A 57,671-nucleotide genomic window follows, 5' to 3' on the forward strand; every position below is an offset into this window, starting at 1 on the left:
TCTGCGTAGCGCTGTCCTGGCTTGCTGCTATCGGCGAACCAGTGCGAAACGTGGTCAGTGGTGATGCCGAGACGGAAACCGTTCGGGTTTACCTTCTGTCCCATTTAGTTCTCCCCACCCTTCTCCGGGGTTGAAACAACCACGGTGACGTGGCTGGTGCGCTTCTTGATCTGGAATGCGCGACCCTGAGCTCGCGGCTGGAACCGCTTCATGGTCGGTCCCTCGTCAACAAACGCTTCGCTGATGATCAGCTCGTCCTCATTGAATGCTTCACCTGCGCGGTCCGCGGCGGCACGGGCGTTAGCCACTGCCGATGCGACAACCTTGTACACTGGCTCCGAAGCTGCCTGTGGGGCAAACTTCAAGATAGCCAGCGCTTCGTTCGTCTGTAGACCACGAACAAGGTTGACGACGCGCCGGGCCTTCATAGGCGTCACGCGGATATGGCGCGCAATTGCCTTGGCTTCCATTGCTTTCCTTCTCTCGTCTTTCGAAGAAGTGCTAAGCATCTCTAGATCCCTTGCGGGACCTAGCGACGCTTGCCCTTCTTGTCGTCCTTCACGTGGCCACGGAACGTGCGGGTCAGTGCAAACTCTCCGAGCTTGTGACCGACCATTGATTCGGTAACAAACACAGGAATGTGCTTACGACCGTCGTGCACGGCGATGGTGTGTCCCAGCATGTCCGGGATGATCATCGAACGGCGGGACCACGTCTTGATGACGTTCTTGGTGCCCTTTTCGTTCTCAGCTTCGACCTTGAGGAAGAGGTGCTGATCGACGAAGGGGCCTTTCTTCAGGCTGCGTGGCATGTTTCCAGGCTCCTATCGCTTGTTCTTGCCGGTCTTGCGACGACGCACAATGAGCTTGTCGCTTTCCTTATTTGGACGACGAGTACGACCCTCGCGCTTACCGTTCGGGTTGACTGGGTGACGTCCACCGGACGTCTTACCCTCGCCACCACCGTGCGGGTGATCAATTGGGTTCATGGCAACGCCACGCACGGTTGGGCGAACGCCCTTCCAGCGCATACGGCCAGCCTTACCCCAGTTGATGTTGATCTGCTCAGCGTTACCAACTTCGCCGATGGTTGCGCGGCAGCGCACATCAACGTTGCGGATTTCGCCGGATGGCAGACGCAACTGCGCGAAGCGACCTTCACGAGCTACAAGCTGGATCGATGAGCCAGCGGAGCGAGCCATTTTGGCGCCACCGCCTGGGCGCAACTCGACAGCGTGGATAACTGAACCAACAGGGATGTTACGAAGCGGCAGGTTGTTACCTGGCTTGATATCCGCTGCTGGGCCGGCCTCGACCTTGTCGCCCTGCTTGAGGTTGTTCGGTGCCACGATGTAGCGCTTGGTTCCATCAATGTAGTGGAGCAAAGCGATACGTGCGGTGCGGTTCGGATCGTACTCGATGTGAGCAACGGTTGCCGGAACGCCATCTTTGTCATGACGACGGAAGTCGATGACGCGGTAGGCACGCTTGTGTCCGCCACCCTTGTGTCGGGTGGTGATCTTACCGGAGTTGTTACGGCCGCCAGTCTTGGTGAGTGGACGAACCAGTGACTTTTCCGGAGTCGATCGGGTGATTTCTGCGAAGTCAGCTACCGACGAGCCACGAAGGCCCGGGGTAGTTGGCTTGTACTTACGAATTCCCATTATTTAAATTCCTCGTTAAAGTGGTCTCCGCTTAGGAAAGCGGACCGCCGAAGATGTCAATCGATCCTTCTTTCAAAGTGATGATTGCACGCTTGGTATCCTTGCGTGAACCCCACCCGAATTTGGTGCGCTTGCGCTTACCGGTTCGATTCATGGTGTTTACGGACTCAACCTTGACGTTGAAGATAGCTTCAACGGCATTCTTGATTTCCGCTTTGTTTGAACGTGGGTCAACCAAGAAGGTGTACTGACCTTCATCGATTAGGCCGTAGCTCTTTTCCGATACGACTGGTGCGATGACCACGTCGTGCGGAGCCTTTGAGAAGATGCTCATTACTTGGCTTCCTCCTTCTGGACCAGTGCTTCGAAGGCAGCCTTGGTGAAGACTACGTCATCCGAAACCAGAACATCGTAGGTGTTCAACTGGTCGACGTATAGAACGTGCACAGAATCAAGGTTGCGTACCGAAAGGGCAGCAACATCGTTTGCGCGATCAATGACGACGAGCAGGTTCTTACGTTCGGTCAACGAACGCAAGGTAGCCAGAGCTTCCTTGGTCGATGGCGTTTCGCCAGATACCAGGTTCTCGATCACGTGAACACGATCGAAGCGTGCACGATCAGACAAAGCGCCGCGCAGTGCAGCAGCCTTCATCTTCTTCGGGGTACGCTGCGAGTAGTCGCGTGGGGTTGGACCGTGGACAATGCCACCGCCGGTCATGTGTGGAGCACGGATCGAACCCTGACGGGCGCGGCCGGTACCCTTCTGAGCATGTGGCTTACGCCCGGCGCCGGAAACTTCCGAGCGATCCTTGGTCTTGTGGGTACCCTGACGTGCGGCAGCAAGCTGAGCCACAACGACCTGGTGCAACAGTGGGACGTTGGTCTGTACGGCGAAGATGCTCTCTGGCAGTTCGACGTTAAGTGCCTTAGTCATTTACTTATGCTCCCTTCACGGCGGTGCGTACGAGAACGACGCGACCGCGAGCGCCTGGAACGGCACCCTTGATCAGCAGGAGGTTCTTCTCAGCGTCGATAGCGTGAATGGTCAGGTTCTGAGTGGTTACCCGCTCAGCACCCATACGACCAGCCATCTTCTGTCCACGGAAGACGCGACCTGGGGTCGATGCGCCGCCGATGGAACCTGGCTTACGGTGGTTCTTGTGAGCACCGTGGGATGCAGGAGCACCGTGGAATCCGTGACGCTTCATAACGCCAGCGAAACCCTTACCCTTCGAGGTGCCAACAACATCGACCTTCTGGCCAGCGTTGAACAGCTCTACGGATAGTTCCTGTCCTGCGGTGTACTCTGCGACGTCTTCGGTACGCAGTTCCACCAGGTGACGACGTGGGGTCACGCCGGCAGCTTCAAAGTGACCAGCCAGTGGCTTGGTGACCTTGCGTGGGTCGATCTGGCCGTAGCCGATCTGAACTGCGGTGTAGCCGTCACGTTCTGCATTAACTAGCTTGGTGACAACGTTGCTGTCAGCCTGCACGACGGTGACTGGGATCAGAATGTTGTTTTCATCCCAAACCTGGGTCATGCCGAGCTTCGTGCCCAACAGGCCCTTTACATTGCGGGTTGCGGTCATAGTTTTCTCGCCACCTCCCCTTAAAGCTTGATTTCGATGTTGACATCCGCTGGCAGATCGAGACGCATCAGCGAATCTACGGCCTTCGGGGTCGGATCAACAATGTCGATCAGACGCTTGTGCGTGCGCATTTCGAAGTGCTCACGGCTGTCTTTGTACTTGTGTGGCGAACGGATAACGCAGTACACGTTCTTTTCCGTTGGCAGCGGCACTGGGCCGACTACGGTTGCGCCTGCGCGCGTGACCGTCTCAACGATCTTCCGGGCCGAAACGTCAATGACCTCGTGGTCATACGACTTCAGCCGGATGCGGATTTTCTGTCCCGCCATGGCGTCATGCCTCTTCCTGTTAGCACTATCAAAAATTACTGTGCCTATATACGGGTTCTTGCGAACCGGCACGCCTTACGCTGCGACTGAATCCGGATTAGATCCGGGTTCCTCACCCGCAGGTGGCTCCGACCCCCGCGGTCGGGCGTGTCGTGAAATTTTCAGTCACGACAATTCCGACATAGTTTTCACTTTGTGCGAAGGTCTTATAGTTTGTCACCGTTGTATCGATCCCGAACCTCAGGCATTATCCTGCGTGAGAGTCGATCCCTGTCGAACAAACCGATTCCGATTACCCCTCGCGGGGATCGGGTTGCAATCAAGCAACTTATCTAGTCTGACAGGTCGACCGCCCTCGCGCAAATCTTTTGTACTGATTTAGCGCCGTGATCTTGACCTCACGAGTTCAAATTGTCCTGATCTGGCCGTGAATTTTCATCCTGACCGAACTCAGCGTGACTTTGGGCCGGCTGCTCCTCGCTCCGGGGTTTGCGCTCCACCCGGACCAGCTTTAATACCGCGGCCACAATCAAGCCAACCCCGGCAAGCACCAGCCAGAGGAAGGCTAGGTAACGCAAGAACCATAGTACGGCCACAGTAATGGCAATGGCACCCCACCAGATGTAGCGTTTCTGTCCTAATTTCAGTCCCAGGACAATCAACGCGGCAAAGAAGAACAGGCTAAAGACCTGCGCAAATCCATTACCGTCTATCAGGGTACTGATCTGCGTGAGCGAGGCTAGGACCGCACCGACAATCACATACTTGTGGGCTGCGCGCCCTCGTTTGCCCACAAAGTGCCGCGCAGCCAAAATAATCGCAAGCACCGCGAAGTAAAGGAAGAAGATACTAAGAACAGGCATCTGGCGAATCTGGACATAACTGCTAAAGGCCAACAGCGCAGCCAGCGCTATGAGCGCGTCGCTCCCCCACAGCCCGAAGCGCGCAGGCAATTCGAAGAACCTGATCACGGCGCCGGCGACAAAGATTAGTAGCGCCCCGGCGATAATCCATGCGGTGCGCAGATCGTTGAAGTGCATCAGCGAGCCTGCGACTGCCGTGCTGAGAATCATTGCCGCGAAATAAACCCGGGCGGCTTGTCCCGCAGCATCCTTGGAAAAGCGAACATCGCGTGGGTAGTGAGGCACCTGCTCCGCGAACCTGCCATGCAGTAACGAAATTACCAGCAACAAGATCGCGGTGAGCAGTAACTGCCAGGTCGGGTCCATCCACGGTTGCAGGCTAAAGCTTGATCCTTCACGCCAGTAGCCAATGCCTTGGCCAATGGCGCCTAGCAGCGCCACACTGGATCCGGCCGCCAACCACGCGATCTTTCGGGTATGTACCAAAAGTCCGAGTTGTACCGCGCTCACTAGAAGCACCAACGCGATCCAGCCGGCACCGTCAGCGACCAGAGCGATGGTCAACAAGGCAAAGAGTGTACCAAAGACCGGGGCGAAGCGCAGCGTGGATGAATTCCGCAATGGCCATTGCGCGCCAAGTGCCAGCAATGCCACGGCGAGCAACAAGATTTGTGCCACCTGCACAGACCACCACGGCCCGTGAATCCACCCGGTTACTTCGAAGCTTTGAACACCTTGGAGATAGATGAGCCCGCACAGCCCAATCACCGTAGCGAATAAGAGGAACTCTGCATGCTGCGTTTGTTTTCTCAGTGCGTAGAAGCCCTTCACCGAGTGAATAATCCACAGACTGATCCCGAGCAGCATAGTGCCACGGTCATACAGTCCGAAGCCTAAGTCGCCCACGAGCAAGACCAAGGGCAGCAGGCAGACTAGGCCTACGGTAATCCAACGCATTTCCAGGCTCAGCGGACGTTTGGCGCGCATCACCAGGAACAAGCGGACCAGTTGCGGAAGCATCACTGAAACTATCATCAGCGCAAAGCGTCCGGAATAGTCCAACAATAGGTAGTTCGCGAACCACCAGATACACACGCTGAAGGTCAGTTGTGCGGCGGATGCATAGACCGTCTTCCAATGTGGCGCGTGGACCTTGCGGGCATTGAGTAGATAGAAGCCTAGATTTGTCAGTCCAACAATCACCACGATGAGCAATGATCCTTGGAAACTGAGCATCAGCAGCGCGGCACTGGCCACCAACACCATAATGCGCAGTAGTTGCGCATCTCGCTGTTGGCCGCGACTATCCAGGCGCCAGCCGGCCAGGATCACATTGACTAGCGCGAGGATGATCCCCAACCCAAGCCAGGTCCCTGCGCTCAGCGTCAGGAAGCTCGTTTCCTCCCGCCCGGCCACCTGATTCTGTAGTGACACGACGTAGCTGAGCGTTATCACCGCAAGCAATACCGAGGCACCAAAATGAATGAGGTGTTCGCGTGTAGGCAGAACCTGGCGTTTGCTTCGAAGGGTCGAGAGCAGCCACAGCGCAAAGAGCGGCAGCCATAAACCCACCACCCAGGCTAAGTTCAAAGATTCGAACACCGTTGCGGCGCGGCCATAGCCTTGTGCTACGCCCGTTGGTTCTCCAAACCCAGTGAGCAGTTCTTGCAGTGCCCGGCCCACAAAACCGCCGAAGACCAATACGCCAAGCCAGCGGGTGAGGTCCAGAACGAGGTGCCAGCGACGCTGTGTTTCGTTGCGGAAGGCAAGAGTCAGGCCAATAATTGCTACCGCCAAGGCCGGCAGTACACGCCAGGCGAATAGGCCGCTGGCCGTCATGGCTAGTATCGCCAGCAGCACAATGGCGACGGCTTCAATCTTTCCTCGCTGGCGTAGTGCATTCAGCGTGAATATCTGCAGGACTGGAATCAATAACACCGCATACCACCAAGGCACCTGCGGTCCGGCAAGATGCGTCACGGCTACGAGCGCTGAGCCAACGACCAACGCCCACAATGCAATGCGTTCGGAACGCCACCAGCTGGCAGGAACCACAAAGAGCTGGCGGTAGCCGTGGGCGAAGTGTGTGACGGCTAAGGCCTGCCCGGCCCACAGCACTGCGCTAATTGCCCAAATAAATTCTGGTTCCATGCCTAGGTAATTACCGGTAGCAAAGATCAGCAGCATGAAGGTCACCCGGGCAGCGTAGAGCCGGTACAAACGGAACCGCTCGATGAGCACAATCGTCAGTAGCAGGTGCGCGGTGACCAAGAAGAAGACCCAGAGAAGATCGCGCGGGTTCAACGAGCTATACATCACCAAAGCCAGGCCGAGCACTAACAATGGCAGAAGTTGCCCGGTGGCGAAGACCGCCGAATAGAACAAAGAAGAGCGAACCTTTTCGCTGCGCACGGCCAGCACGAGCAAGAGCACCGAGAGGAGCAGCAAGAAAAGTAGGTAGAACAAGATGCCGCGTTGCACCGTAGCCGCGCAGGCCATGGTGGTGGAGACCAAGACGAACACTGCAATCCATGCGAGCACTCGTGAACGTAGGCGGATCGTGGCAAAACCGACGGCGAGCGTACCAATGACTGAGAAGATCAGCCACACCACCGGGGCGGAAAGCGACAGCGTCTGATAGGTGGCGATTCCCGCGAGTGGAAGTAAGGCTAGTCCGGTTCCGGCGAATGCACTCGCAGCAGGTTTAAGGTTTTCCTTGGCCGCATGTACGTAGAGGCCTACGCCGTAAAAGGCTGCGGCGAGCACAAACAGGGAGATAAGTTTTGGAAGCGGTGGCAACGCGAAGCTGAGGAAGAGTGCTGCGGCGGCCACGATGAGCAGGGCCGCTACGTACAGCGTGACGTTGATATTGCGTAGTTCTCGTTCGCGTGCGGTGAGGACCTTGACCGGACGCGCTGGCGCTTGCGGAGCGGCAGGCTTGAGCGTTGGCTGCGCATAAACTCCGGCGGGTGAACTTTGCGCCGAAACATTTGCTGTCCACTCGGTTTGTGGTTGAACTGTTGGCGGTGCGTTGCTGGGTGGCTGTGGCAGCTGGACGGCTACCGGGGCTGCTTGTTTGGCCTCGCGCGCGGCGTAGTTGGTGGCGGCGTTGTAGCCTTCCTGCCAGGCCTGCTGTTTTGCTTGGGCATCGCCGGACTGCTTCTTTTGACCGACTCGATATCCAATGAAAAAGCTTAACGCCAAGAGCAAGATCACTACGATGAACCAGAACATACTTCGCCCTTAACTAGATGAGCCCGTAACGGGATATCAACTCATCCAATTAGACCACTGTCTAGATATACTTGCGAGGTAAGACTCGTTATTAAGCAAAAAGATCTCCACTACTTCCGAAGAAGTAGTGGAGATCTTTTATGTCAGACCAGTCGGTCTAGATCATTAGTAGCGAACTACTTGGTGATCTTGGTGACCTTGCCCGAACCAACGGTGCGGCCGCCTTCGCGGATAGCGAAGCCGAGGCCATCTTCCATGGCGATTGGCTGAATCAGCTCAACCGACATTTCGGTGTTGTCGCCAGGCATAACCATCTCGGTGCCTTCTGGCAACGTGATGACGCCGGTGACGTCGGTGGTGCGGAAGTAGAACTGCGGACGGTAGTTCGAGTAGAACGGGTTGTGACGTCCGCCTTCGTCCTTCGACAGGATGTAGACGTTGGCATCGAAGCCGGTGTGTGGGGTGATCGAGCCTGGGGCTACGATTACCTGTCCACGCTCGACATCGTCGCGCTTCAGACCGCGAAGCAGCAGGCCACAGTTCTCGCCGGCCCATGCTTCGTCAAGCTGCTTGTGGAACATCTCGATACCGGTAACGGTGGTCTTCTGGATCGGACGGATGCCGACAACTTCGACCTCCGAGTTGATCTTCAGGGTGCCACGCTCGGCGCGACCGGTTACAACGGTACCGCGACCGGTGATGGTGAAGACGTCTTCAATTGGCATCAGGAATGGCTTGTCGCGATCACGAACTGGGTTCGGGATGTAGGTATCGACAGCATCCATCAGTTCCTCGATGGACTTGGTCCATACTGGATCGCCTTCCAGAGCCTTCAGGCCCGAAACGCGTACCACTGGAGCGTCATCGCCATCGAAGCCCTGCGAGGAAAGAAGTTCACGAACTTCCATCTCGACGAGCTCTAGGAGCTCCTCGTCCTCAACCATGTCCGACTTGTTCAGTGCGACCATCAAGGTTGGAACACCAACCTGGCGGGCCAGCAGAACGTGCTCGCGGGTCTGAGCCATTGGGCCGTCAGTAGCGGCAACCACGAGGATTGCGCCGTCCATCTGAGCAGCACCGGTGATCATGTTCTTGACATAGTCAGCGTGACCTGGAGCGTCTACGTGTGCGTAGTGACGGCTCGGGGTCTGGTACTCAACGTGCGAGATATTGATAGTAATACCGCGCTGGCGCTCTTCTGGAGCCGAGTCAACCGACGCGAAGTCGCGCTGCTCGTTGACATCTGGGTACTTGTCAGCAAGTACCTTGGAGATGGCAGCGGTCAACGTGGTCTTACCGTGGTCAACGTGACCAATGGTGCCGATGTTGACGTGCGGCTTGGTCCGCTCGAACTTTGCCTTTGCCACAGGTTCCTCCTAGAAACGTTTACAGAAGACTTACTTTCGTTTGCGCGGTTCGCAAACGAACTGAAATTAGTCTACTGGGGGCTTGGATAAATATAAAAATTTCGGTCCTGCGCGGGCCCTGCATGTGATGCAAATCCCTCGTTGGCCGTTTGCGAGGCCGGCTTCATTGGCAATAAAGCCGGCTTCGCGATCGGCCACTCCCCCACACGGGCGGGGTCACGGCCAAGTTTGGTTCCTAGACGATTACTCGCCGCGGGCCTTCTGGATGATCTCTTCGGCAACTGCCTTCGGGACCTCAGAGTAGCTGTTGAAGGTCATCGAGTAAACTGCGCGACCCTGGGTCTTCGAACGCAGGTCACCAATGTAACCGAACATCTCCGACAGTGGCACGGAGGCATTGATAACCTTCACGCCAGCTGCGTCAGACATTTCCTGGATCGAGCCACGGCGGGAGTTTAGGTCGCCGATAACGTCGCCCATGTACTCTTCCGGGGTACGAACTTCGACGCTCATCAGTGGTTCAAGCAGGATTGGGTGAGCGCGACGTGCGCCTTCCTTGAATACCTGTGAGCCAGCGATCTTGAACGCCATTTCCGAGGAGTCAACATCGTGGTAAGCACCGTCAAGGACGGTAGCCTTCACGCCAACCATTGGGTAACCGGCGAGGATACCGTACTGCATGGCGTCCTGGATACCGGCATCGATGGATGGAATGTATTCACGAGGAATACGACCACCGGTGACAGCGTTCTTGAACTCGTAGTTCACGCCGTCGACAACCTCTAGAGGTTCGAATGCAACCTGGACCTTTGCGAACTGGCCCGAACCACCGGTCTGCTTCTTGTGGGTAAAGTCAACCTTATCCACAGCAGTCTTGATGGTTTCGCGGTATGCAACCTGTGGCTTACCAACGTTGGCTTCCACGCGGAATTCGCGCTTCATGCGGTCCACCAGGATATCCAGGTGAAGCTCGCCCATGCCGCCGATTTCGGTCTGGCCGGTGTCATCGTTCAACGAAACGGTGAAGGTTGGATCTTCTGCAGACAGCTTCTGGATAGCGGTCGACAGCTTCTCCTGGTCACCCTTGGTCTTAGGCTCGATGGCCACGAAGATCACTGGTGCTGGGAACGACATCGACTCAAGCACAATCGGGTTCGCTGGATCGCAAAGGGTATCACCGGTGGTGGTATCCTTCAGGCCGATCACGGCGTAGATGTGACCTGCGTGGATCTCGTCTACCGGCTGTTCCTTGTTGGCGTGCATCTGGAAGAGCTTGCCAACGCGTTCCTTCTTCTGCTTCGTCGAGTTGAGCAACTGAGTTCCTGAAGTTGCCTTACCCGAGTAAACGCGGATGAAGTTCAGCTGACCGAAGAATGGGTGAGCGGCAATCTTGAAAGCCAGTGCCGAGAACGGTGCGTCCTCGGTAGGCTCGCGAGTGAGCTCAACTTCTTCGTTCTTTGGATCGTGACCGATGGTCACGCCGACGTCCATTGGGTTTGGCAGGAAGTCAATCACGGCGTCGAGCATAGGCTGCACGCCGCGGTTCTTGAAGGCCGAACCACAGTAAACTGGGTAGATCTCCGAGTTGATGACCATCTTGCGAATGCCGGCCTTGAGCTCGTCATTGCTGATCTCTTCGCCTTCGAGGAACTTCTCCATGAGCTCGTCAGAGCCCTCAGCGACATCCTCAACCAGCTTGGCGCGGTATTCCTCGGCCTTTTCCAGCAAGTCTGCAGGAATTTCGCGAGTCTCGTAAGCGGCACCCATGGTGACGTCACCCTTGGAGTCGCCTTCCCAGATGAATGCCTTCATGGTCATCAGGTCAACGACACCGACGAATTCATGCTCGGAGCCGATAGGCAGCTGCATGACCAATGGCTTAGCACCTAGGCGCTTGACGATGGTATCGATGGTGAAGTAGAAGTCTGCACCCATCTTGTCCATCTTGTTGACGAAGCAGATGCGTGGAACGTTGTACTTGTCAGCCTGACGCCATACGGTCTCAGACTGAGGCTCAACGCCTTCCTTGCCATCAAATACTGCAACGGCGCCATCGAGCACGCGAAGCGAGCGCTCCACCTCAACGGTGAAGTCAACGTGGCCAGGGGTGTCAATGATGTTGATCTGGTTGTTGTTCCAGAAGCAAGTCACGGCGGCAGACGTGATAGTAATGCCGCGTTCCTTTTCCTGTTCCATCCAGTCAGTAGTCGAGGCACCATCGTGTGTCTCGCCGAGCTTGTGATTTACACCCGTGTAGAAAAGGATGCGCTCAGTAGTAGTGGTTTTACCAGCATCGATGTGGGCCATGATGCCGATATTTCGGACCTTATTCAGGTCAGTAAGCACGTCCTGTGCCACGTTGTCTCCCTTAAAGGTGAGGCAAGGAATGCTGGATGCCTGTTGACACCCAGCACTTCCAAGCGTTTCTTACCAGCGGTAGTGAGCGAAGGCCTTGTTGGACTCAGCCATCTTGTGAGTGTCTTCGCGACGCTTCACAGCGGCACCAAGACCGTTCGAGGCGTCCAAGATCTCGTTCATCAAACGTTCGATCATGGTCTTCTCGCGACGAGCCTTCGAGTATCCAACCAACCAGCGAAGAGCTAGTGCGGTTGCACGGCCTGGCTTGACCTCAACAGGAACCTGGTAGGTCGCGCCACCAACGCGGCGTGAGCGAACCTCAAGTGCCGGGCGGATGTTATCCATGGCCTTCTTGAGAGTCGAAACAGCGTCGGCGCCGGACTTTGCAGCGGCACCTTCGAGTGCGCCGTAAACAATGCGCTCTGCAGTGGACTTCTTGCCGTCTACGAGAACCTTGTTGATCAGCTGAGTGACCAATGGGGATTCGAAGACTGGATCAGAAACTAGTGGGCGCTTTGGCGCCGGACCCTTACGAGGCATTACTTACCATCCTTCTTTGCACCGTAGCGGGAACGAGCCTGCTTGCGGTCCTTAACACCCTGAGTATCCAGAGCACCACGTACAATCTTGTAACGAACACCTGGAAGGTCCTTTACACGACCACCGCGAACGAGCACGATGGAGTGTTCCTGCAGGTTGTGTCCGACACCTGGAATGTAAGCGGTAACTTCGATGCCACCGGCAAGGCGCACACGTGCGACCTTACGCAGAGCCGAGTTAGGCTTCTTCGGGGTGGTGGTGTACACACGAGTGCACACGCCACGGCGCATTGGGTTGCCCTTGAGGGCAGGAGCCTTGGTCTTGACGACCTTAGGCGAGCGGCCCTTACGGACCAGCTGCTGAATAGTAGGCACTTTCGTGTCCTTCCATTGTCTAAGTTTGTCGGCACCATAACCGGACAGGAATCTGCCAAATCATGGAGCTAGCTGCTTGCTTTACAGCCACGGGGAAAATACCCCTAGGCGTGCGAAAGTGTGGCATTTGTTGCGCAACCTGCCCGCAACCCGGACTGAGTCCATTTTGCCACACCTAAAACAATTGCTTTCAGTCTAGCATTAATCCGCCGAGCCACCTGTTCCAGTAACCGAGATCACTGCGATGACCTGTCAAATATCGGGCTACATGTTCATTGGTTTCTTTGGTTTGGATTGCGGAACATCCGTTCCGTTGTGTTTATAGACGGCGTTAGCCGTTCGACATTGAATGTGATCTGAGTAAAGATGCGAGTTATCGATTGTTGTTGTGTCCACACGCGCACCTTTTACATTCTGCCGTCAGACTTTGAGCGAGCGCACAACCCAATGCACACCATTCTCCGAAGTCGTGAATTGGTCCCGAGATATCCGTTTCTCACGAACAACTCAGCAAAGCATGCTGCGCATATTCGCCACAGTTCGCGGACGTCGCGAACGTCATCAAATAATTCCTTGGCTATCACAATGCTAAGGAAAATTCGAAGTGCCAGAACTCACTCGGCATGGTGTTCGAGTGTTTCGAGTACAAAACGTAAGGAAAGGGTATATATGGGGAATGCTAAGACTGCGGTGAAACCCTTTACGGATAGCATTCGCCCACCAGAGCTCCAGTTTCCCCATAGTCACGGCTCCACGGACCTCGCGTCGTTGCCCCCCCCCTAGACCAGCCGTGCTATCCGGCTACCTCATGAGTCAAAAATAGTGAACTGCCGGAGTAGCGCCCTGACATCGGGCTCGGCGCGTTCGGGCTTGTTAGTCCGATCTCCGTCTCTCCCCTCACAGGTGCCGACGAACCCGCAGATGGAATTTTTTCGGGAGGCACTCACAATAGCTGTACTCTTTTCGTTTCATGAGACGCGAGAACGAAGCGGGGTATTTGGCTTACCCTACTATGGCTTCATCTGGAACCCAGGTGTGGCGTTTGATGCCTTGGTCCGCTTCGTGCGCACGCTCACCAAGCTCGATGGTAATCAATTCGTCACCTGCATATGCCGGACTGAGCTCTAAGGCAAGATAATCAAACAGTTCTCGCTCATGAACAGCGATAATGATTTGCCTGCCATTCTGCTTGGATAGTAGACGGATGAGTCCAGCGAACTGCGCAACGTGCACTTCGTCCATTGCCTGAACTGGGTCATCAAAGACCAAGCAAGGTACGACTGGTTGCACGGCAAGGTGGAGAGCGAGAAACAACGATAGTGCAGCCGTGTTCAAATTCCCAGCGGAGAGCATCATCTGGGGTGGACCACCTGGCTCACCACTTCGGTGAGTCGTCTCCAGCTTGATGTCAAAAGTCTTCTTCGTCGCGCTGGGCATGCCGAAACTAGGTATAAATCCTTCGTTTGGGGCAAGTCTTGTGAAGACTGTCTTCCAAACCTCATTGAGAGATTCAGTGAAGACTCGGTGGACGATGTCCGTCCGGGTTTGCGTTGCCGCCTCACGAACTTCTCTTGCGATACCCTGGCGTCGCTTCGCCTCGGCGATTCTGTCATCCCAAATCTTCTTATGTTCGGCCATTTCAGAAACACTCCTAAGGACGGCCCGTTCGTGTCCCAGAACCGCTGCCAATCCCTTCGCCTCGTCTTTTACGTTCTCGTAGCGGTTGACCTTATCCGTCAGGCCAGCGACCTTTACTTTGGCCGCTTGAAGAAGTTCGGCGCATACTGACTGAAGCGAATCGAAGGTTGATTCTGCTGTGAAGTTGAGGAGGGTCGCGTATCTGTCGACCTCATTACTTACGTGAGTGTCTTCAGAAGTCACGGCCTCAAGATCAAGCAGGGCCGACTGAAGATCACGAACACGCTCAGTGAGCGCTTCGCGATTGGACTTCGCTATTCCAATGCCTGCGGCTTCAGAGGCCAGCTGTAATACTGTCGAGTGGCGCTGCTGAAGCAGCTGTCGTTGTTCGGAGGAGAGGGTCTGCCTGATCAACCGACTGTATTCGACTTCCAGACGAGAAACCTGTGCCGCAAGTGCGTCACGCTCGGCGCGCAATTTCACGAGAAGCCGTCCATGACTTGTTAGTTCGTCTAGCTTCGCATCCGCATGCGCGCGAAGACTGTGCCTATGAACCTCTGAAAAATCTCGATCACAGACCGGGCATATGTTGCTTGCGACGACTACGTTTCGAAGTGCTGTCAACCCCTCAACGAGCGCACTTGAATTCTCGTGTGCAGCGGCGAGCCGTATCTGAAGCTCGTCTAACCTGGCCCGATTGGCAGCCAATTCGCTGCGAACAGTTGTAGCCTTCGCCTCAACCTCGTCTCCAGCATCTAGTTCTTTCACTATTAGGTGTGCGGCGTGCATGACAGCAGTGCTTGGAACGGAGCGAAGATCAACCCCGACCGCTTGGGCTTTCTCATCCCAGGCGTCGATCTTCGCCTTGTAAGAACGCACCCAATCTTCCGCAGCCGCATTCGCAGAGGCATAGGCCGTGCGCGCATCTTCGATCCGTTGAGATGAAGGACGTTCGGCCAATCCCATGATGCGACCGCTCAACTCTATTAGCTCCCGATAGAGCTGTTCTGCGTCTGCAAGTTCGACGGAGGTCGTGTCATCTTTGAGGGTACGCTGTACACGTTGTAGAAGATCCATATCGGTGTCGACCGGCTCATTATCGAGATCTCTGAGCGCGCTTTGCATGGCTTGCCGGGCACTGGCGACCTTCGCGCGGACGTTGCTTAGCGAATCGGTCTCCTTCTTCAGATTTGCGGTTGCCGCTCTCGCTTCACGATCAGCCTCGTCAACGCCAGCTGCAAGTTTCTTGAGTAATCTGAAGTCGTTCGCATCGCTGAGCCCGGTAAGGATTGCGTCTAGCTTCTCTAGTCCGAGAAGTTCATTCACGAACTTCTCGAGTGCGGTCTGCTCGTTGCCTTCCCTGGCTTGATATAGATCCAGAAGACGACCAAGCGAAGATTGATCCAAATAGCACCGTTCGGTGTAGAACTTCGCAGCTTCGTCGCTCAGGGCCGGAGTTCCTTCTATCCGAGACCCGCTCACCGTTATTGTGTCCTCTGGCATGCCTCTTTGCATCTCCGGCGAAACCTCGGCCCGCGCCTTCGCATACGGCTGTCCGAGAAACGGGAGATGCGCGCGGTAATTATCCGAATGACGTTCCATACTCCGGATTTCTCCAGTTAGTGCAATCTCCAACGCAGATAGAACGCTAGTTTTCCCCGTTCCATTCGGTCCGTGAATGAGAACTACTGGCGCATCGAGAGGGAACTCGCGTTTTCCCTCGATACGTCGGAAGTCAGAAACTATAAGTCGACGAATCGGAACATCACGCATTGTCGGTCTCCAAATCATCGTGCCACTCAACTCCGGCGTTCACGTAGAGTCGCAGTTTTTCACGTACCGCAGCTGCACCATCGGCAGCAGCCTTAATGAACATGATGTGATCTGAGCTGTTTTTCGAAATGCCGAGGGTATTCATTACTTCATTCACCGGATCGCTACCATGAACAAGATCAGCGTTCGGCAATTTCAACGGGAGCAGAACCGCCATCGCCGCGTGGATTTCCGAGACACTGGGTGATTGGGATTCAACTGAGAGAACACGGGCGTAATGTTCAAGCGCGACCCTCTCGTGTGCATCGACAGCCCCCAATAGAACGAGACTGATGGGTCGGCGCGATGCGACGCGGTCAAGAGACCGTGCCAAACCAGCCACAAGACGCTGCAGTCGTCTTATAGGGACTTGATCCGTCGCGATTAGCACAAGGTCGTGCGACGTACCAGTCCCGCGAGCTGCCGCTTCGAAGTCGAACTCCGTACCAACGACCGTTAGTGGCTTTGGAAGTTTCTCGAAACCAGCATTTTCCAAGATGTTGAGGGCATCCGAAATATTTGCCATCAGAATCCTCCTGCAAGTTTGAACGCTTCATAAAGATCATCGGCCGACTTCGTCTCAGCTACACCGGATGCAACGCTGAAACGGCTTGGCCCAGGTTTGCTGCCCCGTCCAAAGCGTCCCCTCGGCGACCGAGTTTGAGAGGGCGGCTCCTCGTCCGCCATGATAATCAGCATTTCAGAGTCGTCTACATCAAACGAGCCATTCATCTCAAGCTGTGTCAATGCGCCGCTGTCCTTTACGAAGAACACCCGGGTGTCTCTATCTGACGTTACCAAACGCATGACTCCGTTCTGCGGTAGGCGACTGCCTCCTGGAGAAACTGACCATAATCCCGAAACCAGGCCTCTACCTATCAACGACAACGCAACGCCGAGTCTGCCAAACTGCTGTGCCGGAAAATCTGGCTCCAAGAGTGCTTGAGCAGCTGGGCGAACAGACAAAGGCTCATAGCGCCCATTTTCCGGAGCTGGAATCCGTCCCGTCCGAAACACTGTTAGCGCGAAGTTGACAACATCAACGATCCGAGCGGCAAAAAGACGTTGGTGCGCCAGACGCTCCACATACTCAGCGGCCTCAGGAAGAGCAGGATCCGCGAGTGTAGCTATAAAGTCCCTGAGATTACGGAGGTCATCTTGCAATTGGCGAACTGCCGTCGAATTCCATGGGTTTTGAACATCAAACTGGATCCAGACGCAGAGCTTCTCCGTCAGCGAGGCGAGCACTAAGGCGAGTAAGGTGGGCTTACTATAAGCTCCTAGAAGGGCAGACTCAGCGATCGCACTGGCGTTGCCTGGGTGGTTGGATCCATAAGTGATTTTGAGCAGACTACGATGGTATGCCTCTAGTCGTTCCTCACTGAGAACGACAGGAGGTGGGGACACAGGCCATGGTCGTTCTAGATCCTGAATAGCGCTGGCAAACACGGTGTGGAGATTCGCGTCTTGTGCCGACAGCCCAAGCATCAACGTCAATCGATCTGAATAGAGCACTTCAAGGTGCTTACGCATCGATCGATTTTCGGGCTGCTCCGTCCAACGCGAAATCTGCGACTCGCGCGCGACTAGGAGTCGCCGGTACTCGTTCTGACTATCTCGGGCGCGAACGGCGCAGCCATGGAATTTAATGACCTCGATCAATGGTCCCGTGTTACGGAAGTCCTCAGGCGTCACAGCCACACGAACTCGAGATTCAAAAGCCGGTGTCAGTTCAGCCAATGCTTTCTCAAGAAGCCCATCCCAGTTCGCTGTAACTGCTGATGAGACCACGCCTTCCAACATTAGAATCGCGATACAATAGTGTTCGACGTCCGGGACAAGGTTGGGTGCCCCGTAAGTGTTGGGAACATCGAGCGCAGTCCACACGAGGTAGTCGTCAGGCTTCAAGTCGCCCACCGGCACATCGAGAACTTTCGCGTAGTTCGTTATCAGTGACGCGACAATTCGATCGTGCAAGGGCCAAATCTTGAATTCCGTTGTAAAGTCGAGGCTGTCCTTCTCCTCACCACCCAACGACGCGATGTTCAGCACCTCAATGAGCGCCGTTCGGTACTCACAGTCGTTGTTGCTGGGTTCGATGTTTGCTCTAAGGTGCTCGACTACGCTACTGAGCAATTCAGCGACGTTCTTCACTCTATCGCGCGAGATGCCTGAACCCAGCCAAAGGACGTACTGTCCCTCGCTAAATGCGGTACTGAAGGCTGAGAATGTGGATGTGAACTTCTCAAGAACAGCCGCTACTGTGCGCGCCGGACTTCCCGTCATTCGTCCCCCTCACTCGTAGATACTCCGCTCTGTACGGACAACGAAGAATGCCCAATTGCCTCAAGGCTATATTGCCATGCTCTGCCACAAGTTGTAGGTGCGGGGAAGCCTGGCGTGTCTCATTACCTTTGTCGCTCAATCTGTCGTTTTCTGGATCAGAAAGGTGTCGTTTGAAATCCAGCGTTTTTGATAACGCGCCATTTGCTAAGAATTTCCATGATTCGCATGAAGCTCCGACCCAAATTTCTATCGGCCATCGTCTTGGAGTTATCGCGCGATACATAAAGCAGATACCCGGATGTTGAAGTCCGCTACGAGGAAGATGCCAACCGCAGTTCGCAGTGCCCCTGGTAACGTGATGGTGTTGCTAGGGCATGTCCGCCAGATGGTCTAGATTCACGGTTGAGTCCCGGGCACTACCGATCCAGTCGGACTTATACTTCCAGCAGTCTCCACCCAGCAGGCGCTCTGGATTCAAGCAGATTGATACAACGCAATCATGCATTCCTTACTCCGCGAATTCATTCATTTCTCAGTCCTAAGAGATTGCAAATGAACAGCCGTGCTGGCCCACCTTTGATCTTGAGCCCAGCCATTGCTGAACTTATGATGCTACGTCTCTATCTAAGCGATCAGGCCACCCTTGCCCCCCCAGCCTCATCGAACGGTTTGGGTAGTGATCACGCTACCGCGCTTAGTTGAGCGCCGCATTCCTGGCAGATGGAAAAGTACCTGAATCTCGCGGCATAGTGCGCCTCTGCCGGCTATAGGCCCTGGCCATTTTGGCTTGAGAATAGCTAGATGAACTCTCTCCCAGATGATTCATCTACTGTTTTTTTGCGTCCAGCACTGCACTTGTCCCCCGGTTCCAGATCACAAGAACTATGCGTGTTAAATGCCCAATGCCTGCCCGCACAATGTGCGGGCAGGCATTGGGTCAACTACCTTGCGGTGTCAGCGCTTCCGTGTTTAGCGGAAGTCTGAACCGTGGTCGTAGTCATCCATCGAGATGGCCTGGAATTCTGGCGAAAGATTGCCTTCCAGAGCATCGTCGTACAGACCCGAGGAGAATGCCGAGGAACCGGTGAACAAAGTTGCCTTTGCTTCGTCGGTTGGCTCAACGTTGATCTGGGTGTAGCGATCCAGGCCGGTACCGGCTGGGATCAACTTACCGATGATCACGTTCTCCTTCAGACCCAACAGTGGATCTTCCTTACCTTCCATCGCAGCCTGAGTCAGCACGCGGGTGGTTTCCTGGAAGGAAGCAGCCGAGAGCCATGAATCGGTGGCAAGCGATGCCTTGGTAATACCCATCATTTCGTCACGACCGGCAGCTGGACGCTTACCTTCGGTGACGGCTTTCTTGTTCGCAGCAGTGAAGCGCGAACGGTCAGCCAACTCGCCTGGCAGCAATTCAGTTTCGCCGGACTCAATGACGGTGACGCGACGTAGCATCTGACGGACGATAACTTCCACGTGCTTATCGTGGATGCCTACACCCTGTGACTGGTACACGTCCTGGACCTCGCGGACCAGGAACTTCTGTGCTTCACGTGGGCCCAAGACTCGAAGAACCTGCTTCGGATCCAAGGTACCGCTGGTCAGCTGTGTACCGGCAACGATGTTTTCGCCCTCTTCAACCAACAGGCGTGAACGACGCAGAACCGGGTAGGCCTGCTTCTCGTCGCCGTTGTCTGGAGTGACTACAACACGTAGCTGCTTCTCGTCGTCCTCGATCGACACGCGACCGGTGACCTCGGACATCGGAGCCACACCCTTAGGGGTACGGGCTTCGAAGAGCTCCTGGATACGAGGCAGACCCTGGGTAATATCGTCAGCCGATGCAACACCACCGGTGTGGAAGGTACGCATGGTCAACTGGGTACCAGGCTCACCGATGGACTGTGCGGCGATAATGCCCACGGCCTCACCGATGTCAACGGTCTTACCGCTGGCCAGCGAGCGACCGTAGCACAGTGCACAGGTACCAACGGCAGAATCACAGGTCAGCACGGAGCGAACGCGGATCTCATCAACACCGGCTGCGTACAGCTGATCGATGAGCACGTCGCCCACGTCGGAACCGGCTTCAGCCAGAACCTTGCCGTCTGCATCCTTGGCGTCGGTAGCCAGCGTACGGGTGTACGCCGAGTTCTCGACGGTTTCGTGCATCATGCGCACACCAACGGAGTTGTTGGCGATCGGCACGGTCAAACCGCGGCGAGTGCCACAGTCTTCTTCGCGCACGATGACATCCTGCGAAACGTCCACCAGACGACGGGTCAAGTAACCGGAGTTAGCGGTCTTCAACGCGGTATCGGCCAGACCCTTACGGGCACCGTGAGTAGCAATGAAGTACTCCAAAACCGACAGGCCTTCGCGGTACGAAGACTTAATCGGGCGAGGAATAATTTCACCCTTAGGGTTGGACACCAGGCCACGGATACCGGCAATCTGACGCAATTGCAGGTAGTTACCACGAGCCTTGGAGGTCACCATACGGTTAATGGTGTTCAGCTCTTCCATACCGTTCTTCATCGCCTCGGCAACCTCATCGGTAGCCTTGGTCCAGATGTCGATCAGGTCCTGACGACGCTCGGTATCGGCGATCAAGCCCTTATCGAACGAAGCCTGAACCTTCGCGGCACGAACCTCGTAAGGAGCCAAGATGGCTGCCTTGTCCATATTCGAGGTAATGTCCGAGATGGCCACGGTGACGCCCGAGCGGGTTGCCCAGTAGAAACCGGAATCCTTTAGGTTATCCAAGGTTTCTGCCACGGCGATCTTCGGGTAGCGCTCTGCAAGATCGTTAACGATCTCCGAGAGTGCATCCTTGCCGGCAACCTGTGCCACCCATGGGTAATCCGCTGGCAGGGTGTCGTTGAACAACACCTGACCCAGCGAGGTCTCCAGAAGTGCTTCGGTACCTGGCTCCCAACCTTCTGGAGCAGGCTGCTCGTCAGAAGGAACGAAGTTCGGAACACGAATCTTGATCGGTGCGTTCAGGTGCAGTTCACGTAGGTCCATTGCCATGATGGCTTCGGCAACCGAGGTGAAGGTGCGTCCTGCGCCAGCTTCGTTGGCACGCTTGGTGGTCAAGTGGTGCAGACCGATGATCATATCCTGTGAAGGAAGAGCAACCGGGCGACCATCCGAAGGCTTCAAAATGTTGTGCGAGGACAACATCAAGATGCGAGCTTCGGCCTGTGCTTCTGGGCTCAGCGGCAGGTGAACTGCCATCTGGTCACCGTCGAAGTCGGCGTTGAAGGCAGCACAAACCAGTGGGTGCAGCTGCAAAGCCTTACCTTCAACCAGCTGTGGTTCGAACGCCTGGATGCCCAAACGGTGCAGGGTAGGTGCACGGTTAAGCAGTACCGGGTGCTCGGTGATGATCTCTTCGAGAACATCCCAAACCTGTGGACGGTAACGCTCGACCATACGCTTAGCGCTCTTGATGTTCTGTGCGTGGTTGAGGTCAACCAGGCGCTTCATCACGAACGGCTTGAAGAGCTCCAGAGCCATCTGCTTAGGCAGACCACACTGGTGCAGCTTCAGCTGCGGACCAACAACGATGACCGAACGGCCCGAGTAGTCAACACGCTTACCCAACAGGTTCTGACGGAAACGACCCTGCTTGCCCTTGAGCATATCGCTCAAAGACTTCAGTGGGCGGTTACCCGGTCCGGTGACCGGACGGCCACGACGACCGTTGTCGAACAGGGAGTCAACAGCTTCCTGGAGCATACGCTTTTCGTTGTTCACGATGATCTCGGGAGCACCAAGATCAAGCAGACGCTTCAGTCGGTTGTTACGGTTGATCACGCGACGGTACAGGTCGTTCAGGTCCGAGGTAGCGAAACGGCCACCGTCGAGCTGAACCATTGGACGAAGCTCTGGTGGGATCACCGGAACTGCATCCAGAACCATGCCCTCAGGCGAGTTCTCGTTGACCAAGAAGGCGTTAACAACCTTCAGGCGCTTCAGTGCACGAGCCTTCTTCTGGCCCTTGCCTTCGTCGATGATCTTCTTGAGCAGTTCAGCTTCGGCCGCAAGGTCGAAGTTCTGCAGGCGCTTCTGGATTGCCTCGGCACCCATGGAGCCTTCAAAGAACAGTCCGTACTTTTCACGCATGGTGCGGTACAGGCCTTCGTCGCCTTCGAGGTCGGCGACCTTCAGGCCCTTGAAGCGTTCCCAGACGGCACGCAGACGTTCGGCTTCAGCCTTTGAACGCTTGTCGATCTGGAGCACGGTCTTCTCTGCCAGGGTGCGAGCCTTGTTCAGCTCGGCGCCCTTAGCACCGTCGGCTTCCATGCGCTCAAGCTCGGTTTCGAGCTCAGCGGCAATAGCCTTCTTGTCTGCTTCAGCGTTATTAGCCAGGTTGCGCAGTTCCAGATCATGCTGGGCCTGCAGGTTAGGCAATTCGGCGTGGCGACGGTCCTCGTTTACCGAGGTGATCATGTATGCAGCGAAGTATATGACCTTTTCAAGGTCCTTCGGAGCAAGATCCAACAGGTAACCCAAGCGCGATGGAACGCCCTTGAAGTACCAGATGTGGGTCACTGGAGCTGCAAGCTCGATGTGTCCCATGCGCTCACGACGAACGTTAGCGCGGGTCACCTCGACGCCACAACGCTCACAGATGATGCCCTTGAAGCGCACGCGCTTGTACTTACCGCAGTAGCATTCCCAGTCGCGGGAAGGACCGAAGATCTTTTCGCAGAAAAGACCGTCCTTCTCCGGCTTTAGGGTGCGGTAGTTAATGGTTTCCGGCTTCTTGACCTCGCCGTAGCTCCAACCGCGAATTTCTTCTGCGGATGCAAGGCCAATGCGCATGAGGCCGAATGAGGAATCGTTGGACATAGGGTCCTTTTCTCTCTTCTTTGGTGTCTGAAGTCGATACGAATAAGTAAGTCTTGGTTTCTCGCTACGCTCGCTGGGCCAGCTGGCCTCCTGAGGCAGCGATCAAGCCTAGACCTCCTCTACGGAGTTTGGCTCTGACCGGGAAAGGTCGATGCCAAGCTCTTCCGCCGCACGGAACGATTCCTCGTCCGATTCGCGCATTTCGATCGTGTTGCCGTCGGTACCAAGTACCTCAACGTTCAAGCACAACGACTGCATTTCCTTGATGAGCACCTTGAACGACTCTGGAACGCCTGGTTCCGGAACGTTCTCGCCCTTGACGATGGCTTCGTAGACCTTTACACGTCCGTGGATATCATCTGACTTGATGGTCAGAAGTTCCTGCAGGGTGTAAGCGGCGCCGTAAGCTTCCAGCGCCCAAACTTCCATCTCACCGAAGCGCTGGCCACCGAACTGGGCCTTACCACCAAGTGGCTGCTGGGTAATCATGGAGTATGGACCGGTGGAACGTGCGTGAATCTTGTCGTCCACCAAGTGGTGAAGCTTCAAGATGTACATGTAACCAACGGAAACCGGGTCCGGGAAAGGCTCGCCGGAACGACCATCGAACAAGCGGGTCTTACCGGTGTTACCGATTAGACGCTCGCCATCACGAGTGAGGTTCGTTGAATCCAAGATTCCGCGGATTTCCTCTTCCGAGGCACCATCGAATACCGGGGTCGACACGGTGGTCGGTCCGGACTGACGAGGCAGGTTAGGCAGATCCTTCACCCAAGCTGGCTCGTTTTCGATGTTCCAGCCCTGCTTGGCAGCCCACGCGAGGTGGATTTCCATAACCTGACCGACGTTCATACGGCCTGGCACACCCAGTGGGTTCAAGATGATATCCAGTGGGGTTCCGTCTTCGAGGAACGGCATGTCCTCAAGTGGCAGAATCTTGGAGATAACACCCTTGTTACCGTGACGACCGGCAAGCTTGTCACCATTGGTGATCTTGCGCTTCTGTGCCACGTACACGCGAACCAGCTGGTTTACACCAGGGGAAAGGTCATCATCGTTGTCGCGATCGAAGATACGAACGCCAATGACGGTGCCCGACTCGCCGTGCGGAACCTTCAGCGAAGTATCGCGAACTTCGCGGGACTTCTCACCGAAGATGGCGCGCAACAGACGCTCTTCTGGGGTCAGCTCGGTTTCACCCTTAGGGGTAACACGGCCTACCAGCACGTCGCCGGCTTCAACTTCAGCACCGATGTAGACGATGCCGCGGTCATCAAGCTGGGACAGGATGTCCTCGGAGACGTTCGGGATGTCACGAGTGATTTCCTCGGCACCAAGCTTGGTGTCGCGGGCATCAACTTCATGCTCTTCGATGTGAATCGAGGTCAGCACGTCTTCAAAGATCATGCGCTGCGAAAGAATGATCGCATCCTCGAAGTTGTGACCTTCCCATGACATGAATGCCACGAGCAGGTTCTTACCCAAGGCAAGCTCACCCTTGTCGGTCGACGGACCGTCGGCGATGATCGACTGGAATTCCAGACGGTCACCTTCGTTAACCAGAACGCGCTGGTTGTACGCGTTGCCCTGGTTCGAGCGGGAGAACTTCATGATTGGGTACATCGACTCGGTGCCATCATCATTCATGACAACAACCAGGTCTGCGGAAACCTCGGTGACAACACCTGGCTTCAGTGCAACGATGGAATCGCCGGCGTCAACCGCGGCGAACTTCTCCATGCCGGTACCAACCAGTGGTGACTCCGAAGCCAACAGCGGCACAGCCTGGCGCTGCATGTTGGCGCCCATCAGTGCGCGGTTAGCATCGTCGTGCTCGAGGAATGGAATCAGTGCGGTTGCAACGGAAACCATCTGGCGAGGCGAAACGTCCATGTAGGTCACTTCGGCAGGCTCAACGATAACGGGCTCGCCGCCACCGCCCTTTTCACGAACTAGTACGGTCTCTTCAAGGAAGCGTCCGTCTTCTGCCAGTGGAGCGTTAGCCTGTGCGATGAAGTGCTGAAGCTCGTCATCTGCGGTCAGGTAGTCAACCTCGTTGGAAACAACGTTGTCCTTAACACGGCGGTAAGGAGTTTCGATGAAGCCGAAGGAGTTGATACGTCCGTAGGTAGCCAACGAACCGATCAGACCAATGTTTGGACCTTCGGGAGTTTCAATTGGGCACATACGTCCGTAGTGGGACGGGTGAACGTCTCGAACTTCCATGCCTGCGCGGTCACGGGACAGACCACCTGGGCCCAGAGCCGACAAGCGACGCTTGTGGGTCAGGCCGGCGAGTGGGTTGTTCTGGTCCATGAACTGCGAGAGCTGCGAAGTACCGAAGAACTCCTTGATTGCAGCTACCACAGGGCGGATGTTGATCAGCGTCTGCGGGGTGATCGCTTCCACGTCCTGAGTGGTCATGCGCTCACGCACAACACGCTCCATACGGGAAAGGCCGGTGCGGATCTGGTTCTCGATCAGCTCGCCCACGGCGCGGATACGACGGTTACCGAAGTGGTCGATGTCATCTACGTTGACCGGTACGTCGACGATCTCGCCCTTGCGGGTACCGGAGATGGTCTTCTCGCCTGCGTGCAACGCGACGAGGTAACGGATCATTGCAATGATGTCGTCCTGAGACAGCACCGATGGGCTCTCGGCGTCAACCGGAACCTCTACACCAAGCTTGCGGTTGATCTTGTAACGACCAACCTTTGCCAGGTCGTAGCGCTTTGGCTCGAAGTACATGTTGCGCAGCAGACCCTGTGCAGCGTCCACCGTTGGTGGCTCGCCTGGGCGAAGCTTGCGGTAGATATCGAGCAAAGCTTCGTTCTGATCCTTGACGTTATCCTTCTCCAAGGTGGCACGAATCGAATCGTACTGACCGAATTCGGAGAGGATCTTTTCTTCGCTCCAGCCAAAGGCCTTGAGCAACACGGTGACCGACTGCTTACGCTTACGGTCCAAACGCACACCAACCTGGTCGCGCTTGTCGATTTCGAGTTCGAACCATGCACCACGCGAAGGAATGATGCGCGAGGAGTAGATGGTCTTGTCACTGGTCTTGTCAGGAGTGGACTCGAAGTACGCACCTGGGGAACGGACCAGCTGCGACACAACGACACGCTCGGTGCCGTTGATGACGAAGGTGCCCTTGTCAGACATCAGTGGGAAATCGCCCATGAATACGGTCTGCTGCTTGATTTCGCCGGTTTCATTGTTCATGAATTCGGCCTTGACGTACAGCGGTGCCGAGTAAGTGGCGTCGCGATCCTTGCACTCTGCGATCGAGTACTTAGGATCAGCGAATTCCGGATCGGAGAAGCTCAAGGACATGGTGTCCTGGAAGTCTTCAATCGGGGAGATTTCCTCGAAGATTTCAGCCAGACCCGAGACAGCCGGCACGCTGGTGTCACCAGCGGCTTCGGCCTTGGCTAGGCGAGCCTTCCACAGGTCATTACCGATGAGGCGGTCAAAGCTCTCAGTCTGCAATGCCAACAGGTTTGGCACTTCAAGGGGTTCGTTAATCTTTGCAAAAGAAAGTCGGCCAGCGTATGCAGCATCGCGAGCCGAACTAGCGGTTTGGTTGTTAGGGTTGCTCGAGGCGACCAAGATGGATCCTTCCAAAGACCGTCAGGTTTCCGAACGCCAACCGTGCTAAGGTGCCTGTCATAGGACAAGCCCTCGTGTGACAACGCGAACCCACCGCTATATGAAGGCCACGCGCGCAAACAGGTATGGCGCAAATTTCTACTCTACCGGAGTATTTTAAGCTTGTCGATATCCGCGAGAGAAATTCATGCTATAGTTTCTTGCTACTTTTCGAAGCGTCCGGATTTCAGGCACATTTCTGCCTTACACGGCTGTCACCAGCGATACCCAGATTCTCTTTCAAACGCAAATTTCGCTCACGTTCACCCATGTGAGAGGACAAAAATAGCTTTCTAAGCGAATACTTGCGGCGCACCTTCACTCCCCCGTAGCGAAATAAGAATTATTGGAACCTATCGCCGGTGTGCAGTTACTCACAGTGGCAATAATTCATCGTCTTTGCCTCTAAGAACCTTCGCGTCAGCTAATGCGCAGTAATTATCTCGAAATCTTTTTTGGTTTCCGGCTCCTGCTCATCCCAACTTCGCGACGAGCCATCAATAGCTCTTCCGTACCCTGCGAGATTCTTATTGAGTCAACGCCCCAACAAGGTTTAGCGCTCGCATACTCGCGCACTATTTGGAGTCTTTTTCATTCGCTACGCTCCTGCGCGCGGCTCTTGGGCCTCGCATATTGTGGACGCACAGCAAGACCATAAGGCATAAAGGTCGGCTTATGAATGCCTGACCATGTGTCTTAGATCTCCAAAAGATCAAGATTATGAGCTAGCCTCGGGGGAAGGCTAAACCCAAGTGGCAGGAGCATCAGTAGAAAATGGAGTCTTATTTTCCACTGGACCCTACCCGGACAGTAAGCCTTGAGCTGGCACAGAAAATAGCAGTCAAAAGCTAGGAGTGAAGAAGCATGAATCAGTCAAAGGTTAACGAAGCACTCACCCGAGTCAGCCTCGACGCTTCACGTAGGGATATACCTATTGAAATAGTTCCGCGTGAGCCGGCCACTTCGCTAGAGCATGCAGCAGAACTGCTCGGTGTGATTCCAGCCCATTTGCTGAAGACACTGGTCATTAAACGTTCCGATGACACTTACCTATTTGCTTTGGTACCAGGTGGACGGAAACTGAGCTGGTCGAAACTACGCGAAGCAGTAGGCGTTAACAAGCTTTCACTGCCAGATGCGGATATTGCCTACGACGTCACACGCTACGTACGCGGAACGATTACTCCGTTCGGCTCGCATTCGGTTCTTCCGGTATTTATCGATGCCAGCGTATTCACCGAGCCTATCCCCGAGGCTGTCGCCCTTGGATGCGGTGAACCCGAGCATGGGCTTCTTGTTGATCCTCAGGACCTGGCTAACGGATTTGATGCCACGATTGCCGATATTTCGATTTCCGAGTAGCCGAGCCAAGATTTGAAACCGGAATTTTTTTAGCCCAAGCGCTCAAAGCAGTCAGGGACTTGATGGATTCATTGCGTAGCCACAGACCCACTGGTTTCTCAACAAAGCGAGCCACCAGGTAGGCCACGAGAAGCATGATGGCGAAGGTCAAGGCAAGCAACACGTATTTGTTCATGTTGTCGCTCAGGCTATGAATGATCCACCATCCCCAGATTTGGTGGAAGAGGTACAACGGGTAGGTCAGCGAGCCTGCCACGACAAGCCAGCGCGCCTGAACATTTTTCAGTGGCGTCAACGTACATACTGCCAACAAGGCGACGCAGAGCACTGCCAGCAGCGAGAAGTGCCAGGCGGGGACGGTCAATCCCGAGAGGTAGTCGTTGTCGAAGCTACCCTTCAAGCCGGTGAAGTAAGCGGAGACCACGGTGTTGAATGCGACCATCGCCCAACGACCAACGGTGTGCCCGTTCTGATAAATCAAAAACAGAACCATGCCGGCGGCGAACTGTGCCGCGTATTGACCGGCAATCCACTCTTGAGCTTTGTCCATGCCGGTAACGTGCAGGGCGATTCCGAGTGTCGGCCAGATAAAGGACAGCCACATAATGTTTTTGATTTTGACGAGTCCGATAACCAACAGCAGTGCAAGCAACACATAAAAGCGGAACTCCACCCACAGGGTCCAGTACACGCCGTCAAGATCGCGCACTCCCATGCCCTGTTGGACCATGGTGAGGTTTGGGACGATATCCTCGCGACTTCGTCCGTCTTTCGCATCGGGCCAAATTTTGAAGGTGAGCACTGCCGCTGCAATCACCGCAAGCCAGTAAGCCGGATATAACCGGCCCAAACGCGAGCCAATGAAGTGGATCAGATTCTTACCCTGGACGGACATCAAGATCACGAAGCCAGAGATCAAGAAGAACAGTTGCACACCAATCAAGCCGTACCGGCTGAACTGCGAGAGTACCGGCCAAGCTTCAGGAGCTTTAAGTCCCCAGTGGCTGTGCCCCCACGCGGTGTAGTGGTAAAGAACCACAATCAAGGCAGCGCTGATTCGCAGGCCGTCTAGTAAACCTAGCCGTGCACCAGTCTTCTTCGTTTCCTTAGTTTGAGTTGTTGACACCATTTCACTGTAAACAATGAACTTGAATAAACCCTGTTAATAGAAACGTTATAAAGCATTTGACACATTATTTGACTTTAACGACCAAAGGGCCCATGGACACGAAGTCCATGAACCCTTTGGCAATAAGTTGCGAGTGACCGCGATACTTACTTTACGGTTACAGTTGCGCCGGCAGCTTCGAGAGCTTCCTTTGCCTTTTCTGCAGCTTCCTTGGTTGCGCCCTCAAGGACGGCCTTTGGAGCCGAATCAACGACCTCCTTGGCTTCCTTTAGGCCGAGGGAAGTCAATGCACGAACTTCCTTGATAACTGCGATCTTCTTGTCGCCAGCCGACTCAAGAATGACATCGAATTCGGTCTGCTCTTCTTCAGCTGCGGCTGCGCCGCCTGCTGGGCCTGCAACGGCAACTGCAGCTGCAGTTACGTCGAAGGTCTCTTCGAATTCCTTCACGAACTCCGAGAGCTCGATGATGGTCATTTCCTTGAATGCTGAAAGCAGCTCTTCAGTGCTGAGCTTCGCCATGGTCGGCGTCCTTTCGGTTTTGGCCCTGAGGCCTATGAATTGGGGTTACGATGCGAAAGAGTCGCAAAAGCTTAGGCTTCTGCCGGAGCTTCCTCGGCAGCTGCGCCACCGTTCTCTTCTTCTAGCTTCAGACGCAATGCGTCCACGATGCGCACAGCAGCGGAGGCCGGAGCCTGCAGTACTGCAGCAACGCGAGCGAGCTGAGTTTCGCGGGATTCCAGGGCTGCCAGAGCGGCGATGCCGGCCTGGTCAAGGGCCTTGCCCTCGAAGAAGCCAGTCTTGACGACAAGCTTCTCATTAGCCTTTGCGAACTCCGTGAGGCTCTTTGCGGCAGCAACTGCGTCACCCTTAATGAAGGCGATTGCAGTCGGACCGGAAAGCTGACCATCGAATGCATCGATGCCAACTTCCTTCGCTGCGATAGCGGTCAAGGTGTTCTTCACAACTGCATACTTGGTATCCTGACCAAGTGAGCGGCGAAGTTCCTTGAGCTGTGCAACGGTAAGCCCACGGTATTCGGTCAAGACAGCCGCAGTTGATTCCTTGAAGTCTGCAGCGATTGCTTCAATCGCTACAGTCTTGGTAGGCGTTGCCATAACACTCCTTCCGGGGATTTGTTCGGTACCGTTTCATAACCGGCGAGGCCAATAAAAAAGGCCCCGCGCAGGAGCACAGGGCATTTCAACTAATTCAAGTTAAAACAAATCTATGAAACCTGCGTTGGCCGCTCTTGCGAGCTCTTCGGGGCTTATGCATGCATAAGTCCGGCCGACGGTCTTCGGTATCTCTAGTCTAAACGGGGATTGTGGCATCTTCCAAATCGGTAGGCGCGCTGGCCCCATGATTCGACTCACTTAATGGTCGTTAAAAGACAAGGCCTGAAGCCAGCACTTGGGGGACGCTGACATCAGGCTACTTGTCGATATAAGAGTTTTGGGGAAACTCTTATATCCAGGTCCTACATGGTCTTGGGGGGCCCATGTAGAAGCTGCCGATCAAGTCGGTGCTTTAAGCTTATCACCACTTATTAAAGTAAAGGAACACATCTCAGATAGATCACGGGCAAAACTCAGGCAATTCGCATCTATACCTGATTGGACAAAGCCTCTATTGCTTTACCTCTAATCAGGGCCTAGTCCCCCAGCTGCCAAGAACCTGCGGTGCGACAAAACACAGCACCATGGGACGGTACTCACCTCAGCTTTTCAGCACCAAAGTTTCGCCAAGCTACCAAGATTTCCCGCAGCTACGTGGAATAGCAAAAAACCGCGGGGTAGATCAGATTTCTCTGATCTACCCCGCGGTTTTAGTACTCGTTAAGGCTTAGGCCTCTACGCGAGTTACGTTCGAGTCAACAGGGATGCCTGGACCGAAGGTAGTCGAGATGGTTGCCTTCGAGATGTAGCGGCCCTTGGAAGAAGAAGGCTTCAAACGAAGTACTTCTTCCAGTGCTGCTGCATAGTTCTCGTTCAGCTGCTTGGCTTCGAAGGAAGCCTTGCCGATGATGAAGTGAAGGTTGGCGTGCTTGTCGACGCGGAAGTCGATCTTGCCACCCTTGATGTCGGTAACAGCCTTGGCCACATCCATGGTCACGGTGCCAGTCTTAGGGTTTGGCATCAGGTTACGAGGACCCAAGATCTTACCCAAGCGGCCAACCTTACCCATGAGGTCTGGGGTTGCTACGGCCGAGTCGAAGTCGGTCCAGCCGCCCTGGATCTTTTCGATCAGGTCGTCCGAGCCTACGAAGTCAGCGCCGGCTGCGCGGGCTGCTTCTGCCTTGTCGCCGTTGGCGAAGACAACCACGCGGGCGGTCTTACCGGTGCCGTGTGGAAGGTTCACGGTACCGCGAACCATCTGGTCTGCCTTGCGTGGGTCAACACTCAAGCGGAAAGCAACCTCAACGGTCGAGTTGGTCTTTTCGCCTGCGATGTCCTTTGCCAAGGCAATTGCCTCGGTTGGCTCGTAGAACTTGTCAGCCACGATCTTAGCCGCGGCGGCTACGTATGCTTTGCTGCGCTTTGCCATCTGCGTTATCTCCTTATGCAGTCGTGGTCATATGGACCGCGCCCGGTCCTGCCACGGGCAAGCTGGGGGTTCCCTGCTTGCCTTGATAATAAATTCTTTGGTGTAGTCACCGAGGTGAACTACGAAAAGCTAAAAATTAGCCTTCGACGGTGATGCCCATGGAACGGGCGGTACCGGCGATGATCAACGAGGCGGCAGCCATGTCGTTTGCGTTGAGGTCAGCCATCTTGGTGGTAGCGATCTCTTCAACCTGTGCCTGGGTCAGCTTTGCAACCTTGTCGGTGTGCGGGGTAGCTGAACCCTTAGCAACGCCAGCAGCCTTCTTGATCAGCTCTGCAGCTGGAGGAGTCTTGGTGATGAAGGTGAATGAACGGTCTTCGTACACGGTGATTTCAACTGGTACAACGTTACCGCGCTGCGACTCAGTCGCTGCGTTGTAAGCCTTGCAGAATTCCATGATGTTGACACCGTGCTGGCCAAGTGCAGGACCAATTGGTGGAGCCGGGTTAGCAGCGCCTGCCTTGATCTGCAGCTTGATGAGTCCAGTGACCTTTTTCTTTGGGGCCATGTCGGGTCCTTATGCTCTTGCAGTTCCCATAACACAGGAGCGTGTTACGGGTTGTGGCTGTCGTGGCGCGACAGCCGAACGCACCCTCACCCCGTAAAGCAAACGGAATGGGGCACGAAGACTTAATACTACTGGATCTTTGTGACCTGATTGAAGTTCAAGGTCACTGGGGTCTCGCGCTCGAAGATCGAAACGAGGACAACCAGCTGAGCAGATTCCAGCTTGATTTCGGAAATCGTCGCCGGCATGGTCTCGAATGGACCGTCGTTGACGGTAACCGCTTCTCCGACCTCAAAATCGACGGTGACTTCGGTGATTGGCGAACGACCTGGCTTGGAAGCCGATGGCTGTTCGATCGGATCAACCACGGTGTGCTCCAGCATGGAGAACACTTCGTCAAGGTTCAAAGGGTTCGGATCGTGAGCGTTTCCAACGAAGCCGGTGACGCCTGGAGTGTGTCGAACTACACCCCACGAAGCGTCGGTCAGTTCCATACGAACCAGAACGTAGCCCGGAATACGTACACGACGAACGATTTTGCGCTGAGTGTTCTTGATCTCAACGACTTCTTCCATCGGAACCTGGATTTCATAGATGAAATCATCCATGTCCTGGGTCTGAATACGAGTCTCGAGGTTCAGCTTGACGCGGTTTTCGTAACCTGCGTAGGTGTGAATAACGAACCAGTCGCCTGGCTGACGGCGCAGCTTCGAACGGAATTCGTCCTTGAGCTTTGCGACTACGTCTTCTTCAGAATCTGCTTCTTCTTCGTCTTCTGCAGACTCAGTTTCAGCTTCAACGGATTCGTCTTCAATAACTTCGGTCTGAACTTCTTCTTCAGCAGCAACGGCTGGAGCTTCGGTCTCGTCTGTTGCAACGTCAGCGGAGGTTTCTACCTGATCGCTTTCAGTTTCAACGAACTCGTTTTCGACCTCGTCATTAATCTGCGGTTCGAGTTCCTTGTCGGACACTGCAGCTCCTGCTTTCTTTGACTGAATGACATCTAACTACCTGCCGGCGATTATACCGCCGTGGCAAATAATTTACTGTTCTGGCTGATTAGTGAACAGGAGAATCGAGCCTTGGCCCAACACAAGGTCAAGGACCGTAACGATCAGCATGACGATGCAAACGAAAGCGATGACGACGAGCGTGTAATTGATTAGCTCGCTCCGCGTTGGGGTCACGACTTTTTTTAGTTCCGCGATTACCTGGCGCAGGAAAAGGAAGATGCGTCCGAAGAAGCCCTTCTTTGCCTTGTCACCGTTTCCGGGATTAACGGCAGCTGATTCGCTCAACTTGATCCTCGTTTCAAATTTTTTGGCCAGTTGAAACAATCACGGTGTGTCGCAGCCGGACCGACCACAACACACCGTGATTTGAGATTCGCTGTGCGATTATTATCGCAACTGCGCAGGGCAGACAGGACTCGAACCTGCAACCTGCGGTTTTGGAGACCGCTGCGCTACCAATTGCGCCACTACCCTTTGAGCTACTGCTCTTTGCTACACACATCTTAGCCGATAGGTGTTTGACCATGTCGTTCTCGATGTCTGAGCAACGAGAAATAACTTTACGCAACGAAATAGCAAATGTCGAACTGACTGCCCGCTGTGTGTCGCACACCGCATTCGACGCCACTGATCATAAACAGTTCGTGTCATTTACCGACTTCGCCGGGCATAGCTAATTGCTGGCTACTAGGATTGAAGCTAACAGCAGCTCACGTACCGTCAGGATGCACTTTCTATGTCTAGAATTTCTCGCCGCATCGGCGCCATCTCCGAGTCCGCCACCCTCGCAGTTGATGCCAAGGCGAAAGCACTCAAAGCCGCCGGCCGTCCGGTGATTGGATTCGGCGCCGGCGAGCCGGACTTCCCGACCCCGGACTACATTGTCCAGGCAGCAGTCGAGGCAGCCAAGGATCCAAAGAATCACCGCTACTCCCCCGCCGCAGGTCTGCCAGAGCTTCGCGAAGCCATTGCCGAGAAGACCTTGCGCCATTCCGGATACGAGCTCAGCGGCTCTCAGGTACTGGTGACTAACGGCGGCAAACAAGCGGTTTACAACACCTTCGCAGCTCTGCTTGATCCAGGCGATGAAGTCATCATCCCGGCACCGTACTGGACCACCTACCCGGAGTCCGTCCAGCTTGCCGGCGGCGTGCCGGTATCGATCTTTGCCGGACCCGAGCAGGGCTACAAGGTCACCATTGAGCAATTAGAGTCGGTGCTCACCGAACGTACAAAGATTTTGCTGTTCGTCTCACCGTCTAACCCGACCGGTGCCGTGTACACCGCGCAGCAGATCACCGAAATTGGTCGCTGGGCAGCGTCTAAGGGTCTGTGGGTAGTCACCGATGAAATCTATGAACACCTCACCTATGGGGACGTTACCTTCAACTCGATCGCCACGCTGGTCCCTGAGCTTGAAGATCGCGTAGTCATCCTCAACGGTGTCGCCAAAACCTACGCCATGACCGGTTGGCGCGTGGGCTGGATGGCCGGACCGCTTGACGTCATCAAGGCAGCCACTAACCTGCAGTCCCATGCGACCTCCAACGTGGCCAACGTGTCCCAACGTGCGGCTTTGGCCGCCGTTGCCGGTCCATTGGATGCGGTCGAAGAGATGAAGGTGGCGTTCAACCGTCGCCGTTTGGCCATTGTCCAGGGGCTGAACGCAATCGACGGGCTGCACTGCCCAATGCCCGATGGCGCTTTTTACGCCTACTCGGACGTGCGTGGTCTTCTAGGTCGCAAGATCCGTGGAGTGGTGAACAATACGAGCGCCGAGCTCGCCGCGTTCATTCTTGAACAGGCTGAAGTCGCAGTTGTTCCCGGCGAAGCCTTCGGCCCGTCCGGATACATTCGCATGTCCTACGCACTAGGCGATGCAGACCTCGCCGAGGGTGTCTCACGCATGGCTAAATTGCTGGGCGACACCGAATAAAACTTCAACTAAAACACGTGTGGCTCGATCCTTAAGGATCGAGCCACACGTGTTTTACCGCCCCTTTAGAGGATTTTTCGGTCTACTGCCCAACGGGTGAGTTCATGGCGATTTGAAAGCTGTAGTTTGCGCAAGACATTAGAGACATGCGATTCAACAGTTTTCACGGAGATAAATAGTTCTTTGGCTACTTCCTTGTAGCTGTAGCCGCGTGCAATCAGGCGCATTACCTGCAGCTCACGGTCCGAGAGCAAATCAAGCTCTTCATCGATGCCCGTCACCTCGGCAACATTGGAACTCCCAAAGGCGTCCAACACAAACCCTGCAAGCCGCGGTGAGAAGACCGCATCGCCACCGGCCACCCGGTGGACCGCATCAGAGATCTCGGTTCCGGAAATGCTCTTGGTGACATATCCGCGCGCTCCGGCACGAATTACGGTGACGACGTCCTGTGCGGAGTCTGAAACGCTGAGCGCCAAAAACTTGGTATTGCCCAAAAGATGCGCGCAGCCGGCAAGCACTTCCGCGCCTCCGCCACCACGTCCCCCTGGTAAATGCACGTCGAGTAGCACCACATTAGGGCGTTCTCGCTCAATGACCTCGATGGCGCTCTCTACGCTGTCAGCCTCACCAACGATCACTAGATCTTCGCTGAGATCCGCACGTAGGCCGGAGCGGAAAATTCCGTGATCATCAACTAGGACAACGCGAATGCTCTGGTCATTGCTCAGTTCGCTACTCATTGTTTTGTTCTTCCTGCTCGCTGCTTCGCGGCATGCTCAAGGCTACTTCGGTGCCGGTTTCACTACTGCGGATGATGGCTTTGCCACCGGCGCGCTCCATACGTCCAATGATGGATTCGCGCACCCCATGCCGGTCCTCTTCAATTGCTTCGACATCAAAGCCACTGCCTCGGTCCCTGATAAAGATTTCTACCAGGTCCTTGTTGCACTCCAGATATACGGAAATCGTTCCTTCGGCATGTTTAGCCGCGTTCATCATTGCCTCGCGGCTTGCTGCGACTAGTGCTTGTTGTCCCGCGAATCCTTTGGCGTGACCCACTGCAACCACATCAACATCACGCAACATCAGTTTTTCGATATTATCTGCTTCGGACTGCAACTCCACGACTACGTCTTCTTCATCGAGGTCTTCGGTCTCATAAAGCCATGCTCGCAGCTCACGTTCTTGAACCCTGGCTAGGGTACGCACCGCGGCCGGATCATCACTACGTTTTTGGATTACAGCCAGCGTTTGTAGGACTGAATCGTGAAGGTGCGCGGCAAAGTCAGCACGTTGTGCGGCGGCTTGGCGAGAACTCCTCTCGGCGAGGTAGTCACGCCACAATCGGGCACCCCACGGAAGCAAAACCACCACCGCGCCGGCAATAATTGCTAACGCTGCCCACATGCCGCCGATAAGATCCGAAGTGCTTACGGTACCGCTCAAAATTGCCAGTAGCCCACCGATGGCAAGAATCAGGCCCAGGATCAACCGTCCGAGCACCATTGCCCTGGACTTGCTGTCCCCCGATAAACGTTGCCCATCGATCTGTAGCCAAGCCAAAAGGACTCCAGCCACTATGCCTATGGCCGGCCAAATCAGGTCCCAGCGGATATTCAGTCCCAGCCATTGCGCTAAAGCCAATACCGCAATAAGCAGTAAGCCGGTACCGATGAGCGTCTCCCGCCAGGAGGCGAGCTTCGCTGTCATTTCCTTAGGGCTTGGGATCCCTTGTTGAACACGACCCATTTCTTCGGCGAGCGTTCGCCTATTTGTTCCCCACGAACGCAGTTGGTCTGCTTTAGATTCTTCGGCACTTGGGGTAAAAACCCACAACCAGGCATAGAGCAGCACCCCTACCCCGCCTAATGCGGTCAGGGCGACAAATCCGAAACGAACATAGCTCACCGGGAATCCAAGGTGCGCTGCTAGCCCGTCGCATACTCCCGCAATGAGCCCTGAATCGCTGCGAACAATCGAAGTGCGCTGCTCAGAACTTTCCATAGTGATAAGTCAAGCATGATCCATGAAGGAAAACCGGACTTGGAGCACAAGTGGGGGTCCACTAGGGGGAGAATCAGGGTAGCCCCTCATAGCGTCAACACGCTTCACGCGAGAAGATTGAACTATGAACAACGAACACCCTTCACGCAGCAATATCTTTGAGCGACTGCGCGGCGCAGGCATTAATCGCCAAGACTCGCAGTGGCTCGGTGGTGTCGCAGCCGGAATCGCGACGCGACTCAACGTTGATGTGGTGTTGGTGCGTGGTGTTTTTGTTGCGCTGAGTTTGTTGGCCGGCTTCGGGCTCATTATTTACGCGATTGCTTGGGCCTTACTGGCTGATACCAGCGGAAAAATCCATTTAGAACAAGCCATCGTCAACAAAGAATGGGCCGCCGCATTAACCGGTGCTTCCATTTTTCTAGGTGTTGGCATCTTCGTAGCTCCGTGGCTATTGAGTACCGTGGCACCCGTGCTCTGGCCGGTCTTGGTGATTGCCGGTATTGCATTTGTGATCTTTAGCCGTAGAAACAGTAAGTTCGCCGGGTCTAAAGCCCCGCATTCGGAGGATCACAAAACTAATGCCCCAGCGCCGGCGACCACGCCGGCGGCTAATCCGAGCACTGGGTCGACCATCGAAGTTCCGTGGCGAGATCCCGGTGAGCAATCTTTTAGCGTCGGCGCTACCGTGCCGACCGACAGAGTCTCGGCGACCACATCCTTCGCCACCACACGTCAGCAGCAACCGAAGTTTGAGGAGAAGCCAGTGGAACCCAACACTTACGGCGCCGGCCACGAGCCGCGCCATACGCCGCCACATCTGGATCCACACTTCGGTAAGTCGGTAAAGAAGCTACGAAACGCTCCTCCGATTCCAGGCTGGGTCTCCACGGTGATCCTGGGTGTAACTGTTCTGGCCGTCGCGCTGATTCTCAGCCTCGACTACCTCAAGGTGGTGGATCTGCCAGGAAACGGTTGGTCCGTCGCCTTAGCGTCCGGTTTGTTCCTCGTTGGCCTGTCCATGGTCTTTGCCGCACTTTCAAATCGCACCAGTGGCGGGCTATTAGGTTTAGCCATCCCCTTGCTCGTCCTCACGGTCGTCTTTTCCGGGTCAGACTTCCGTCTCGGAAATAACGGAATTTATCAGTCAGCCGATAAAGACAGCGAGTACAGCGCGGTCTTCAGCAGTTCAACCGTAGATTTACGCGGCCTGAACAACATCACCGCCTCAAAAACGGTTGAAATTGATTCGGTTTTTTCGAAGCTTGATATTGCCTTACCGGCGAACGTGCCGGTCCAAATCGAAACCAACGGGCTTTTTCTTTCCGATGATGAAGCTCAGTTACCTCAGGACCACACGAATTTTCCTGCGGGTACCCCGGTGCTGACCATCAAGATTGATGGGGTTTTCTCCAGTTTTGATACCAGTCTTTCGACACCGGGCCTCACCGAAACCACTACAGATTTCTAAGGAGCAGACATCATGAACACCTCGACACAGAGCGAATCAAAGTTCCCTGCCGGCACGCTGGTTTTCGGTCTGATCCTGATCGTGATCGCGCTTGCCTCGCTGAGCCAGACGGTCTTTAACTGGCAGTTCGACACTCCCTTGTTCTTCATCAGCCTCGTAGCACTGGCCGGTGTAGCAATGATTTTTTCGGGTATTGCGTCGGCACGCAAAGCTAAGCTCAAGAACAACGACAACTTTTCTAGCAACAACAAATAACTTCAGGAGAAATCATGGATACCTTCTTTAACCAGATCCGTTCAATGCCACTACGCCGTGGCCCAGCCCGAATGGTCGCCGGAATCGCTGGCGGCATTTCCGAAAAATTCGGTTGGGATGTCACCTTGGTCCGCATTGGCATGTTGCTTTCCTTCCTCCTGCCGGTCATTGGTATCGGCGCCTACATCGTGGCGTGGCTGCTCATCCCGGCCCAGGACGACACGATTGTGTTGCAGAAGATGCTCCGCAAGTTTTAATCATCACTTCCCCCTAAAGCGGGTTGCTTTCCACTAGTAGTGGAGGCAACTCGCTCTTGTGGTTTTAAACACGTAGAATCGAACACAACTCGATGCTCAATGGCGCGCGGAATCGAAAGACGTCCGAAGGGTTTTCCGCGGATATCCGGCGCCTAATGCACATAACATTTCTTAGGTTCACCGAATATTCGAGGTCTTCCCTGCTTAATAAGTGAGGGTTAATGCGCATTGGAATCATGACCTCGGGTGGCGACTGCCCGGGTCTCAACGCAGTGATTCGTGGAGCCGTGCTCAACGGCATCAAAAGTTACGACTATGAATTTGTTGGCTTCCGCGATGGCTGGCGCGGGGTCAAAGATGCAGACTACTTCGAGCTGCCACGCACCGCCGTCCGCGGTATCGCCAAACAGGGCGGAACGATTTTGGGCACCTCCCGCACCAACGCTTTTGAAGGTGAAAATGGTGGGGCCGAAAATATCGCTGCAATGCTCAAAGAACACCAGATCGATGCGTTGATAGCCATCGGTGGCGAAGGAACCCTAGCCGGCGCACAGCGCCTCTGCGAGGCCGGTTTGCCGGTGGTGGGTGTGCCCAAAACTATCGACAATGATCTTGATGCCACCGACTACACTTTCGGTTTTGATACCGCCAACCAGATTGCGGTTGAAGCAATCGACAGGTTGCGCACCACCGGCGATTCACATCACCGTTGCATGATCGCCGAAGTGATGGGCCGACACGTGGGTTGGATTGCCCTGCACGCGGGTATGGCCTCCGGCGCTCACGCGATCCTGATTCCCGAGGTTTCCACCACCATGGAGGAAATCTACCAGTGGGTCCGCGAAGCGCATGAGCGTGGACGCGCCCCACTAGTTGTGGTCTCCGAGGGCTTTGTTCCCGAAGGTTTTGATGAAGCGTTCTCCGTACGCGGAGTCGATAGTTTCGGCCGGGCGCGTCTTGGCGGCATCGGTGAAATGCTCGCCCCACTTATTGAAGAACAGACCGGTCTGGAAACTCGTGCGACGGTACTAGGACATATCCAGCGCGGTGGCGTCCCCACCGCCTTCGACCGGGTGTTAGCCACCCGACTGGGTATGGCAGCTGTAGATTCGGTGGCGGACAGCGCATGGGGCACCATGGTGGCTATTCATGGCACCAAGGTAAACCGGGTGCCACTGCGCGCGGCCTTGAATAACCTCAAACGTGTACCGAGCGATCGTTATGAAGAAGCGCGAGTACTCTTCGGCTAAAACAGCATAAAGAAATGGTCGTGTCCTTGCCTAGGACACGACCATTTTTGGTGCTTCTACTTGCTCGGTGGGGTGCGCAAGAACCCGGTGAACCGGCCAGCGGTTTGTCCGGCATCCGGGGCCACAATAACTTCTTGGGAGGCAGGATAATTGCTTTCGCCATCCACCACAGTCAACACGGCTTCGGGGTCAACGTTGCGCTTGATGACACCCAAGGCAACCGGACCGGCCTCGAAGTGCAGGCTCGTCGAGGTCAATTTGCCCACGGTGCGTTCGCCAAGCTTAATCTCCGAGCCCTCGGCTGGCAGAGTATGCATCGATCCGTCTAGGTGCAAGAAGACCAGGCGTCGTGGCGGGTGTCCAATATTATGCACCCGAGCAACGGTCTCTTGACCCTTGTAGCAGCCCTTGTCTAGGTGTACCGCGGTACGTAACCAATCCAGCTCGTGCGGAATGGTTTTGTCATCATTTTCAAAGCCGAAGCGTGGTTCCCACGCTGCAATACGAAGAGATTCCACGGCCATGGTTCCGGCAAGCTGCTCCTCGCCAACGGCCTTGGCCAGTTGGTCAAGCTCAACAATATGCAAGAACCAAGGACGCTCCAGACCGGGGTGGTCCTCGCGTGAGTAAGCCCAGCCGCCGGCGCTGATCTGTGGCCAAGGGTTACGCCACACCAGGTCATTGCATGAGGGAATCTCGCGCACTGCACCGAGTACACCGTAAGTGTCGGAAAGGTTCGTAATCTCTACACGCAACATGAACCGCATTGAATTAAGAAATTCACGCAGTGGCTCGGCACGGCCAAGCTCAGTAATGAGCAGTACTCGATCGGTGTCAATGAGCACCTTCATCTCATGCTCAATACGTCCCTGTACCGAGAGCAGCAGCGCTTGGCTGGAATCTCCGGGCTTCAGATTGGTGATCGATTGGCTGCTCAGCGTGTTCAACCAGCTTTGGCGGTCCTCACCGCGCAGCTCCAACACATCCAGGTGACTTAGATCAGCAATAGCCTTGCCCGCAAAAAGGTCACGGGCTTCGCGGGTCGGAGCACCATAGTGGGATGCTACACCGGCGTCTGCACCGGTACCGGCAATCGCTGAGGGTCGGTCCAGGAGTATCGACCGGTAAGAATTTTCGCTCATCTTTAGGATTCCATCGCTTCTGCAGTGACGCGCTTGAGGGCGGCCGAGGCATGTGCCTTGAGGTCGTTGTTGCCTAAGGAAACATCCCACCGCCAGAACAGGTTTCCGTTAACGAGTCCATACATTCGGGTGGACGAGGCATACTGTTTAGCATTTTTGCTGCGCAGCAGCGCTTCGGTGGCCAACTGGATACGCGGGCCATCAATGAGCCCGTAATAAAGTTCGGAGATTCCGCCCGGCTGCACGATATGCGCTTGGATCTTAAATCCCTCTTTGGTGTGCAATTTCTGCACATCATCTGCAGAGCGTAGCGCCGGGAAGATATCTCCGGGTGTCATTCCTGGTCCGGAGTCGGCATCTTGCTGTTGGCGTTCTAACGCCCAAAAGCCGTTCTCTACGGACAGGATGCGTAGCTTGGTGCCGTCGGCATCGGTCAGCCACGCTTCGCTACGGTATTCCAAATATGGTGCGCCAACGTCATGGAAGGTGACATGTTGCCAGAAGTGCGGATCCGACTCTTCGCCTTCACCGAGGCGCCCGGTCCCTTCCCAGCTTCCAATAAGCCAAGCAAAGGGGACGAGTTCCGGCGTGAGATCCGTGGGAATATCAAAAGCCATTAAACTAGCTGCTCCTTAAAGCTTCGTTAAATGAAAATAGCGCACACATTTTTGTGTGCGCTATTTTTACTTCTGCCCCTTGAAAAGACGCTTTACAACAAGTCCAGCGAATCCGGCCATGCCCAGACCTGCAACGGTCAGCAAGGCGAGGAAGAAAATTTCGAGTGCAAGGTAATTTTCATTCATGCCTACATCTTAGCCCGAGCGCCTTGCCATTTGAGACACTCGTGACGAAGCAGGCATCACATTTCTTCAATTAGTTCAACAAGACCATCGCATACCAGCTCAGTGCCCCGGCTAACAGCAGGATGCCGCAGGCTAGCGCGAGCACTCCTGAGATAGTGCGCACACTGCGCGAGGACAAAGCCAACGCGCGCAAGCTACCGACTAACAGCCCTGAAAGTATTCCGATGCACAGCGCCGGAGCCCAGTGCGGGCCAAAGGTCAACGCGCTAGCTAGCGCGCCGAGGGCGCCGCCAATAAGTGGTGCAAGGATAAAGGTGATGCGGTCAGGCCAGCGAGTAATCGCGATGGCTCCGGCACCGAGCAACGCCAACAACGTGGTCAAGGTGGTCCCAAATGCCGAGTCGCTAAGCCCAATCGCGGCCCACCCGGCACCCTGTGTCACGATAGCCAACCCGGTCACTCCGGAGACCACACCTGCAAGTCGTCCCTCGGAAGAAGCGCCACGCAATACTTGCGTAATGAAAATCAGCAGCACTCCGGCGGCAATGACCTCCACGCTATGTGAAGTTTGAGTGGCTCCGGGCATAAAAAGAGTCGCCGCGGTGGACGCTAAGGCACAGAGAAACAAGATCACGCTCAGTGTCCACGGGGTCTCCGAACGTGTCATCCGAGGCCAAGCGTAGGCAAAAATTAGTTGCACCACTACGGCGACAATTGCCATTGCAAAGTTCACCGAACTCCATGCGGCAGCTCCAAGCAACAGGGCGGCCGCCAGCAGCCCACTGATCAGTACCTTGATTCGCAAACCAAATTTCCCATCGGTAATAGTCGGGGCACTTGCACGTGCGCATGCAAGCTTTGAATGGTTCTTTCCTTATACTGTGACACGTAAAAACTATATTTTTGTAACTATATGGCAGGAGGAAGTCCGTCATGGCGCACCTACTGCTCCTAAGCAACAACGCAGACACCGTCGCGCAGGTACTTCCGGCGCTAGAACTACTGCTTCACGAAGTTCGTTGCCTACCTGCAACCTCCGAGGCGCTCACCCAACTAGGTGAGAGCGAAGCGGTCATTCTTGATGCTCGCACCGACCTAGTCGCGGCTCGATCCCTGGCGCAAACCATAAACTCTACCGCCAACCTGCCATTGCTTTTGGTCATTGGCGAGGGTGGCCTTGGAGTGTTGAACTCTGGTTGGAACATTTCGGATTTCATCATGCCCACCGCGGCCCCTGGAGAACTCGAAGCGCGCATCAGGCTGATCCTTTCGACACAGACCGAAATCGTTGCACCAAAAAACACTTCCGGACTAACCATCGATGAGCTCAGTTACACCGCTCGAATAGATCGCCGCATGCTGGATCTGACGTACAAAGAATTTGAGCTGCTCAAATATCTCTGGCAATTTCCTGGCCGAGTATTCACCCGTGAACAACTACTACACGAGGTGTGGGGCTACGACTACTACGGAGGCACACGAACCGTGGACGTTCACGTGCGTCGTTTACGCGCAAAGCTCGGTACCGATCATGAACAATTGATTGGCACCGTGCGAAATGTCGGCTACCGCTTCCACAGCGAAGTTTAAGTTTGTTCCGCCACTAGTCCACGCGCGGATCATCGGGCTAAGGTGTTGGTATGAGCGAACTGCCACTGACAACTTTGACCATCCAAAAAACGCAAGGTGAACTGGAAGAACGCGATCTTTCCGATGTTCGCAAACTTGCCACGACGGCGCAAGAATCCGATGGGAATCCCCCGCTCAGCGACCAGACTCTGGTAGCCCTAGCCACGGAAGATTCCGCCGAATCAGTGCTCAGCCTGCGCGCCGAACGTCAGCTAGAGCCAGGGGAAACTGCCTTGGTTGGAGTGCTTGTCGCGGTACGTGATGCAGCGTCAAATAGCTGGGTGGTAGAGCTTGTGGTGCACCCCGAACACCGCGAGCAAGGAATCGGTTCGGCGTTGCTTGAACGCCTAGGCGAAGACCTTGAATTGAGCAGCATTCAGGCGTGGGCTCATGGTGGACATCCGGCGGCTAAAAAGTTAGCGGCCGGCATCGGCCTTGCCACCGTGCGCGAGCTGTACAAGTTGCGCCGTGTTGATTCCGAAGCTTTGGAAGTTCCCGAACTCAAACAACGCAGCACGGTGCGGACCTTCCGTGTGGGCGAGGACGAGCCTGCCTGGTTGGCAGCAAATAGCGCCTCCTTCGCGCATCATCCGGAACAGGGATCACTGACCTTGACGGACCTAGATTCGCGTATGGCCGAAGACTGGTTTGACCCAACGGGTTTCTTCTTGGCCTTTGATGCTGAAGAACAGCTGATCGCCTATCACTGGACCAAGATCCATCCCGCCACAGCCGATGCGGTTCGCCCGATGGGCGAGGTATATGTCGTCGGTGTAGTTCCCGAGGCTCAAGGCCTGGGGCTTGGCCGAATCTTGACGGCGATGGGTGTGAACTACCTGTTGGAGCTCGGAGTGGGCTCGGTACTGCTCTATGTAGATGCAGATAATGAGCCTGCGGTAAATCTATACCGTTCATTGGGCTTCACACTTTGGGACACCGACATCATGTACGGTCCGCAGCCGATAGAATAATAATGCACCAGGTATAAACCAGTTTTTGAACGGTGCGTTGAGGTGCAATGAGATTTCCACTTGCAGAAAGAAGCGAGTTAAGTAGATGACTACCACCCCCAAACAGCCGGCATCACAGCTTCGCGATGTGCCAGCATCCAAGATGAATGAAGACCGCATTGAGCCGGCGATCAAGTCGCCCGTGCGTCATCCCGAGGGTGATTTTAACAATGAACGCTTCTTGGACCGCGAGCTATCTTGGTTGCACTTCAACGCGCGAGTCCTAGAACTCGCCGAAGACGCCAGCCTGCCGCTGCTTGAACGAGTCAATTTTCTTTCAATCTTCGGTTCAAATCTGGACGAATTTTTCATGGTGCGTGTGGCCGGGCTCAAACGCCGCATTGCCACAGGTATGGCGGTTCCCGCAGCCAACAGCATGAACCCGGTAGACCAGCTCGAACTGCTACTGAATTCTGCTCATGAGCTACAGACCCGCCATGCGATGGTTTTTGCCGACCAGGTGCGTCCGGCCTTAGCCGAAGAAGGCATCCGCATTACTCGTTGGGACGAGCTAGGCGAGACCGAACGCGAAACACTCTCCGCATGGTTCATCTCCCAGGTGTTCCCGGTACTCACCCCACTCGCCGTGGACCCTGCCCACCCATTCCCGTACATCTCCGGACTCTCGCTGAACCTTGCGGTGGTGGTGCGAAATCCACTGACCGGCAAGGAACTATTTGCCCGTCTGAAGGTGCCGGACACCATTGCCCGACTCGTCGGTATCGATGGCGTCAAAGCCGCCCACTCCTCCCAGCGCACCGCACGTTTTATTCCGCTTGAAGCACTCATCGCGGTGCACTTGGACCTATTGTTCCCGGGTATGGAAATCGTGGAGCATCACTTCTTCCGGGTAACCCGTAACGAGGACCTAGAGGTTGAAGAAGACGACGCAGAAAATCTTCTCCAGGCTCTGGAGAAAGAACTGTTGCGCCGCCGATTCGGCCCACCGGTTCGTTTGGAAGTGGTCGATGACGTTAATCCGCAGATCCTCGAGCTATTGGTCCGCGAACTAAACATCGAAGACGACGAGGTCTTTAGACTTCCCGCACCACTGGACTTACGTGGACTCGGTGTGATCGGCTCCTTGGACCGCACCGAACTGCACTACACCAAGCACGTAGGTCACACTTCCCGGTTCCTCAATGAGTCCGAAACCGCGAAGGCCGCCAACGTTTTTGGTGCGGTCCGTCGGCGCGACATCCTGTTGCACCACCCCTACGATTCCTTCTCCACCTCGGTACAAGCCTTCTTGGAACAGGCAGCCTCTGATCCTAAGGTCATGGCAATCAAGCAGACCCTGTACCGAACCAGCGGGGACTCCCCCATTGTTGACGCACTAATTGACGCGGCCGAAGCCGGCAAACAGGTCCTTGCCCTGGTAGAAATTAAGGCCCGCTTTGATGAGCAGGCAAATATCAGTTGGGCCCGCAAACTTGAGCAAGCCGGCGTGCACGTGGTCTACGGGATTGTGGGCCTCAAAACCCATTCCAAGCTCTCCTTGGTAGTTCGCAAGGAAGGCGACAAGCTACGTCGCTACTGCCATATCGGCACCGGTAACTACCACCCACGCACGGCCCGCTACTACGAGGACTTCGGCTTACTCACCTGTGATGAGGCCGTCGGCGAAGATGTGTCAAGGCTCTTCAATCAGCTCTCGGGTTACGCTCCGCGCTCCACCTATCACCGGTTGCTGGTGGCCCCACGTACCGTACGTACCGGGCTTCTGGAACTGATTGAAAAGGAAATCAGCAATGCCGCCGAGGGCAAAGAGGCCTCGGTCTATATCAAGGTCAACTCGATGGTTGATGAAGCCATCATTGACGCGCTGTACCGAGCCAGCCAGGCCGGGGTAAAAGTCAATGTGATCGTGCGAGGTATTTGTGCGTTGCGCCCAGGTCTGCCAGGGCTGAGCGAGAATATCGAGGTTCGTTCTATCCTGGGCAGATTCTTGGAACACAGCCGAGTGTTCATCTTTGCTAATTCCGGTGACCCTTTGGTCTATATCGGTAGCGCCGACATGATGCATCGAAACCTGGACCGTCGCGTGGAAGCCTTGGTGTCTCTTCGCGACCAGGAAGATATCGACACCATGACGAGCTTGATGAAGCGTTATATGGATGACTCCACCATGAGTTGGCATTTGGGTGCCGACGGGGCCTGGACCAGACATCATCGAGACGCCGATGGAAACCCATTGACAGATATCCAATTTTGGCTCATGGAAGAGCATGCCCGACGTCGAATGAGTGGGCTGCACAACTAGTGAACAGTACTCCAGACTCCCGCTTGGTGCTTTCCTCACTGCAACGCTCCAGCGATGCCGAAGAGATCCGACTCGGCGAATTTGATGTGATTGCAGCCGGGGCGATCCCTTGGCGAATTGAACATGGACAACTGCAAGTGATGCTCATCCACCGTCCGCGCTATGACGATTGGTCTTGGCCCAAGGGCAAGCTTGACGCGGGAGAATCAATTCCCGAATGCGCGATTCGGGAGGTCCGCGAGGAAGTCGGGCTGAACATCACGCTGGGACTGCCGCTAGCGGCCACCGCATACACGGTCAAAAGCAAAACGAAGGTTGTCTACTACTGGGCGGCACGAATTGATGCTGGGGTCACTGAGCAACCCGACGGGACCGAGTGTGATCAGTCGCGCTGGGTTCAGGCGGAACAGGCTCGTGGGCAGCTAACTAACCCCTCGGATATCGCCCCGCTCGATGACCTGATCAAGGCCCATGCCCACCAGCGTTTAGAAAGCATGCCTTTCATCATTGCGCGTCATGCCAAAGCGAAGCCGCGCGGCAAATGGACTCGCGCCGAAGGTGAACGTCCGTTAGCCGCCACCGGCAGACGCCAAGCCCTCGCCCTGGCCCGGATGCTCGAAGCTTGGCGTCCTTCACATGTCGCTTCGTCCCCTTGGGTTCGTTGCGTCCAAACGGTGACCCCCTATGTGTCGCTGCATGAGATCAAATTAAAAACCATCAACTCGATCACCGAGCACGCGGCCAATCGGAAACCCGACAAGGCCACCCGTGCCCTTGAAAAGCTGGTTGCCAAGACACGCTCTCAGGTGGTGTGCATGCATCGTCCGGTGCTTCCCTTGGCCCTTGCAGTCTTGCGTTCTAAGCTTTCGTCGAAGGCGGCCGCGATCCTGCCGAGCAGTGATCCATTCTTAGAACCGGGCGGAGTGATCATTGCCCATCAGGTGCCCGGATCCAAACATCAGTTCGTCTCGGTGGAGATCCACGCGCCATATCACGACTAACCACTGGACACGCGTTGCATCTACCCTCAAAAGCGACTATGACTAGAGGTGAGAGAAATCACGTCCAAGGAGGCTAATGCCATGTCCGCTCATCAGCCAGAGCAGCCGGTTCAGAAAATTGTGCATCAAGGGTTGCGTCTGGATCATGACGAAAGTCGCCAACGCTACAGCCTTTGGCATGGCTCCACCTTCATCGGTTTTATTGGTTATCAGCGCGAAGATCAGCTGGTGACCTTGCAACACACGATCGTTAATGAGGAATTCGGCAAGCGCGGCTACGCTCGTGCACTGGTGACCATGGTGCTCGATAAATTACGTGCCGAGGGAGTAAAAATTGTTCCTGAGTGCAGTTACGTACAGGACTATTTGAACCGTTACCCCGAATACCACGACATGGTTGCCACCCAATAGCTAGCGAAGTCTCACAGTTCGGTTGTAGCTCTAGCGCTAGGGCTACAGCTACGATGGAATGGTGACTTCCCAGAACATCGAGACCCCATACGAAGATCTGTTGCGCGACGTGCTGGAAAACGGCATCGCCAAAGAGGATCGCACCGGCACCGGCACACTTTCGGTGTTTGGTCGTCAGCTCCGCTTTGATCTGAGCAAATCTTTCCCGCTGATCACCACCAAGCGGGTGCATTTCAAATCTGTCGCCGCAGAACTCCTTTGGTTCTTGCGTGGCGAATCGAATGTGAAGTGGTTGCAGGATCAAGGCGTGCGCATTTGGAACGAGTGGGCCGATGCAGATGGCGAGCTCGGTCCGGTTTATGGTGTGCAATGGCGCAGCTGGCCCACCCCGGACGGCGCCCACATTGACCAAATTTCTGAGGTCATGGAATCTCTGCGCACCAACCCGGAATCGCGTCGTCATATCGTTTCGGCATGGAACGTCTCGGAAATTAAGCACATGGCGCTGCCCCCATGCCACGTGTTTTTCCAGTTTTACGTGGCTGATGGAAAACTCTCCTGCCAGCTTTATCAGCGAAGCGCTGACATGTTCCTCGGAGTCCCCTTTAACATTGCTTCCTACGCGCTGCTGACCAAGATGGTCGCCGCACAGCTTGATTTGGAACCGGGTGAGTTCATCTGGACCGGTGGAGACACACATATCTACACCAACCATTTGGACCAAGTTCGCGAACAGCTCAGTCGCGATCCGTATCCCTACCCAACGCTGGAATTCGCGTCCAAGCCAAAGTCAATCTTTGACTACACGCTCGAAGACTTCGTGCTCAACGATTACCAGCATCACCCAACGATCAAGGGAAGCGTCGCGGTATGAGTTCACGTCACGCGAAAGAATCTCAGAGCCTCATAGGTGCCATTTGGGCGCAGGGCGCCAACGGCATCATTGGCGCTGGCGGCACGATGCCCTGGCATGTGCCAGAAGATCTCGCGCATTTTAAACGAGTCACCGCCGGTCATCCGGTAATCATGGGCCGCAATACCTGGGACTCTTTCCCGGAGAAATACCGGCCCCTACCAAACCGCAGTAATATCGTGCTGACCTCCGGTGACCACGAACAACTGCGTACCGCCGGCGCACTTGCTGTCGGCTCGGTAGACGAAGCCTTGGCGTTGGCTAAACAAAGCGAAGGCAGCGAAGAAATTTGGATTATCGGCGGAGGAAAGCTCTACGCCGCCACCCTAGATTTGTTGGACATCGCCGTGATTACACGGCTGAACCTCAGCCCTACCGGGGATACCAAAGCCCCCACCTTGACTAAAGACTTTGTCCTGTCCTCAGCCGACCCGGCTGAGCAATGGCACAGCTCAAAAAGCGGAACCGAATTCCGCTTCGAATCTTGGATCCGTGAAAAGGACTAACCTACGTGAAAAAATACTTGAGCGAGCTCAAACAACACTCTGACGCGTTGTTTATCCTCGGATACATGCTGTTCCCGTTGCTCGCCCTCGTGGTAGCGGTGCTGGGCTTCTTCATGGTGCTCGACGGCGCCAAGATTTTCGGCCTCATCTTGTTGCTGGTCCCCACCCAACTATTTATCTTTGCCGCAATGTGGGCGATCAAGAATCGCAAACTATTGCTAGAGGAGAAGTAAAGCTTCTGCTTACTCAAATCACACCCGAACCCTGCTGGGGCTCGGGTGTGATTCTGCTTTAACTGCTGTAACGAACCGAGCCGGTTGCCCTGAATCGTCCTACCATGGAGATATGACTTCATCTGTTGGATTTGTTGGTTACCGTGGCATGGTTGGTTCCGTGCTGATGCAGCGCATGCTCGACGAGGGCGATTTTGCGCAACTGAACCCGGTCTTTTTCTCGACGTCGAATGCCGGTGGTGCAGCCCCTAGCTTTGCGCAGGGCGCCGAACCGCTGCAGGACGCCTACGATATTAATACTCTGGCCAAGCTGCCGATTATCGTCACCGCTCAGGGCGGAGATTACACCGCTAAGGTGCACAGCGAGCTGCGTAAGTACGGTTGGGATGGCCTGTGGATCGATGCAGCCTCCACCTTGCGCATGAACGAAGACTCGGTCATCGTGCTGGACCCGGTGAACCGAAATGTCATCGACCAGTCCTTGGTTGCAGGCGTGAAAGATTTTGTCGGCGGTAACTGCACCGTCTCGTGCATGCTTATGGGTCTGGGTGGGCTGTTCAAGAACAACCTGGTCGAGTGGAGCACTTCCATGACCTACCAGGCAGCTTCCGGTGGCGGCGCACGCCATATGCGCGAGCTGCTGACCCAGTTTGGGGACATTAATTCGACGGTCTCCGCCGAACTCGCCGATCCGGCCTCCGCCATCTTGGACATTGACCGCAAGGTGCTTGAAGCTCAGCGCGGTGGATTGGACGCCAGCCAGTTTGGTGTACCGCTAGCAGGCTCGCTGATCCCTTGGATCGATGCAGACCTAGGCAACGGCCAGTCCCGCGAAGAGTGGAAGGCCGGAGCCGAGACGAACAAGATCTTGCAGACCTCCGGGGATCATCACATCATCGTTGACGGCCTGTGCGTACGTATCGGCGCGATGCGTTCGCACTCCCAGGCGTTGACCATCAAGCTGAAGGATGACCTCTCGGTCTCCGAGATCGAAGCACTGATCGACGAGGACAACGAGTGGGCCAAGGTTGTACCCAATGAAAAGGAAGCCACCATGGAGCGCCTGACCCCGGTCGCCGCCTCGGGCACCTTGGATATTCCGGTGGGCCGTATCCGCAAGCTGGAAATGGGACCTAAGTACATCTCCGCGTTCACCGTCGGTGACCAGCTGCTCTGGGGTGCGGCAGAGCCGTTGCGCCGCATGCTGGCCATCGCTCAGGGCCGGCTGTAAAGACAAACAATTTAGCCCCTTCGAATTCCGATTCGAAGGGGCTTTTTGTGCGCTAAAGCGCTAAGTCAATCAGCAACGGTTCGTTGACCAATTCAATGCCAAAGCGTTCTTGCACCCCAGCCCGCACGGCACGGGCGACAGTCAGTAGGTCTTCGGCGCTAGCAGCACCTCGGTTGGTGACCGCTAAGGTGTGCTTGGTGGACAAGCTAGCGCGGCCTTGAGCCAAACCGAACCCCTCGGTGCCTTCCAGTCCAAAGCCCTTGGAGAATCCGGCCTGATCGATCAGCCACGCTGCGGAAAGCTTCACCAGACCGTCGGTGTCCACCGGATAATTTGGGGCACCTTCTGGCAATCGTTCAAGCACCGACACGTCAACGATCGGGTTGGTGAAGAAGGACCCGGTGGAGTGCGAATCCACGTCCTTCGTTTCGTAGACCATGCCTTTGGAGCGACGTAGTTCAAGCACCTGCTGGCGCACCAGCTGCGCCAAGGCTGATTCACCGGGTGCAACGCCCATGCGGCGAGCTAGTTCCGCATAACGTATCGGCGCCGAATCCTCCGAGCGAGTAAGTTCAAAGGCAACTTCGAGCACCACAAAGCGAGGTGAACCGGCTACGCTGGTGCGTTTGATCAGCGAATCCCGGTAAGAAAATTCGAGCTCTTCACGATGTAGCGTCAGCGCGGTTCCTAGGTGCCGGTCATAAACCCGCGCCCAGGCCAGGTGCTGAGAGACGTCGGCGCCGTAGGCCCCCACGTTCTGCACCGGGGTGGCCCCGGCACATCCGGGGATGCCGGACAGCGCCTCTAAGCCGCTTAGCCCCTCTACGAGGCTGTATTCCACGCAGGCGTCCCAGTTTTCCCCGGCAGCGACGCGCAATAACAGCGTATTGGTGCCCAAGGCTTCAAGTTGCAACCCGCGGGTGGCGATCTGAATGGCGGTTCCGCGGAATCCACGATCATTGATCACCAGGTTTGAACCGCCACCGATTAGCAGTACCGGGGTCCCGGCAGCATCGGCTGTAGCCAGCGCAGAGACCAGCTCTTCTTCGGTACCTGCCACCACCAATTGGTCGGCGGGCCCGCCGACCTGGGAGGTCGTCAAATTCTTCAGCATGCTCCTACTTTCGCATAGTTTCGCGGTGCTATTTTTCGCTTCGGTGATCGGCCACATTGGATGAAAGGAAGAAGGCTAAGACCACCAGAATCGAGATGGACCCCAAGGCCGGCAATAGGCCGATTGCCCCTGCTAACAGGCCTAGCAGCGGCGGTCCACCTAAGAACGCGCCATAACCAATGGTGGAGACCACCGAAACGCGGGTGGCCGCCCGCAGTGGGTCCTGTGAGGCGGCGCTCATGGCCAGTGGGAAAGTCAGCGCAACTCCCATACCCCAAATGGCCAGGCCGATAAATGCTAAGGGCAGGTTTCCGGCAAAGGCAAAAAGCAATACACCTATCAACGCTGCTATGGCACTGGCGCGAATCATGATCACGCGTCCCAGACGCAAGATGAGATCACCGGACAGTAGCCTCGTGAGGGTCATGGTGCTGACAAATACGCCATAGCCAATCGCTCCGGTGGCCTCGGTCGTTTGGTAACCGTCGGCCAAGGCCAAGGCTACCCAATCCCCTGCTGCGCCCTCGGCCAAAGCCATGCCCAGGACCAGCACGCCAAGCAAGATGGTTTGTGGTTCTTTCCACGCTTGGGCCAGCGAGGGGCCTGTATGGTTGCGTGGGGTACGGCTGAAATCTTCACCGAAGCTCCGGGCACTGACCAGCACCGTCACCACGATGATCACGCCCATCACCGCATAGTGCACAAAGAGTGGCAGATTAACCGCCGCTGCCAACGCGCCAACGCCGGCTCCCAGCACGGTGCCAATGGAGAAAAATCCATGTAACGCCGGCATAATGCTTCGGCCCAGCGCCCGTTCCATGGCTGCGCCCTGCACATTAGAGGCCACATTCCACGAAGCGGTACCCAGTCCTTGAGTGAACAGGAAAATCCCGGTCAGCCAGGTGGATTCAAATACCGAGGCGCTGATCCCGATCAGTAGCAATGAGCAACCTGCCAAGGTGGCAGCGATGCGCATGACACTGGTGGCTCCCAGCCGCAACACTGCCTGTCCGGAGAGCGCCACAGACAAAAACGACCCGGCGCTCAGGCACAACAACAGTAAGCCCACATTCGCGTGGTCTAGCTGCAACGCGTCGCGCATTGCCGGGAGCCGAGAGACCAGGGCAGAGATCAAGAGGCCGCTGGCCAGGTAGGCGGCAAGTAGCCCGTTACGCCAGGCGATTACCGTGCCCTCGCCGCCTAGTTGATTATTCAGAGCTGGACTACCGCCTGGCACTTCATCAGTACCTTCGTACCGTTGGCGGTGACCGTCAGGTCCACGCGTGCCGTTTGTGCTTCGTCGTCCAGTGCACCGATCTTGCCTTCAACCTCAATGGCGGTACCTTCGGCATCGCTTGGGTTACTCCCTGCAGGATCTTCCACCACTACCGGCTTGGTGAAGCGGGTCTGGTAATCCACGATGGCACCCGGGTTTCCTACCCATGCACCGACAAGATCAACAACAGCACCCATGGTGAACATGCCGTGGGCGATTACCGAGGGCAGCTCGACTTCGGTGGCAAAGCGTTCGCTGTAGTGGATCGGGTTAAAGTCTCCCGAGGCACCTGCGTAGCGCACCAGGTCACCACGGTTGACCGTGACGGTTGTTGAACCGATGACCTGGCCTTTTTCTAGGCTAGAGAATTTGATCATGGTTTAGTCCCCTGCCCGTACCAGTAGCGATGAAGTGGTGGTGGCGACCTTCTCGCCTGACACCGTGGTGATCTCGGCGCGCGTGGTGATCATTGCACCGGCACCCATTTCACGGATCTGGTCAACATAGAGTTCTGCCAGCAGTTCGTCTCCGGCCACAATCGGGCGGTGGTGGGTGAAACGCTGGTCGGCGTGCACCACACGAGAGAAATCAATTCCGGAGGCCGGATCTGAGATCAGTTGCGCATCTGCACGCTGCGCGATGATGATGACAAAAGTTGGTGGGGCTACCAAATCTGCGTAACCCAATGCTTGGGCGGCTTGCACGTCAAAGTGCGCCGGGGAGCTAGCTTTGGTGGCCGTGGCGAATTCACGAATTTTTTCGCGACCTACCTGGTAGGACGCGCCAGCGGGGTAAATATGCCCCACGAGGTCAGGGTTGATACCCATTAGTTCTCCTGAACGTTGCGAGTTACTCGGTTACTTTTGCTTCTTGGCGCGCGGAACGGCAAGTCCGTTGGCGATACGCCACTTGCGGGTGTCCTTGGCGCGGATAACTAAGCCAATGATGTGGCACAGCATGCCAACAATCATGATGCCTATGGCCGTGTATACCAGCGAGAGCGAGGGGATGTTCGAGCCAATAATTGCCAAAATGATGCCAAAGCCCATGACCCCCATGGCGGTGAACACAAACTTTTTGTAACGCGGTGAGGCCGCTTCCCATGGAGTGTTGGTCATGGCATCCAGTTTAGTTCAGAGTGCACGGTACAAAGCCCAAATGAAGCGATAAAACGGGTGAAACTCAGAACAGTGGTGATTGTTCTTCGAAGAACTCGCCACGCTGCACTTCGACATGCACTTCACGGGTTTTCAACTCTGCCGCGTCTAGCAAGCGTAAGGTAGTGTTTTCCCCGCTATCGACCAGGATGCTCTGGCCAAGTACTCCGCGCACGCGCAGATTCATTTCATGGCCGGCAATGGGTTCCGTCCATGGATGTACTGTTTTTGAATCCCAGGCTCGCACCACTTCCAGGGCGTAGGCAGGCTGCTCCCACTTTTGATCTAGCAGTTCTACGCCATAGGCGGCTAGTTCACCTTGGGACTCTAAGAATTTCTTGGCACGCGTCGCCTCTAAGGCATTGGCTGCGTCCAGACTTGTTTCGTCGAGCTCCCAGGAGGTCAGCCCCTTGACCTTGGATTTCTGTCGGACTTGTTGTTTAAGACCTACGTGCTCGGTCACTAAATCTTCCAACACTCGAATCGCACCACCATCACTGGCACGCGCCACGTATCTGGCGCTCACCGCTCCCTGCTGTGCCAGACGAGTCCACTTGCTCTGTGTGGAGGTCGTACCAACCTTGGTGGCCCCATGGGCAAAACTTGCGACGTAGAGGAAATGTGGTTGCTCTAGATATTTGCGAAGACCCTGTGGCGCCTCTCCAGTCTTGTGAAACTGGTGCATGAATTTGCTCTGGTCCAAGCGCCGGCACCCCTCGCATTGAGTTCCGGTATTTAGTCCCTTGAGTTTTGGGCAGCTATGCAGTGTTCGCGAGCCATCATCGCGCATGGTGACATAACCTAAACAAAATTTAGTCTGTCCAACGCGCAACTTGATCGAACGGTTTTCACTGAGTGGTTCGTTGACCCATTCGTTACCGCGACGCAGTCTGAGCACCGGGACCGGCTCATGTGGCGAGAAGCTAATGCCATGGCAAAGCTGCCGGTTTTCACGTTCGAGAATCATCTGCGCCTTTCAACAAGTTCTGCATTCAACGTTAGATCATTGAACATCGCGCATCTCCACGCGCAACGTGCATCGGATTCATGCGCAATTCTTAGTCGACAGGATTAGGGTTGGAGCAAAAGACGAACATCTAGTGTGTTTCGATTCTGCTAACTGAGCTAGAGGTGGTCGAGATTTCTTCCAATTCAGATGAATCCCACGAGTTAATTCCCTTGGCTTCCGTGGAGTCTTCAGACTCCAACGGTGCCCTGATTTACGATTTTGCTCATTCGCTACGGCAGTCGCTTCCAAAGTTCATGATGGAGTACCGCTTCGCTGCGGACGAGGTGCTGACTAAGGTTTCGATTTTGCGTGAAGAATTTTTATACCTTCACAAGTACAACCCCATCGAACATGTCTCGTCGCGGGTGAAATCTCCAGAGAGTATTCTGCGAAAAGTCGTCAAGCGAGGCATCGATCCGGATCTGGCCTCAATTAGAGCCAACATCACCGATATCGCCGGTATCCGTATCACCTGCAGTTTCATCAAAGATACCTACAAAGTACTACACACGCTCACCGCACAAAATGATCTGAAGGTGTTGCAGATCAAGGACTACATCAAGCATCCCAAACCCAATGGGTATAAAAGCTTGCATCTGATTCTGGAGATCCCGGTATTCCTCTCCGAGGGTCCGGTCCCGGTGGTTGTTGAAGTACAGATCCGCACCATCGCTCAAGATTTTTGGGCGAGTCTCGAACATAAGATTTTTTACAAGTACGAGGGCGCGGTTCCTGAACATCTGGTTGAGGAGCTCACCGACGCGGCAAACGCCGCGGAAAAGTTGGACCTGCAAATGCAACGGCTACATACCGCGGTACACGGACATGATGTCAATGCAGAGTCGCCCACGGTTGGAGAACCGTTCGACGAGAGCTTGATGGAACAGGTGCGAGCCCTTGCGATGAAGACAGCATCCAAAGAAGAGTGAGACAAATTTTAACGAAGAAAGCCTCGAAAACTCTAGGAGTTTTCGAGGCTTTTGTCGGTAGCGGCGCCGGGACTCGATCCCGGGACCTCACGATTATGAGTCGTGCGCTCTAACCAGCTGAGCTACGCCGCCACAAGTGGGAAACCATCCTGTAGAAGCCAAGATGACTTCCCACTCAGAGCCCCCTGCCGGAATCGATCCGGCGACCTCGTTCTTACCAAGAACGCGCTCTACCACTGAGCTAAGGGGGCAACGAGTAAATACTCTACACGGATTTCTCAGCAAAGAAAAATCGCAGTCCACGTCGAATTAAAATCCAACAAATAACCTATATAGCCAAGTCAAGCGCGGATACGAATTTTGAACCGGAGCTTAGTTTCAGAAGTTCAGAGAAAACTTGGCCAGTGACGCTACTCACGAAGTTGGCCGAGACTTCACCACTCGTTTAGCAATGCGAAGGCTATTGATTCAAATGCAGGCTTCAACTGATTGAAAGTTGAGCTTTGCCACGAACACTTTCCGTTACTTCTCGAAAATCCGTCAAGCAGCCACATCTATTTAGAAGCGCAGAAAGCCTAATGAGATCGGATTTTGTGACATCCGGCACTCACCATGGGGCGATTTTGAAAACCCTTTCAATGTGTGTAAAGTATTTATCTGTTGCCCCCTTAGCTCAGTGGT

Annotated in this window: 52 protein-coding genes and 4 tRNA genes (2 of these 56 cut by a window edge); 17 read left to right on the top strand and 39 right to left on the bottom strand. The window is 55.3% G+C overall.

The window, feature by feature from the left end; genetic code table 11:
- The 18 genes from rpsC to rpoB all read right to left on the bottom strand — a co-directional run.
- A protein-coding gene (gene rpsC, locus CQ011_RS05705; RefSeq protein ID WP_096256897.1) for a 30S ribosomal protein S3 crosses the window boundary here: on the bottom strand, positions 1-104 show its start. It extends 688 nt beyond the left edge of the window; the window shows 104 of its 792 coding nt (coding positions 1-104); it begins with the start codon at positions 102-104; its stop codon lies off the left edge, out of view.
- Positions 105-470 (bottom strand): 50S ribosomal protein L22, encoded by a 366-nt coding sequence (gene rplV / locus CQ011_RS05710; protein ID WP_096256898.1) that lies wholly within the window; start codon positions 468-470, stop codon positions 105-107. It abuts the gene before it with no gap.
- A gap of 59 nt (positions 471-529) precedes the next feature.
- The gene (gene rpsS, locus CQ011_RS05715; RefSeq protein WP_096256899.1) at positions 530-811 is read right to left on the bottom strand and encodes a 30S ribosomal protein S19; all 282 of its coding nucleotides are present in this window, start codon (positions 809-811) and stop codon (positions 530-532) included.
- Positions 812-823: 12 nt separating this feature from the next.
- Complete coding sequence (gene rplB / locus CQ011_RS05720) at positions 824-1,663, bottom strand: 50S ribosomal protein L2 (RefSeq protein WP_096256900.1); 840 nt, start codon at positions 1,661-1,663, stop codon at positions 824-826.
- 31 nt (positions 1,664-1,694) lie between these two features.
- Entirely contained in the window at positions 1,695-1,997 is a 303-nt protein-coding gene (gene rplW / locus CQ011_RS05725; protein ID WP_105675516.1) for a 50S ribosomal protein L23, read from the bottom strand.
- On the bottom strand, positions 1,997-2,599 hold the full coding sequence (gene rplD, locus CQ011_RS05730) for a 50S ribosomal protein L4 (RefSeq protein ID WP_105675518.1): 603 nt from the start codon (positions 2,597-2,599) through the stop codon (positions 1,997-1,999). Before rplD ends, rplW begins: the two co-directional genes overlap by 1 nt.
- Positions 2,600-2,603: 4 nt before the next feature.
- Positions 2,604-3,254 (bottom strand): 50S ribosomal protein L3, encoded by a 651-nt coding sequence (gene rplC / locus CQ011_RS05735; protein WP_096256903.1) that lies wholly within the window; start codon positions 3,252-3,254, stop codon positions 2,604-2,606.
- Between the two features lie 20 nt (positions 3,255-3,274).
- Positions 3,275-3,583, bottom strand: a complete 309-nt coding sequence (gene rpsJ, locus CQ011_RS05740) for a 30S ribosomal protein S10 (protein WP_013349689.1) — start codon at positions 3,581-3,583, stop codon at positions 3,275-3,277.
- Between the two features lie 398 nt (positions 3,584-3,981).
- Positions 3,982-7,680, bottom strand: coding sequence for a hypothetical protein (locus CQ011_RS05745; protein ID WP_105675520.1), 3,699 nt, complete (start codon positions 7,678-7,680; stop codon positions 3,982-3,984).
- Positions 7,681-7,856: 176 nt separating this feature from the next.
- Positions 7,857-9,047: an elongation factor Tu gene (gene tuf / locus CQ011_RS05750; protein ID WP_105675522.1), complete on the bottom strand. Its 1,191-nt coding sequence runs from the start codon at positions 9,045-9,047 to the stop codon at positions 7,857-7,859.
- Between the two features lie 243 nt (positions 9,048-9,290).
- Complete coding sequence (gene fusA / locus CQ011_RS05755; protein WP_105675524.1) at positions 9,291-11,405, bottom strand: elongation factor G; 2,115 nt, start codon at positions 11,403-11,405, stop codon at positions 9,291-9,293.
- Positions 11,406-11,474: 69 nt separating this feature from the next.
- Positions 11,475-11,945 (bottom strand): 30S ribosomal protein S7, encoded by a 471-nt coding sequence (rpsG, locus tag CQ011_RS05760; protein WP_096256908.1) that lies wholly within the window; start codon positions 11,943-11,945, stop codon positions 11,475-11,477.
- Entirely contained in the window at positions 11,945-12,319 is a 375-nt protein-coding gene (gene rpsL / locus CQ011_RS05765; protein ID WP_047119685.1) for a 30S ribosomal protein S12, read from the bottom strand. Before rpsL ends, rpsG begins: the two co-directional genes overlap by 1 nt.
- Positions 12,320-13,321: 1,002 nt before the next feature.
- Positions 13,322-15,748, bottom strand: a complete 2,427-nt coding sequence (locus CQ011_RS05770; protein ID WP_105675526.1) for an AAA family ATPase — start codon at positions 15,746-15,748, stop codon at positions 13,322-13,324.
- Positions 15,723-16,295 carry a hypothetical protein gene (locus CQ011_RS05775; protein WP_105675528.1) on the bottom strand — a complete coding sequence of 191 codons (573 nt, stop codon included), beginning with the start codon at positions 16,293-16,295 and terminating at the stop codon, positions 15,723-15,725. Before CQ011_RS05775 ends, CQ011_RS05770 begins: the two co-directional genes overlap by 26 nt.
- Entirely contained in the window at positions 16,295-18,055 is a 1,761-nt protein-coding gene (locus tag CQ011_RS05780; RefSeq protein WP_105675530.1) for an SIR2 family protein, read from the bottom strand. Before CQ011_RS05780 ends, CQ011_RS05775 begins: the two co-directional genes overlap by 1 nt.
- Before the next feature lie 969 nt (positions 18,056-19,024).
- Positions 19,025-22,915: a DNA-directed RNA polymerase subunit beta' gene (locus CQ011_RS05785; protein ID WP_105675532.1), complete on the bottom strand. Its 3,891-nt coding sequence runs from the start codon at positions 22,913-22,915 to the stop codon at positions 19,025-19,027.
- A 108-nt stretch (positions 22,916-23,023) separates the two neighbouring features.
- On the bottom strand, positions 23,024-26,530 hold the full coding sequence (gene rpoB / locus CQ011_RS05790) for a DNA-directed RNA polymerase subunit beta (protein WP_105675534.1): 3,507 nt from the start codon (positions 26,528-26,530) through the stop codon (positions 23,024-23,026).
- A 903-nt stretch (positions 26,531-27,433) separates the two neighbouring features.
- Between rpoB and CQ011_RS05795 the strand changes: the two genes are divergently transcribed.
- On the top strand, positions 27,434-27,931 hold the full coding sequence (locus CQ011_RS05795) for an aminoacyl-tRNA deacylase (protein WP_105675536.1): 498 nt from the start codon (positions 27,434-27,436) through the stop codon (positions 27,929-27,931).
- Here the strand turns inward: CQ011_RS05795 and CQ011_RS05800 are convergent.
- The 8 genes from CQ011_RS05800 to CQ011_RS05835 form a co-directional block, all read right to left on the bottom strand.
- A complete protein-coding gene (locus CQ011_RS05800) occupies positions 27,885-29,057 on the bottom strand; it encodes an acyltransferase family protein (protein WP_286161104.1) in 1,173 nt (390 codons plus the stop codon). The two genes, CQ011_RS05795 and CQ011_RS05800, sit on opposite strands and share 47 nt — an antisense overlap.
- Positions 29,058-29,206: 149 nt before the next feature.
- Positions 29,207-29,581: a 50S ribosomal protein L7/L12 gene (gene rplL, locus CQ011_RS05805; RefSeq protein ID WP_105675540.1), complete on the bottom strand. Its 375-nt coding sequence runs from the start codon at positions 29,579-29,581 to the stop codon at positions 29,207-29,209.
- Between the two features lie 71 nt (positions 29,582-29,652).
- Positions 29,653-30,177 (bottom strand): 50S ribosomal protein L10, encoded by a 525-nt coding sequence (gene rplJ / locus CQ011_RS05810; RefSeq protein ID WP_096256914.1) that lies wholly within the window; start codon positions 30,175-30,177, stop codon positions 29,653-29,655.
- A gap of 727 nt (positions 30,178-30,904) precedes the next feature.
- Positions 30,905-31,606 carry a 50S ribosomal protein L1 gene (gene rplA / locus CQ011_RS05815; protein WP_096256915.1) on the bottom strand — a complete coding sequence of 234 codons (702 nt, stop codon included), beginning with the start codon at positions 31,604-31,606 and terminating at the stop codon, positions 30,905-30,907.
- A gap of 136 nt (positions 31,607-31,742) precedes the next feature.
- Positions 31,743-32,174 carry a 50S ribosomal protein L11 gene (gene rplK / locus CQ011_RS05820; protein ID WP_105675542.1) on the bottom strand — a complete coding sequence of 144 codons (432 nt, stop codon included), beginning with the start codon at positions 32,172-32,174 and terminating at the stop codon, positions 31,743-31,745.
- Between the two features lie 128 nt (positions 32,175-32,302).
- Positions 32,303-33,145 (bottom strand): transcription termination/antitermination protein NusG, encoded by an 843-nt coding sequence (gene nusG / locus CQ011_RS05825; RefSeq protein WP_105675544.1) that lies wholly within the window; start codon positions 33,143-33,145, stop codon positions 32,303-32,305.
- 72 nt (positions 33,146-33,217) lie between these two features.
- The gene (gene secE, locus CQ011_RS05830; RefSeq protein WP_105676134.1) at positions 33,218-33,472 is read right to left on the bottom strand and encodes a preprotein translocase subunit SecE; all 255 of its coding nucleotides are present in this window, start codon (positions 33,470-33,472) and stop codon (positions 33,218-33,220) included.
- Positions 33,473-33,588: 116 nt separating this feature from the next.
- A tRNA-Trp gene (locus CQ011_RS05835) sits at positions 33,589-33,661 on the bottom strand.
- 262 nt (positions 33,662-33,923) lie between these two features.
- Here CQ011_RS05835 and CQ011_RS05840 point away from each other — a divergent pair.
- On the top strand, positions 33,924-35,123 hold the full coding sequence (locus CQ011_RS05840) for a pyridoxal phosphate-dependent aminotransferase (protein ID WP_105675546.1): 1,200 nt from the start codon (positions 33,924-33,926) through the stop codon (positions 35,121-35,123).
- A 65-nt stretch (positions 35,124-35,188) separates the two neighbouring features.
- Here the strand turns inward: CQ011_RS05840 and CQ011_RS05845 are convergent, their stop codons facing one another.
- The gene (locus CQ011_RS05845) at positions 35,189-35,866 is read right to left on the bottom strand and encodes a LuxR C-terminal-related transcriptional regulator (protein WP_105675548.1); all 678 of its coding nucleotides are present in this window, start codon (positions 35,864-35,866) and stop codon (positions 35,189-35,191) included.
- Positions 35,859-37,130 (bottom strand): ATP-binding protein, encoded by a 1,272-nt coding sequence (locus tag CQ011_RS05850; RefSeq protein WP_105675550.1) that lies wholly within the window; start codon positions 37,128-37,130, stop codon positions 35,859-35,861. The genes CQ011_RS05845 and CQ011_RS05850 overlap by 8 nt, the downstream gene beginning before the upstream one ends.
- Before the next feature lie 124 nt (positions 37,131-37,254).
- Here CQ011_RS05850 and CQ011_RS05855 point away from each other — a divergent pair, with 124 nt between their 5' ends.
- From CQ011_RS05855 to CQ011_RS05870, 4 genes are all read left to right on the top strand, one after another.
- Positions 37,255-38,601, top strand: coding sequence for a PspC domain-containing protein (locus tag CQ011_RS05855; RefSeq protein ID WP_105675552.1), 1,347 nt, complete (start codon positions 37,255-37,257; stop codon positions 38,599-38,601).
- A 12-nt stretch (positions 38,602-38,613) separates the two neighbouring features.
- Positions 38,614-38,856 carry a hypothetical protein gene (locus CQ011_RS05860; protein WP_105675554.1) on the top strand — a complete coding sequence of 81 codons (243 nt, stop codon included), beginning with the start codon at positions 38,614-38,616 and terminating at the stop codon, positions 38,854-38,856.
- Between the two features lie 14 nt (positions 38,857-38,870).
- Complete coding sequence (locus CQ011_RS05865) at positions 38,871-39,113, top strand: PspC domain-containing protein (protein WP_105675556.1); 243 nt, start codon at positions 38,871-38,873, stop codon at positions 39,111-39,113.
- A gap of 221 nt (positions 39,114-39,334) precedes the next feature.
- On the top strand, positions 39,335-40,363 hold the full coding sequence (locus CQ011_RS05870) for an ATP-dependent 6-phosphofructokinase (RefSeq protein ID WP_105675558.1): 1,029 nt from the start codon (positions 39,335-39,337) through the stop codon (positions 40,361-40,363).
- 56 nt (positions 40,364-40,419) lie between these two features.
- Here CQ011_RS05870 and ygfZ read toward each other — a convergent pair whose 3' ends face one another.
- The 3 genes from ygfZ to CQ011_RS05885 all read right to left on the bottom strand — a co-directional run bounded on the left by ygfZ (position 40,420) and on the right by CQ011_RS05885 (position 43,113).
- Positions 40,420-41,505 (bottom strand): CAF17-like 4Fe-4S cluster assembly/insertion protein YgfZ, encoded by a 1,086-nt coding sequence (gene ygfZ / locus CQ011_RS05875; protein ID WP_105675560.1) that lies wholly within the window; start codon positions 41,503-41,505, stop codon positions 40,420-40,422.
- Positions 41,506-41,507: 2 nt separating this feature from the next.
- A complete protein-coding gene (locus CQ011_RS05880; protein ID WP_105675562.1) occupies positions 41,508-42,122 on the bottom strand; it encodes a heme-binding beta-barrel domain-containing protein in 615 nt (204 codons plus the stop codon).
- Positions 42,123-42,378: 256 nt separating this feature from the next.
- Positions 42,379-43,113: a hypothetical protein gene (locus CQ011_RS05885; protein ID WP_105675564.1), complete on the bottom strand. Its 735-nt coding sequence runs from the start codon at positions 43,111-43,113 to the stop codon at positions 42,379-42,381.
- A gap of 128 nt (positions 43,114-43,241) precedes the next feature.
- On the opposite strand from CQ011_RS05885, the gene CQ011_RS05890 reads away from it, so the two are divergent.
- The 9 genes from CQ011_RS05890 to asd all read left to right on the top strand — a co-directional run bounded on the left by CQ011_RS05890 (position 43,242) and on the right by asd (position 51,505).
- Positions 43,242-43,898 (top strand): winged helix-turn-helix transcriptional regulator, encoded by a 657-nt coding sequence (locus tag CQ011_RS05890; protein WP_105675566.1) that lies wholly within the window; start codon positions 43,242-43,244, stop codon positions 43,896-43,898.
- A gap of 50 nt (positions 43,899-43,948) precedes the next feature.
- The gene (gene mshD / locus CQ011_RS05895) at positions 43,949-44,908 is read left to right on the top strand and encodes a mycothiol synthase (protein ID WP_105675568.1); all 960 of its coding nucleotides are present in this window, start codon (positions 43,949-43,951) and stop codon (positions 44,906-44,908) included.
- Between the two features lie 85 nt (positions 44,909-44,993).
- The gene (locus CQ011_RS05900) at positions 44,994-47,210 is read left to right on the top strand and encodes an RNA degradosome polyphosphate kinase (RefSeq protein WP_105675570.1); all 2,217 of its coding nucleotides are present in this window, start codon (positions 44,994-44,996) and stop codon (positions 47,208-47,210) included.
- The gene (locus CQ011_RS05905; protein WP_105675571.1) at positions 47,210-48,211 is read left to right on the top strand and encodes an NUDIX hydrolase; all 1,002 of its coding nucleotides are present in this window, start codon (positions 47,210-47,212) and stop codon (positions 48,209-48,211) included. Before CQ011_RS05900 ends, CQ011_RS05905 begins: the two co-directional genes overlap by 1 nt.
- 81 nt (positions 48,212-48,292) lie before the next feature.
- Positions 48,293-48,622, top strand: coding sequence for a GNAT family N-acetyltransferase (locus tag CQ011_RS05910; RefSeq protein WP_105675574.1), 330 nt, complete (start codon positions 48,293-48,295; stop codon positions 48,620-48,622).
- A 58-nt stretch (positions 48,623-48,680) separates the two neighbouring features.
- A complete protein-coding gene (locus CQ011_RS05915; protein ID WP_105675576.1) occupies positions 48,681-49,496 on the top strand; it encodes a thymidylate synthase in 816 nt (271 codons plus the stop codon).
- Complete coding sequence (locus CQ011_RS05920; RefSeq protein WP_105675579.1) at positions 49,493-50,041, top strand: dihydrofolate reductase; 549 nt, start codon at positions 49,493-49,495, stop codon at positions 50,039-50,041. The genes CQ011_RS05915 and CQ011_RS05920 overlap by 4 nt, the downstream gene beginning before the upstream one ends.
- Positions 50,042-50,046: 5 nt before the next feature.
- Positions 50,047-50,274 (top strand): NF038396 family protein, encoded by a 228-nt coding sequence (locus tag CQ011_RS05925; protein WP_096256935.1) that lies wholly within the window; start codon positions 50,047-50,049, stop codon positions 50,272-50,274.
- Between the two features lie 112 nt (positions 50,275-50,386).
- Positions 50,387-51,505, top strand: a complete 1,119-nt coding sequence (gene asd, locus CQ011_RS05930) for an aspartate-semialdehyde dehydrogenase (protein WP_105675581.1) — start codon at positions 50,387-50,389, stop codon at positions 51,503-51,505.
- A 52-nt stretch (positions 51,506-51,557) separates the two neighbouring features.
- On the opposite strand, the gene CQ011_RS05935 is transcribed toward asd, so the two are convergent.
- The 6 genes from CQ011_RS05935 to CQ011_RS05960 all read right to left on the bottom strand — a co-directional run bounded on the left by CQ011_RS05935 (position 51,558) and on the right by CQ011_RS05960 (position 56,019).
- Complete coding sequence (locus tag CQ011_RS05935) at positions 51,558-52,676, bottom strand: UDP-N-acetylmuramate dehydrogenase (protein ID WP_105675583.1); 1,119 nt, start codon at positions 52,674-52,676, stop codon at positions 51,558-51,560.
- Positions 52,648-53,856, bottom strand: coding sequence for an MFS transporter (locus tag CQ011_RS05940; protein ID WP_286161105.1), 1,209 nt, complete (start codon positions 53,854-53,856; stop codon positions 52,648-52,650). Before CQ011_RS05940 ends, CQ011_RS05935 begins: the two co-directional genes overlap by 29 nt.
- Positions 53,832-54,272, bottom strand: coding sequence for a MaoC family dehydratase (locus tag CQ011_RS05945; RefSeq protein ID WP_105675585.1), 441 nt, complete (start codon positions 54,270-54,272; stop codon positions 53,832-53,834). Before CQ011_RS05945 ends, CQ011_RS05940 begins: the two co-directional genes overlap by 25 nt.
- A gap of 3 nt (positions 54,273-54,275) precedes the next feature.
- On the bottom strand, positions 54,276-54,722 hold the full coding sequence (locus tag CQ011_RS05950) for a MaoC family dehydratase N-terminal domain-containing protein (RefSeq protein ID WP_105675587.1): 447 nt from the start codon (positions 54,720-54,722) through the stop codon (positions 54,276-54,278).
- 30 nt (positions 54,723-54,752) lie between these two features.
- Complete coding sequence (locus CQ011_RS05955) at positions 54,753-55,013, bottom strand: hypothetical protein (protein WP_105675589.1); 261 nt, start codon at positions 55,011-55,013, stop codon at positions 54,753-54,755.
- Positions 55,014-55,077: 64 nt separating this feature from the next.
- On the bottom strand, positions 55,078-56,019 hold the full coding sequence (locus tag CQ011_RS05960) for a DUF2797 domain-containing protein (RefSeq protein WP_286161106.1): 942 nt from the start codon (positions 56,017-56,019) through the stop codon (positions 55,078-55,080).
- A 296-nt stretch (positions 56,020-56,315) separates the two neighbouring features.
- Between CQ011_RS05960 and CQ011_RS05965 the strand changes: the two genes are divergently transcribed.
- A complete protein-coding gene (locus tag CQ011_RS05965; RefSeq protein WP_105676140.1) occupies positions 56,316-56,990 on the top strand; it encodes a GTP pyrophosphokinase in 675 nt (224 codons plus the stop codon).
- 58 nt (positions 56,991-57,048) lie between these two features.
- On the opposite strand, the gene CQ011_RS05970 is transcribed toward CQ011_RS05965, so the two are convergent.
- Positions 57,049-57,122: transfer RNA gene (locus tag CQ011_RS05970), tRNA-Met, on the bottom strand.
- A 47-nt stretch (positions 57,123-57,169) separates the two neighbouring features.
- Positions 57,170-57,241: transfer RNA gene (locus CQ011_RS05975), tRNA-Thr, on the bottom strand.
- Between the two features lie 411 nt (positions 57,242-57,652).
- Here CQ011_RS05975 and CQ011_RS05980 point away from each other — a divergent pair.
- Positions 57,653-57,671: transfer RNA gene (locus tag CQ011_RS05980), tRNA-Thr, on the top strand (it continues 53 nt past the right edge of the window).

It is taken from the genome of Arthrobacter sp. MYb213 (assembly GCF_002979915.1).
Classification (GTDB): Bacteria; Actinomycetota; Actinomycetes; order Actinomycetales; family Micrococcaceae; genus Glutamicibacter.

Coding starts and splice junctions, on each gene's coding strand:
- CQ011_RS05785 (WP_105675532.1), bottom strand. CDS start 22,915: ATGTCCAACGATTCCTCATTCGGCCTCATGCGCATTGGCCTTGCATCC.
- CQ011_RS05955 (WP_105675589.1), bottom strand. CDS start 55,013: ATGACCAACACTCCATGGGAAGCGGCCTCACCGCGTTACAAAAAGTTT.
- CQ011_RS05870 (WP_105675558.1), top strand. CDS start 39,335: ATGCGCATTGGAATCATGACCTCGGGTGGCGACTGCCCGGGTCTCAAC.
- CQ011_RS05935 (WP_105675583.1), bottom strand. CDS start 52,676: ATGTGGCCGATCACCGAAGCGAAAAATAGCACCGCGAAACTATGCGAA.
- CQ011_RS05910 (WP_105675574.1), top strand. CDS start 48,293: ATGTCCGCTCATCAGCCAGAGCAGCCGGTTCAGAAAATTGTGCATCAA.
- rplJ (WP_096256914.1), bottom strand. CDS start 30,177: ATGGCAACGCCTACCAAGACTGTAGCGATTGAAGCAATCGCTGCAGAC.
- CQ011_RS05840 (WP_105675546.1), top strand. CDS start 33,924: ATGTCTAGAATTTCTCGCCGCATCGGCGCCATCTCCGAGTCCGCCACC.
- CQ011_RS05860 (WP_105675554.1), top strand. CDS start 38,614: ATGAACACCTCGACACAGAGCGAATCAAAGTTCCCTGCCGGCACGCTG.
- CQ011_RS05780 (WP_105675530.1), bottom strand. CDS start 18,055: ATGACGGGAAGTCCGGCGCGCACAGTAGCGGCTGTTCTTGAGAAGTTC.
- ygfZ (WP_105675560.1), bottom strand. CDS start 41,505: ATGAGCGAAAATTCTTACCGGTCGATACTCCTGGACCGACCCTCAGCG.
- rplL (WP_105675540.1), bottom strand. CDS start 29,581: ATGGCGAAGCTCAGCACTGAAGAGCTGCTTTCAGCATTCAAGGAAATG.
- CQ011_RS05950 (WP_105675587.1), bottom strand. CDS start 54,722: ATGGGTATCAACCCTGACCTCGTGGGGCATATTTACCCCGCTGGCGCG.
- CQ011_RS05845 (WP_105675548.1), bottom strand. CDS start 35,866: ATGAGTAGCGAACTGAGCAATGACCAGAGCATTCGCGTTGTCCTAGTT.
- rplA (WP_096256915.1), bottom strand. CDS start 31,606: ATGGCAAAGCGCAGCAAAGCATACGTAGCCGCCGCGGCTAAGATCGTG.
- rpsJ (WP_013349689.1), bottom strand. CDS start 3,583: ATGGCGGGACAGAAAATCCGCATCCGGCTGAAGTCGTATGACCACGAG.
- CQ011_RS05855 (WP_105675552.1), top strand. CDS start 37,255: ATGAACAACGAACACCCTTCACGCAGCAATATCTTTGAGCGACTGCGC.
- CQ011_RS05880 (WP_105675562.1), bottom strand. CDS start 42,122: ATGGCTTTTGATATTCCCACGGATCTCACGCCGGAACTCGTCCCCTTT.
- rplB (WP_096256900.1), bottom strand. CDS start 1,663: ATGGGAATTCGTAAGTACAAGCCAACTACCCCGGGCCTTCGTGGCTCG.
- CQ011_RS05795 (WP_105675536.1), top strand. CDS start 27,434: ATGAATCAGTCAAAGGTTAACGAAGCACTCACCCGAGTCAGCCTCGAC.
- CQ011_RS05745 (WP_105675520.1), bottom strand. CDS start 7,680: ATGTTCTGGTTCATCGTAGTGATCTTGCTCTTGGCGTTAAGCTTTTTC.
- rplV (WP_096256898.1), bottom strand. CDS start 470: ATGGAAGCCAAGGCAATTGCGCGCCATATCCGCGTGACGCCTATGAAG.
- mshD (WP_105675568.1), top strand. CDS start 43,949: ATGAGCGAACTGCCACTGACAACTTTGACCATCCAAAAAACGCAAGGT.
- asd (WP_105675581.1), top strand. CDS start 50,387: ATGACTTCATCTGTTGGATTTGTTGGTTACCGTGGCATGGTTGGTTCC.
- rpsG (WP_096256908.1), bottom strand. CDS start 11,945: ATGCCTCGTAAGGGTCCGGCGCCAAAGCGCCCACTAGTTTCTGATCCA.
- CQ011_RS05920 (WP_105675579.1), top strand. CDS start 49,493: ATGAGTTCACGTCACGCGAAAGAATCTCAGAGCCTCATAGGTGCCATT.
- CQ011_RS05965 (WP_105676140.1), top strand. CDS start 56,316: ATGATGGAGTACCGCTTCGCTGCGGACGAGGTGCTGACTAAGGTTTCG.
- CQ011_RS05960 (WP_286161106.1), bottom strand. CDS start 56,019: ATGATTCTCGAACGTGAAAACCGGCAGCTTTGCCATGGCATTAGCTTC.
- CQ011_RS05900 (WP_105675570.1), top strand. CDS start 44,994: ATGACTACCACCCCCAAACAGCCGGCATCACAGCTTCGCGATGTGCCA.
- CQ011_RS05890 (WP_105675566.1), top strand. CDS start 43,242: ATGGCGCACCTACTGCTCCTAAGCAACAACGCAGACACCGTCGCGCAG.
- rplC (WP_096256903.1), bottom strand. CDS start 3,254: ATGACCGCAACCCGCAATGTAAAGGGCCTGTTGGGCACGAAGCTCGGC.
- CQ011_RS05945 (WP_105675585.1), bottom strand. CDS start 54,272: ATGATCAAATTCTCTAGCCTAGAAAAAGGCCAGGTCATCGGTTCAACA.
- CQ011_RS05770 (WP_105675526.1), bottom strand. CDS start 15,748: ATGATTTGGAGACCGACAATGCGTGATGTTCCGATTCGTCGACTTATA.
- CQ011_RS05850 (WP_105675550.1), bottom strand. CDS start 37,130: ATGGAAAGTTCTGAGCAGCGCACTTCGATTGTTCGCAGCGATTCAGGG.
- rpsS (WP_096256899.1), bottom strand. CDS start 811: ATGCCACGCAGCCTGAAGAAAGGCCCCTTCGTCGATCAGCACCTCTTC.
- rplW (WP_105675516.1), bottom strand. CDS start 1,997: ATGAGCATCTTCTCAAAGGCTCCGCACGACGTGGTCATCGCACCAGTC.
- CQ011_RS05915 (WP_105675576.1), top strand. CDS start 48,681: ATGGTGACTTCCCAGAACATCGAGACCCCATACGAAGATCTGTTGCGC.
- CQ011_RS05775 (WP_105675528.1), bottom strand. CDS start 16,295: ATGGCAAATATTTCGGATGCCCTCAACATCTTGGAAAATGCTGGTTTC.
- CQ011_RS05865 (WP_105675556.1), top strand. CDS start 38,871: ATGGATACCTTCTTTAACCAGATCCGTTCAATGCCACTACGCCGTGGC.
- rplD (WP_105675518.1), bottom strand. CDS start 2,599: ATGACTAAGGCACTTAACGTCGAACTGCCAGAGAGCATCTTCGCCGTA.
- rplK (WP_105675542.1), bottom strand. CDS start 32,174: ATGGCCCCAAAGAAAAAGGTCACTGGACTCATCAAGCTGCAGATCAAG.